General features: G+C 74.0%; 55 protein-coding genes, 3 tRNA genes and 1 pseudogene (2 of these 59 only partly in view). 22 read left to right on the plus strand and 37 right to left on the minus strand.

From position 1 onward, the window contains the following. Together smc and ACFYPD_RS15335 are read right to left on the minus strand one after the other, a co-directional pair. Positions 1-2041, minus strand: partial view of a chromosome segregation protein SMC gene (smc, locus tag ACFYPD_RS15330; RefSeq protein WP_387113209.1) — the 5' portion only. 1559 nt of this gene lie to the left of the window's left edge; 2041 of the gene's 3600 nt are visible here — the first part of the coding sequence; it begins with the start codon at positions 2039-2041; its stop codon lies off the left edge, out of view. Between the two features lie 302 nt (positions 2042-2343). Next, on the minus strand, positions 2344-2538 hold the full coding sequence (locus tag ACFYPD_RS15335; protein ID WP_007456482.1) for a hypothetical protein: 195 nt from the start codon (positions 2536-2538) through the stop codon (positions 2344-2346). A gap of 373 nt (positions 2539-2911) precedes the next feature. On the opposite strand from ACFYPD_RS15335, the gene ACFYPD_RS15340 reads away from it, so the two are divergent. Next, positions 2912-4210: a CAP domain-containing protein gene (locus ACFYPD_RS15340; RefSeq protein WP_387113211.1), complete on the plus strand. Its 1299-nt coding sequence runs from the start codon at positions 2912-2914 to the stop codon at positions 4208-4210. Between the two features lie 123 nt (positions 4211-4333). Next, complete coding sequence (locus ACFYPD_RS15345) at positions 4334-5230, plus strand: endo alpha-1,4 polygalactosaminidase (RefSeq protein ID WP_387113213.1); 897 nt, start codon at positions 4334-4336, stop codon at positions 5228-5230. A 13-nt stretch (positions 5231-5243) separates the two neighbouring features. Here ACFYPD_RS15345 and ACFYPD_RS15350 read toward each other — a convergent pair whose 3' ends face one another. After that, positions 5244-5417 carry a hypothetical protein gene (locus tag ACFYPD_RS15350; RefSeq protein ID WP_387113215.1) on the minus strand — a complete coding sequence of 58 codons (174 nt, stop codon included), beginning with the start codon at positions 5415-5417 and terminating at the stop codon, positions 5244-5246. After that, positions 5414-5632: a hypothetical protein gene (locus tag ACFYPD_RS15355; RefSeq protein WP_387113217.1), complete on the minus strand. Its 219-nt coding sequence runs from the start codon at positions 5630-5632 to the stop codon at positions 5414-5416. The genes ACFYPD_RS15350 and ACFYPD_RS15355 overlap by 4 nt, the downstream gene beginning before the upstream one ends. 107 nt (positions 5633-5739) lie before the next feature. On the opposite strand from ACFYPD_RS15355, the gene ACFYPD_RS15360 reads away from it, so the two are divergent. Together ACFYPD_RS15360 and ACFYPD_RS15365 are read left to right on the plus strand one after the other, a co-directional pair. Beyond that, complete coding sequence (locus ACFYPD_RS15360; protein ID WP_387113219.1) at positions 5740-5955, plus strand: helix-turn-helix transcriptional regulator; 216 nt, start codon at positions 5740-5742, stop codon at positions 5953-5955. A gap of 84 nt (positions 5956-6039) precedes the next feature. Beyond that, complete coding sequence (locus ACFYPD_RS15365; protein WP_387113221.1) at positions 6040-6618, plus strand: hypothetical protein; 579 nt, start codon at positions 6040-6042, stop codon at positions 6616-6618. Positions 6619-6722: 104 nt separating this feature from the next. Here ACFYPD_RS15365 and ACFYPD_RS15370 read toward each other — a convergent pair whose 3' ends face one another. From ACFYPD_RS15370 to rsmD, 11 genes are all read right to left on the minus strand, one after another. Further along, positions 6723-7007: a hypothetical protein gene (locus ACFYPD_RS15370; RefSeq protein WP_387113223.1), complete on the minus strand. Its 285-nt coding sequence runs from the start codon at positions 7005-7007 to the stop codon at positions 6723-6725. 395 nt (positions 7008-7402) lie between these two features. After that, entirely contained in the window at positions 7403-8908 is a 1506-nt protein-coding gene (locus ACFYPD_RS15375; protein WP_387113225.1) for an MFS transporter, read from the minus strand. Between the two features lie 173 nt (positions 8909-9081). Then, the gene (locus tag ACFYPD_RS15380; RefSeq protein WP_387113227.1) at positions 9082-11301 is read right to left on the minus strand and encodes an MMPL family transporter; all 2220 of its coding nucleotides are present in this window, start codon (positions 11299-11301) and stop codon (positions 9082-9084) included. A gap of 235 nt (positions 11302-11536) precedes the next feature. Further along, entirely contained in the window at positions 11537-12394 is an 858-nt protein-coding gene (gene mutM, locus ACFYPD_RS15385) for a bifunctional DNA-formamidopyrimidine glycosylase/DNA-(apurinic or apyrimidinic site) lyase (protein WP_387113229.1), read from the minus strand. Further along, positions 12387-13181 (minus strand): ribonuclease III, encoded by a 795-nt coding sequence (gene rnc / locus ACFYPD_RS15390; RefSeq protein WP_387113231.1) that lies wholly within the window; start codon positions 13179-13181, stop codon positions 12387-12389. Before rnc ends, mutM begins: the two co-directional genes overlap by 8 nt. Next, positions 13178-14137 (minus strand): phosphate acyltransferase PlsX, encoded by a 960-nt coding sequence (locus ACFYPD_RS15395; RefSeq protein ID WP_387113413.1) that lies wholly within the window; start codon positions 14135-14137, stop codon positions 13178-13180. The genes rnc and ACFYPD_RS15395 overlap by 4 nt, the downstream gene beginning before the upstream one ends. 127 nt (positions 14138-14264) lie before the next feature. Next, the gene (rpmF, locus tag ACFYPD_RS15400; RefSeq protein WP_387113233.1) at positions 14265-14438 is read right to left on the minus strand and encodes a 50S ribosomal protein L32; all 174 of its coding nucleotides are present in this window, start codon (positions 14436-14438) and stop codon (positions 14265-14267) included. Positions 14439-14443: 5 nt separating this feature from the next. After that, positions 14444-15007, minus strand: coding sequence for a YceD family protein (locus ACFYPD_RS15405; RefSeq protein WP_387113235.1), 564 nt, complete (start codon positions 15005-15007; stop codon positions 14444-14446). Positions 15008-15133: 126 nt separating this feature from the next. Continuing rightward, entirely contained in the window at positions 15134-15631 is a 498-nt protein-coding gene (locus ACFYPD_RS15410; RefSeq protein ID WP_387113237.1) for a hypothetical protein, read from the minus strand. Between the two features lie 147 nt (positions 15632-15778). After that, positions 15779-16255 (minus strand): pantetheine-phosphate adenylyltransferase, encoded by a 477-nt coding sequence (gene coaD / locus ACFYPD_RS15415; RefSeq protein ID WP_387113239.1) that lies wholly within the window; start codon positions 16253-16255, stop codon positions 15779-15781. Further along, positions 16252-16815, minus strand: coding sequence for a 16S rRNA (guanine(966)-N(2))-methyltransferase RsmD (rsmD, locus tag ACFYPD_RS15420; RefSeq protein ID WP_387113241.1), 564 nt, complete (start codon positions 16813-16815; stop codon positions 16252-16254). Before rsmD ends, coaD begins: the two co-directional genes overlap by 4 nt. Before the next feature lie 242 nt (positions 16816-17057). Between rsmD and ACFYPD_RS15425 the strand changes: the two genes are divergently transcribed. Continuing rightward, entirely contained in the window at positions 17058-18194 is a 1137-nt protein-coding gene (locus ACFYPD_RS15425) for an LPXTG cell wall anchor domain-containing protein (RefSeq protein WP_387113243.1), read from the plus strand. 53 nt (positions 18195-18247) lie between these two features. Here the strand turns inward: ACFYPD_RS15425 and ACFYPD_RS15430 are convergent, their stop codons facing one another. From ACFYPD_RS15430 to ACFYPD_RS15440, 3 genes are read right to left on the minus strand one after another with little or no spacing between them, the layout of a single operon-like run. Next, positions 18248-19174 carry a serine hydrolase domain-containing protein gene (locus tag ACFYPD_RS15430; RefSeq protein ID WP_387113245.1) on the minus strand — a complete coding sequence of 309 codons (927 nt, stop codon included), beginning with the start codon at positions 19172-19174 and terminating at the stop codon, positions 18248-18250. A 36-nt stretch (positions 19175-19210) separates the two neighbouring features. Beyond that, positions 19211-21412 (minus strand): ATP-dependent DNA helicase RecG, encoded by a 2202-nt coding sequence (recG, locus tag ACFYPD_RS15435; protein ID WP_387113247.1) that lies wholly within the window; start codon positions 21410-21412, stop codon positions 19211-19213. Continuing rightward, positions 21409-23019: a DAK2 domain-containing protein gene (locus ACFYPD_RS15440; protein WP_387113249.1), complete on the minus strand. Its 1611-nt coding sequence runs from the start codon at positions 23017-23019 to the stop codon at positions 21409-21411. The genes recG and ACFYPD_RS15440 overlap by 4 nt, the downstream gene beginning before the upstream one ends. A 235-nt stretch (positions 23020-23254) precedes the next feature. Here ACFYPD_RS15440 and rpmB point away from each other — a divergent pair, with 235 nt between their 5' ends. Both rpmB and ACFYPD_RS15450 read left to right on the plus strand, forming a co-directional pair. Beyond that, complete coding sequence (gene rpmB, locus ACFYPD_RS15445; RefSeq protein WP_109942784.1) at positions 23255-23446, plus strand: 50S ribosomal protein L28; 192 nt, start codon at positions 23255-23257, stop codon at positions 23444-23446. A gap of 186 nt (positions 23447-23632) precedes the next feature. After that, positions 23633-24889 carry an ATP-grasp domain-containing protein gene (locus ACFYPD_RS15450; RefSeq protein ID WP_387113251.1) on the plus strand — a complete coding sequence of 419 codons (1257 nt, stop codon included), beginning with the start codon at positions 23633-23635 and terminating at the stop codon, positions 24887-24889. Between the two features lie 10 nt (positions 24890-24899). Here ACFYPD_RS15450 and ACFYPD_RS15455 read toward each other — a convergent pair whose 3' ends face one another. Continuing rightward, on the minus strand, positions 24900-25367 hold the full coding sequence (locus tag ACFYPD_RS15455) for a GNAT family N-acetyltransferase (RefSeq protein ID WP_387113253.1): 468 nt from the start codon (positions 25365-25367) through the stop codon (positions 24900-24902). A 63-nt stretch (positions 25368-25430) separates the two neighbouring features. Continuing rightward, positions 25431-26378, minus strand: coding sequence for a thiamine-phosphate kinase (locus ACFYPD_RS15460; protein ID WP_387113255.1), 948 nt, complete (start codon positions 26376-26378; stop codon positions 25431-25433). Between the two features lie 164 nt (positions 26379-26542). On the opposite strand from ACFYPD_RS15460, the gene ACFYPD_RS15465 reads away from it, so the two are divergent. Beyond that, positions 26543-26776 carry an Lrp/AsnC ligand binding domain-containing protein gene (locus ACFYPD_RS15465; protein ID WP_013284547.1) on the plus strand — a complete coding sequence of 78 codons (234 nt, stop codon included), beginning with the start codon at positions 26543-26545 and terminating at the stop codon, positions 26774-26776. Continuing rightward, on the plus strand, positions 26777-27391 hold the full coding sequence (locus ACFYPD_RS15470) for a DUF3515 family protein (protein WP_387113257.1): 615 nt from the start codon (positions 26777-26779) through the stop codon (positions 27389-27391). Between the two features lie 30 nt (positions 27392-27421). On the opposite strand, the gene ACFYPD_RS15475 is transcribed toward ACFYPD_RS15470, so the two are convergent. Then, positions 27422-28516: a D-alanine--D-alanine ligase family protein gene (locus ACFYPD_RS15475; protein WP_387113259.1), complete on the minus strand. Its 1095-nt coding sequence runs from the start codon at positions 28514-28516 to the stop codon at positions 27422-27424. 289 nt (positions 28517-28805) lie between these two features. Further along, complete coding sequence (locus ACFYPD_RS15480) at positions 28806-29036, minus strand: hypothetical protein (protein WP_387113261.1); 231 nt, start codon at positions 29034-29036, stop codon at positions 28806-28808. A 274-nt stretch (positions 29037-29310) separates the two neighbouring features. Here ACFYPD_RS15480 and ACFYPD_RS15485 point away from each other — a divergent pair, with 274 nt between their 5' ends. Beyond that, complete coding sequence (locus ACFYPD_RS15485; protein ID WP_387113262.1) at positions 29311-30156, plus strand: helix-turn-helix domain-containing protein; 846 nt, start codon at positions 29311-29313, stop codon at positions 30154-30156. Positions 30157-30161: 5 nt separating this feature from the next. Beyond that, the gene (locus ACFYPD_RS15490) at positions 30162-30362 is read left to right on the plus strand and encodes a DUF397 domain-containing protein (protein ID WP_387113264.1); all 201 of its coding nucleotides are present in this window, start codon (positions 30162-30164) and stop codon (positions 30360-30362) included. 24 nt (positions 30363-30386) lie between these two features. Here the strand turns inward: ACFYPD_RS15490 and ACFYPD_RS15495 are convergent, their stop codons facing one another. After that, positions 30387-31439, minus strand: a complete 1053-nt coding sequence (locus tag ACFYPD_RS15495; RefSeq protein WP_387113266.1) for an ROK family protein — start codon at positions 31437-31439, stop codon at positions 30387-30389. Between the two features lie 173 nt (positions 31440-31612). Here ACFYPD_RS15495 and ACFYPD_RS15500 point away from each other — a divergent pair, with 173 nt between their 5' ends. Continuing rightward, a complete protein-coding gene (locus ACFYPD_RS15500) occupies positions 31613-32965 on the plus strand; it encodes an RNA-guided endonuclease InsQ/TnpB family protein (RefSeq protein WP_387113268.1) in 1353 nt (450 codons plus the stop codon). Positions 32966-33027: 62 nt separating this feature from the next. On the opposite strand, the gene ACFYPD_RS15505 is transcribed toward ACFYPD_RS15500, so the two are convergent. From ACFYPD_RS15505 to ACFYPD_RS15520, 4 genes are all read right to left on the minus strand, one after another. After that, a complete protein-coding gene (locus tag ACFYPD_RS15505) occupies positions 33028-33822 on the minus strand; it encodes a putative protein N(5)-glutamine methyltransferase (protein ID WP_387113270.1) in 795 nt (264 codons plus the stop codon). A 173-nt stretch (positions 33823-33995) separates the two neighbouring features. Further along, positions 33996-35105, minus strand: coding sequence for a cystathionine gamma-lyase (locus tag ACFYPD_RS15510; RefSeq protein WP_387113271.1), 1110 nt, complete (start codon positions 35103-35105; stop codon positions 33996-33998). Positions 35106-35112: 7 nt separating this feature from the next. Beyond that, positions 35113-36129, minus strand: a complete 1017-nt coding sequence (locus ACFYPD_RS15515) for an NAD(P)H-dependent glycerol-3-phosphate dehydrogenase (protein WP_387113273.1) — start codon at positions 36127-36129, stop codon at positions 35113-35115. Further along, complete coding sequence (locus ACFYPD_RS15520; RefSeq protein WP_387113275.1) at positions 36126-36851, minus strand: lysophospholipid acyltransferase family protein; 726 nt, start codon at positions 36849-36851, stop codon at positions 36126-36128. The genes ACFYPD_RS15515 and ACFYPD_RS15520 overlap by 4 nt, the downstream gene beginning before the upstream one ends. Before the next feature lie 109 nt (positions 36852-36960). On the opposite strand from ACFYPD_RS15520, the pseudogene cofC reads away from it, so the two are divergent. The 4 genes and pseudogenes from cofC to ACFYPD_RS15540 all read left to right on the plus strand — a co-directional run. Beyond that, positions 36961-37602 (plus strand): annotated as a pseudogene (gene cofC / locus ACFYPD_RS15525) (2-phospho-L-lactate guanylyltransferase); the annotation flags it as partial. Positions 37603-37605: 3 nt separating this feature from the next. Further along, on the plus strand, positions 37606-37803 hold the full coding sequence (locus tag ACFYPD_RS15530) for a cold-shock protein (RefSeq protein WP_387113415.1): 198 nt from the start codon (positions 37606-37608) through the stop codon (positions 37801-37803). A 54-nt stretch (positions 37804-37857) separates the two neighbouring features. Then, entirely contained in the window at positions 37858-40146 is a 2289-nt protein-coding gene (locus ACFYPD_RS15535) for an RNA degradosome polyphosphate kinase (protein WP_387113277.1), read from the plus strand. Between the two features lie 40 nt (positions 40147-40186). Then, positions 40187-41068: an NUDIX domain-containing protein gene (locus ACFYPD_RS15540; RefSeq protein ID WP_387113279.1), complete on the plus strand. Its 882-nt coding sequence runs from the start codon at positions 40187-40189 to the stop codon at positions 41066-41068. Positions 41069-41161: 93 nt separating this feature from the next. Here ACFYPD_RS15540 and ACFYPD_RS15545 read toward each other — a convergent pair whose 3' ends face one another. The 4 genes from ACFYPD_RS15545 to leuC form a co-directional block, all read right to left on the minus strand. Next, positions 41162-43267, minus strand: coding sequence for an endonuclease/exonuclease/phosphatase family protein (locus ACFYPD_RS15545; protein ID WP_387113281.1), 2106 nt, complete (start codon positions 43265-43267; stop codon positions 41162-41164). A gap of 134 nt (positions 43268-43401) precedes the next feature. Further along, positions 43402-44046, minus strand: a complete 645-nt coding sequence (locus ACFYPD_RS15550) for an HU family DNA-binding protein (RefSeq protein WP_387113417.1) — start codon at positions 44044-44046, stop codon at positions 43402-43404. Positions 44047-44206: 160 nt separating this feature from the next. Then, positions 44207-44794, minus strand: coding sequence for a 3-isopropylmalate dehydratase small subunit (leuD, locus tag ACFYPD_RS15555; RefSeq protein WP_387113283.1), 588 nt, complete (start codon positions 44792-44794; stop codon positions 44207-44209). 15 nt (positions 44795-44809) lie between these two features. Beyond that, a complete protein-coding gene (gene leuC, locus ACFYPD_RS15560; protein WP_387113285.1) occupies positions 44810-46252 on the minus strand; it encodes a 3-isopropylmalate dehydratase large subunit in 1443 nt (480 codons plus the stop codon). Between the two features lie 49 nt (positions 46253-46301). Here leuC and ACFYPD_RS15565 point away from each other — a divergent pair, with 49 nt between their 5' ends. Further along, the gene (locus ACFYPD_RS15565; protein ID WP_013284529.1) at positions 46302-46988 is read left to right on the plus strand and encodes an IclR family transcriptional regulator; all 687 of its coding nucleotides are present in this window, start codon (positions 46302-46304) and stop codon (positions 46986-46988) included. A 157-nt stretch (positions 46989-47145) separates the two neighbouring features. Here the strand turns inward: ACFYPD_RS15565 and ACFYPD_RS15570 are convergent. The 4 genes from ACFYPD_RS15570 to ACFYPD_RS15585 form a co-directional block, all read right to left on the minus strand. After that, positions 47146-47221 (minus strand) — tRNA-Glu (locus ACFYPD_RS15570). A 152-nt stretch (positions 47222-47373) separates the two neighbouring features. Then, positions 47374-47446, minus strand: a tRNA-Glu gene (locus ACFYPD_RS15575). A 136-nt stretch (positions 47447-47582) separates the two neighbouring features. Beyond that, positions 47583-47654 (minus strand) — tRNA-Gln (locus ACFYPD_RS15580). Between the two features lie 106 nt (positions 47655-47760). Then, positions 47761-48564 carry a fumarylacetoacetate hydrolase family protein gene (locus ACFYPD_RS15585; protein WP_091268833.1) on the minus strand — a complete coding sequence of 268 codons (804 nt, stop codon included), beginning with the start codon at positions 48562-48564 and terminating at the stop codon, positions 47761-47763. Between the two features lie 170 nt (positions 48565-48734). Here ACFYPD_RS15585 and ACFYPD_RS15590 point away from each other — a divergent pair, with 170 nt between their 5' ends. The 3 genes from ACFYPD_RS15590 (at position 48735) to ACFYPD_RS15600 (ending at position 52737) form a co-directional block, all read left to right on the plus strand. Continuing rightward, positions 48735-50099, plus strand: coding sequence for a hypothetical protein (locus ACFYPD_RS15590; protein ID WP_387113287.1), 1365 nt, complete (start codon positions 48735-48737; stop codon positions 50097-50099). A 146-nt stretch (positions 50100-50245) separates the two neighbouring features. Beyond that, on the plus strand, positions 50246-51163 hold the full coding sequence (locus ACFYPD_RS15595) for a 3-methyladenine DNA glycosylase (protein WP_387113289.1): 918 nt from the start codon (positions 50246-50248) through the stop codon (positions 51161-51163). A gap of 110 nt (positions 51164-51273) precedes the next feature. Continuing rightward, a complete protein-coding gene (locus ACFYPD_RS15600) occupies positions 51274-52737 on the plus strand; it encodes an RNA-guided endonuclease InsQ/TnpB family protein (RefSeq protein WP_387113291.1) in 1464 nt (487 codons plus the stop codon). Here the strand turns inward: ACFYPD_RS15600 and sigJ are convergent. Continuing rightward, positions 52716-53666, minus strand: a complete 951-nt coding sequence (gene sigJ, locus ACFYPD_RS15605; protein WP_387113293.1) for an RNA polymerase sigma factor SigJ — start codon at positions 53664-53666, stop codon at positions 52716-52718. The genes ACFYPD_RS15600 and sigJ overlap by 22 nt on opposite strands. Positions 53667-53765: 99 nt before the next feature. On the opposite strand from sigJ, the gene ACFYPD_RS15610 reads away from it, so the two are divergent. After that, positions 53766-54140 (plus strand): hypothetical protein, encoded by a 375-nt coding sequence (locus ACFYPD_RS15610; protein WP_387113295.1) that lies wholly within the window; start codon positions 53766-53768, stop codon positions 54138-54140. Positions 54141-54254: 114 nt separating this feature from the next. On the opposite strand, the gene ACFYPD_RS15615 is transcribed toward ACFYPD_RS15610, so the two are convergent. Continuing rightward, positions 54255-54830, minus strand: coding sequence for a GNAT family N-acetyltransferase (locus tag ACFYPD_RS15615; protein ID WP_387113297.1), 576 nt, complete (start codon positions 54828-54830; stop codon positions 54255-54257). Positions 54831-54946: 116 nt separating this feature from the next. Here ACFYPD_RS15615 and ACFYPD_RS15620 point away from each other — a divergent pair, with 116 nt between their 5' ends. Beyond that, on the plus strand, positions 54947-55464 hold the beginning of the coding sequence (locus ACFYPD_RS15620) for a low temperature requirement protein A (protein ID WP_387113299.1). It continues 1915 nt past the right edge of the window; the window shows 518 of its 2433 coding nt (coding positions 1-518); the start codon lies at positions 54947-54949; its stop codon lies beyond the right edge, outside the window.

Consider the following 55464-nt stretch of genomic DNA (forward strand, 5'->3'; position numbering starts at 1 on the left):
CCCGCTCGGCGGTGGCCCGGTTGGCGCGGGCCTCCTCGACGGCGGCCTGCACCTCGATGTAGCTGGGCGCCTTGGCCGACCCGCCGGCCGCTGCGTACGCCCCGACCACGTCACCGTCGGGGGTGACCGCGCGCAGCTCCGGGTTGCCGGCGACCAGCTCGGCCGCGGCGGCGAGGTCGTCGACCAGCACCACGTCGCGCAGCGCCCGGTGCACCGCCGGACGGATCTCGGCGGAGCACTCCACCAGGTCGGGGGCCCAGCGGGCGCCGTCGGGCAGCTTCGGGCGCAGCGCGTCGGCGGAGCCGGCCATGCCGGGGCCGGCGGGGCTGCCGACCAGCAGGCCGGCCCGGCCGGCGTCGGAGATCTTGAGCAGCCGCATCGCCTCGACGGCCTCGTCCACGCCGCTGACCGCGACCGCGTCGGCGAGCCCGCCGAGCGCGGCGGCGAGCGCCGCCTCATTGCCCGGGGCGACGGTGAGCAGCCCGGAGAGGCTGCCGAGCAGGCCGGGCACCTGATCGGCGCGGGCCAGCAGGGCGCCCGCGCCGTCCTTGCGGCGCAGGCCGAGGGCGAGCGCCTCCTCGCGGGCCTTCCAGGTCGCCGCGTCCTTCTCGGCGGCCCGCTCGGCGTCGGCGAGGCTGCGCACGGCGGCCTGGGCCTGCTCGTGCACGGCGACCGCCTCGGCGTGCCGGGCGTCCAGGTCGGCGTTGTCCCGGTCCGCCTCGGTGGACTGTTCGGCGACCGCGTCGAGCTCGCCCTGGGCCTTCTCGGCGCGGGTCAGGGCGTCGGTGTGCGCGGCGGCGAGCCGTTCGATCTCCTCGCCGGCGCTGGTGGTCCGGGCCCGGGCGGAGTTGACCTGGCCGGTCAGCCGGGCCAGCCCCTCGCGCCGGTCGGCGATGGCCTTGGCGGCGGCCACCAGTTCCCGCTCGGCGGCGGCGAGTTGCCGCTCCAGCTCCTGCCGGTGCTCGACCGCCTCGGCGAGCCGGATCTGGTCGTCGGTGAGCGCGGCCCGCAGTTCCTCCTCCTGCTCGCGGACCCGCCGGGACTCGGCCTCCAGCTGGTCCGGGTCGCGGCCGGGGCGCTCGTCGTCCCCGGTGGCGCTGAGGTGCCGCAGCCGTTCCCGGGCGAGCTGCTCGATCGAGCGGAACCGCTCCTGGAGCGCGGAGAGCTTGTACCAGGTGTCCTGGGCCGCGGCAAGCAGCGGGGCGTCCTCGGCCAGCGCCGCCTCCAGCTCGCCGAGGCGGCCCTGCACCTGACCGTGCTCGGCCTCGATCTGCTCGCGCCGCTCGCGCAGCGCGGTCTCGTCGGCGATCTCCCGGTCCAGTGTGGTGCGCAGGGTGTGCAGGTCGTCGGCGAGCAGCCGCAGCCGGGCGTCGCGCAGGTTGGCCTGGATGGCGGCGGCCCGGCGGGCCACCTCGGCCTGCCGGCCCAGCGGCTTGAGCTGGCGGCGCAGCTCGGCGGTGAGGTCGGTGAGCCGGTTGAGGTTGGTCTGCATCGCGTCGAGCTTCCGCAGCGCCTTCTCCTTGCGCTTGCGGTGCTTGAGGACGCCGGCCGCCTCCTCGATGAACGCCCGCCGGTCCTCCGGCTTGGCGTGCAGCATGCCGTCGAGCCGGCCCTGCCCGACGATGATGTGCATCTCCCGGCCGATGCCGGAGTCCGAGAGCAGCTCCTGGATGTCCAGCAGCCGGCAGGAGTCGCCGTTGATCTCGTATTCGCTCTCGCCTGAGCGGAACATCCGGCGGGTGATGGAGACCTCGGTGTACTCGATCGGCAGCGCGCCGTCGGTGTTGTCGATGGTGAGGGTGACCTCGGCCCGGCCCAGCGGCGCCCGCCCGGCGGTGCCGGCGAAGATGACGTCCTCCATCTTGCCGCCACGCAGCGCCTTGGCGCCCTGCTCGCCGAGGACCCAGGCGATGGCGTCGACGACGTTGGACTTGCCGGAGCCGTTCGGGCCGACCACGCAGGTGATCCCGGGCTCCAGCTTCAGCGTCGTCGCGGAGGCGAAGGACTTGAAGCCCTTCACCGTCAGGCTCTTGAGATGCACCTTCTCGATCCTCGTCCGGTGGCCGCCGTACCGTCGCCGGCTGCGCGGACCTGGCGAACCCGCAGACTAACCCGCGGGCGGGGAGAGCCTGGTACGCGACCCACCCGGGTGCCGGAGGTGTCCGGATTCCGGCGGTGTGGCGCACGCCACGGAAAAGTGCAAGATCAGAATTGTGGGACGCAATTCCGGGGACATCCCGCAAGATCGCGGAATGCGGTCCGAAAACAAAAAGCTGCGCGCCGGCACTAGGTGTCGGCGCGCGTTTTCTGTGTGGTGCGATTCAGTTTTCCGACGACCGGAGATCAGGTCAGCGCGGGCTCGGCCAGTCGGAGGAGGTCGTCTGCCTCCGCCGCAGCCGCCGCAAGCCGATCGTTGTCGGCGCGCAGACGCGTGATCTCGAACTCCAGTGCCTGAACCCTGGCACGCAGTCGGGTGACCTCGTCGAGCAGACGCCGGTCGGGCGCTGCACCTACGTGGCCGTAGAGGGCCTTCGCCATGCTGACTCCTTGATATGCGCTGCCGGAAAGGCCGGCCAACGCGCGCCCATGATGTTCGCGGCTGCCATCCCCGTGAAATCCGGGCATGGCTGGGCGCGACTGGCGACACCTATATATTGAGCCGAACCCCCCTCCTTCGTCAAGTTCCCGCAGGCCGTAGATCATCTCCACGTCCACCGGTCCACTTGTCGGGGGGTTGCCACAAGGCGCGGACACGCTCTGTCCGGACGCCTTTACTGTACGCCCGGGAATGTGTGAACGCCTCACCCTTGCTGTCGGGTTCCCCTTAACTCTTTCTTAGCCACGTTGCCGCAGCTCGCGCCGCGCCCGTAGCGTCACTGCGGCCCGCAACCGACCCGTGGAGGGGACAGGCGTGTACCGCTGGACCGACCCGATCGAACCGGATGGCGTCGCCCGACGCCCCGAGCCACCGACCGACGACGGGCCGGCCTGGCTCACCGACCGGCCCGAGCCGCGGTCGTCGTACCTCTTCGGGGACGAGCCGGGGCAGCCCGGCCCGGACCGGACCGAGGCTTCCACCGGCGCCTGGCGGGCCGACGCCCCGGCCATGCCGTGGCGGGACGACCCCACGCCCGAGCGCACCGGCCACCTCCCCGCGGCCGGCGCCGGGACGCACGGGTGGGCCGACGCCGGGCGGTACGCCGACGCCGACCGGACCGGGTACTCCCCGGCGGCCGAGCCACCGGCGTACGGCCCGGCGCCCCACCCGGGCGCACCGATGTCCCCCTACGAGCGGGCCGGCGGCTGGCACCCCGAGGAGCAGCCCGCCGCGGCGTGGCAGCCGGCCGGGTGGCAGCCGGCCGCCGACGAGCAGCCCACCGCCGCGTGGCAGCCCGCCGCCGACGAGCGGCCCACCGCCGCCTGGCAGCCGGTCACCGACACCGCCGACGAGGACACCGGGCGGCACCGGCAGCGACGCCGCCTGCCGCGTCCCCTCCTGATCGGTGGGGCCGCCGCCGCGGCGACCCTCGTGGTGAGCCTTGGCGTGGGCGCCCTGGTGCTGCCCGGTGATGACCAGCCGACCGAGCGGACCGCCGCCGACGCCCCGGTGGCCGCCGCCCCGCTCGCGTCCGACGGCACCGAGGCGGACCCGGGCGACGCGCTCGCGCCGGAGTCGACCAGCCCGAGCGCCGCGCCGACCAGCGCCCGGCCGACCCCGACGAAGAAGCCGACCCCGAAGCCGAGCCGGACCACCGCCGCGTCCCGGCAGCTACCGCGGAGCGCCGCGCCGAGCAGCACGGCCGCCACGACCGCCTCGGCCAAGGGGCTCACCGCCGAGCTGCGGGAGGTCGTCGACCTGGTCAACCAGGAGCGGGCGAAGGCCGGCTGCAAGGCGCTGACCGTCGACGACAAGCTGACGCTCGCCGCCCAGCGGCACAGCCAGGACCAGGCCGACCACAAGAACATGTCGCACGACGGCAGCGACGGCAGCGACGTGGGTGACCGGCTCGACCGGGTCGGCTACGCCTGGCGGTCGTACGGCGAGAACGTCGCCTGGAACCAGCAGAGCCCGGCCGCGGTGATGGACGCCTGGATGAACTCCCCGGGGCACCGGGCGAACATCCTGAACTGCTCGTTCACCGAGATCGGCGTGGGCGTGGCGCGGAGCAACGGGCCGTACTGGACGCAGGACTTCGGCACCCCGCGCTGACCGGCGCGTCGTGACCGGGCCCGCGCTCGTTGACCGGGTGAGGTACGCCGGGGTCCCCTGAGCCGTGCCGGCCCCGGTGGCCGGCGCACCGGGGCCGCCGGAGACGTACCGGCAGGGGGCGGGGTGCCCCCCGCGACCCGGGAGCTGTCGATGCGGATCCGCCCGGCGTGGGCCGCCGTGCCGCCCCGGCCGGTCCGCGTCCGCCGACGCGGGCCGCGCCGGGGCGTTGCGGTGGTGCTGACGGTGCTGCTGCTCGCCCCGGCGGCGGCCTGCCGGGAGCCGATCGTCCCGCCCGGTGCGCCTACCCCGTGGCCGGCCACGCAGGCCCGGCAGTGGCAGTGGCAGTGGCAGCTCACCGGCCCGGTGGACGTCACCGTCGAGGCCGACGTCTTCCTGCTCGACCCGGTGCGGACCACCTCCGCCGACACCGGCGCGCTGCGCGCCCGCCACCGCCGCCTGGTGTGCCAGGTCCGGGTCGGTACGTACGCGACGGGCGACCCGGACACCAGCCGCTTCCCGGCAGCGGTACGCGGTGCCGCGGTGCCCGGCCGGCCGGGCAGCCGGTGGCTGGACGTCCGCCGGTGGGACTCGCTGGAGCCGGTGCTGGCCGACCGGTTCCGGCTCTGCCGGGGCAAGGGCTTCGGCGCCGTCGCGCTCGACGACGCGGACGGCTACCTGCACCGCTCCGGTTTCCCGCTCACCTTCGACGACCAGTTGCTGTTCAACCGCCAGCTGGCCGCACTGGCCCGGCGGCTGGACCTCTCCCCCGGGCTGGTCGACGACCTGCCGCAGGTGGCGGCGCTCGCCCCCGACTTCGACTTCGCAGTCAACCAGGAGTGCGTCCGCCGCGGCGGGTGCGACAAGCTGCTCCCGTTCGTCGACGCGGACAAGCCGGTCTTCCACGTGGAATACACCGGCGACCCGGCGCAATTCTGCGTCACCACGGTCGGCTACGGCTTCGCCTCGATCCTCAAGGACCGCACCCTCGACGCGTGGCGCGCACCCTGCGCGCTGCCCTGAGGTGGCATCCCGGTCAGATCGAACGGCGTGCGAGGCGTGGCCGCCGCAGTGGTCGTAGGTGCCTCTCCTTGTGCTGCCGGACCATCTCGTCCCACACCTCCTGGGGGAAGTCGGGGTCCGGTGGTATCCACCTGTGCGAGTTGTCGGAGTAGTGGAACTTCTCGTCACCCGGCTTGAGCACGCTCACGGCAACCAGCCGAGGAAGCGACGATGGAGCGGGCCGGCCGGAGCCCAGCCCATGTCCTGAGTGGCGGACACCAGGTGCGAGGCCATGTAGAGGGAGAGGGACACCGGGGCGCCGTCGTACTCGGCGAGCAGTTGCCGGCGGCGCGTGGGACAGGGCCAGGGCAGGCTGCACCCCGCGCAGGTCCAGATCGGCTGAACGGGCCCGTGATCAGTCATGGACGATGCAGGTCTTTCGCGGCATACGACCACGATGCCGGTCAGCCGACCGGTTAGTCAACTGGCAATTCCCAATAGACTAGCAATCTCCTGCCTACGTTCAGGCCATGGACCGAGGGCCGGGGCAGCTCATGGGGCCCTACGAGATTGCCCACCGCCTAGGCGTGTCGCGGCAGCGGTTCCAGCAGCTCGCCAGGTATCCCACCTTCCCGAAGCCGTACCAGGAACTGCGCGGTATGAAGGTGTGGCTGGCCGACGACATCGAGCGCTGGATCAAGGAGTACCGCCAGCCCCGCCCCACCGAGGACGACACACCGGCCTGAAAAGCGCCGTCAGCCGTTTGGCGTGCTGCTCCCGCGCCGCCGTCAACCGCACTTGTCCGAGGGCCGAGTCGCTACGCTTCGCCGGTGACGAATGATCCCGGTGTCGCGATGGGTATCGAGGCCGCTCGCCAGTTAGCCCGCCTGGGCCTGGTGGACATTCAACCGGGGCTTACCGACGCCGAGTTCGGCGGCATCGAACGACGGTTCGGCTTCGAGTTCGCCGACGACCACCGCGCCTTCCTCGCGGCCGGGCTGCCAGTCTGGACACCTGGCCACGACGACCACCCTGACAAGGCAAGCTGGGGCTGGCCGAACTGGCGCCAGCTCGACCGCCCCAACATGCACGAGCAGGTCGACTGGCCGCTCGCCGCCGCCTTGGACGGCATCCAGCACGGCGAGTGGCCACCCGGGTGGAGCCGTCGCCCTCAGGACCTCGCACGACGCATGGCCAAGGCGAAGCGACTTCTCGCCGACGTTCCCCGGATGGTTCCCGTGTACGCCCACCGCTACCTGCCGGCCGGCCGCGGCTCTTTCGGGCATCCCGTGCTCTCCATCCACCGGCTGACCGACACCATCGTGTACGGCAAGGACCTCGCCCACTACATCGATCAGGAGTTTCGAGAGGCGAGGGTGACGGTGCCCTTTTGCCGTGACTACGTGTGAGGGTTGAGGTCGCGCCGCCACTCACCCTCACACCGGTGGAGGACCGCGGCCCTCACGGTCCCTTGCTTGCAGGTTCTCCGCGCAGCGTCCGGCGAGCCTCCGCCTCAGTAAGTGGTGTCGAATCCCGCCTGCTCGGTGTGGAGGATGGCTGCCCACCGGTCGGAAGTGAGCCTGTGAATGGTTCGGACGATCGCCCAGTCGACCAGGTAGCCAGACGTCGTGAGCTCCGCGAGCGCGTCACAGAGGGTCAAATCAACGGGGCCACCCTGGACAAGCCCGGTGTTGACGGCGCTCTTGACGATGTCGGACCGGGTTACCACGCGCAGGGCTATCGGAGTCATGTGCTCGCCGGTTGCCACGGCCGCCGGGTATTGAACGCGCGCTTCCACGGCAACATCCCGGTCGCTGGACAACTCGCACGATGCCCAACCGACGCCATCCCCGCGGGTTTGGCGACCAGCACCTGGTACCGCTCTCGGAGCTCCGCGATCATCTCATGAAGGAGGCGCTGGGCCACCGGCTCGCCCGACCGCATGAACAAGGTCATTACTTCCGCCACGCCGACATCCTTGCTCAGCCTGCACACCCTCGGCACCAGCCGGGCGTCCTCAGGTCCGGGGGGCCGAAGCGCGAACCTGGACGCACCCGCCGACCTGCTACGGCTTGTCGGCAGGACACCGGGAGCCGGCGGCAGCCGGTGTACCGCGCGGCGTGCGTACCCCTGGGAAGCGGCACCGCCCCCGGCCCGGACGGGCGGGGGCGGTGCCGGGGGGAGCGAAGGCGGTCAGCCGGGGGCGCCACCGGTGACGGGGGCGGGGGTGCCGGCGCCGCGCTGCGCCGGGACGCCGGCGTGCTCGGCGCTGAGCGGGGTGGCCAGTTCCTCCAGGGACTTCCCCTCGGCCTTCACGCCGAGGGTGAGCTCCACGAGGCCGCCGACGATCATCACGGCGGCGCCGACGACGAAGGCGACCACGGTGTCGCCGACCTTGCCAGTGCCGACCAGCTTGGCGAAGAGCAGCGGGCCGGTGATGCCGCCGGCGGCGGTGCCGAGCGCGTAGAAGAACGCGATGGCCATGGCCCGGGTCTCCATCGGGAAGATCTCGCTGACCGTCAGGTACGCGGCGCTGGCGCCGGCCGAGGCGAAGAAGAGCACCACGCACCAGCAGGCGGTCATGGTGATCGCGTTCAGCACGCCCGAGTGGAACAGCCAGGCGGTGCCGAGCAGCAGCACGCCGGAGCCGATGTACGAGCCGGCGATCATCGGCACCCGGCCGACGGTGTCGAAGAGCCGGCCCAGCAGCAGCGGGCCGAGCAGGTTGCCGACCGCGATCACGGCGAAGTAGTAGCCGCTGTTGCCCGGCGGGACGTCGAAGAACGTCTGCAGGATCTGGGCGAAGCCGAAGGTGATCGCGTTGTAGAGGAACGCCTGCCCGATGAAGAGCGAGAAGCCGAGGGTGGCGCGCTTCGGGTAGCGGGCGAACAGCGTCCTGGCGATCTCCAGGAAGTTGGTGCTCTTCCGCTGCTTGACCTCGATGTAGTTGTCCGCCTCGGTGAGCTCCTTGCCGGTCTCCCGCTTCACCTCGGCCTCGACCGAGTCGACGAGATGGTTCGCCTCGTCGGCCCGGCCGTGGATGAACAACCACCGCGGGCTCTCCGGGACGTGCCGGCGGACCAGCAGGATCACCACGCCGAGCACCGCGCCCAGGCCGAACGCCACCCGCCAGCCGAGGTTGGTCGGCAGGCCGTTGAGCAGCGGCACGGTCAGCAGCGCGCCGAGCGCCGCGCCGAGCCAGAAGGTGCCGTTGATGATGATGTCGATCCGGCCGCGGTGCCGCGCCGGGATCAGCTCGTCGATCGCCGAGTTGATGGCCGCGTACTCGCCGCCGATGCCCATGCCGGTGAGGAACCGGAACAGGAAGAACCACCAGGTGTCGAAGGAGAGCGCGGTCAGCGCGGTGGCGACCAGGTAGAGCCCGAGGGTCAGCAGGAACAGCTTCTTGCGCCCGAACCGGTCGGTGAGCCAGCCGAAGAAGAGCGCGCCGGTGCAGGCGCCGGCCACGTAGAGCGCGGCGGCCAGGCCGGTGACCTGGCTCTGGGTGATGCTCAGGCCGCTGCCCGGCTCGGCCAGCTTGCCGGACAGATTGCCGACGATGGTCACCTCGAGGCCGTCGAGGATCCACACCGTGCCGAGGCCGATCACGATCATCCAGTGCCAGCGGGACCACGGCAGCCGGTCCAGGCGGGCCGGGACGTTGGTCCGTACGGTGCCGGTCCGCACGTCGGTGCTCATGACGCGCTCCCGGGGGCTGCGGTGGCCGGGGCGCGACGACGGGCCACCGGCGTGAGCTGTTCGTCCATGGCCGCCCAGATGCCCCGCCGCCGCGGCCGTTAATCCTGCCGTGACACCTCGGTCACAGGGGCGAAGGGCGGACCGGACCGGCCCGCCCTCCCCCGTCCCCCGACTCAGCGCACGCCGACCAGCTCCGGGGCCGGCGCGGGCGGCTCGGCCGGCGGGGTCGCCGCCCGGCCGCGCAGGAACCGCGGCGCCCACCAGTTCGCGTCGCCCAGCAGGGTCATCAGCGCGGGCAGCACCACCGCCCGGATGATCGTGGCGTCCAGCAGGATCGCCGCGGCCAGCCCGATGCCGAGCTGCTTGAAGTCGATGGTGCTCAGCGTCGCGAAGATCGAGAAGACCCCGACCATGACGATCGCCGCGCTGGTCACCACCCCCGCCGAGGAGGTGATCCCGTACGCCACCGCGTCCTTGTTCGACATCCCCTGGCGGATGCCCTCGCGGATCCGGCTGACCACGAAGACGTGGTAGTCCATGGAGAGCCCGAACAGCACCACGAACAGGAACATCGGCAGCCAGGTCACGATCGCGTCCATCGAGGTGAAGCCGAGCAGCCCCTCCGCCCAGTCGCCCTGGAAGACCAGCACCAGCAGGCCGTACGCGGCCCCGGCGGAGAGCAGGTTCAGCAGGATCGAGGTGAGCGCCACCACCACCGACCGGAAGGTCCAGGCCATCACCAGGAAGGTCAGCGCCAGCACGAAGGCCGCCACCAGGGGCAGCTTCGCCCAGATGTGGTCCGCGTAGTCCTCGCTGGCCGCCACGCCGCCGCCGACCGCGTACTCGACGCCGGGGATGCCGCCCAGCGCGGCCGGGACGAGGTCCTGGCGCAGCTCGTGCAGGGACCGGGACGCCTCGTCGGTGCGGCTGGCGTACGGCGTGGCCACCTCCAGGACCGACACCCGCCGGTCGGCCGATACCTGGATCTTCGGGCCGTCCCCCTCGGCCGGCGCGAAGAGCGGGTCGGTGGCGGCCCGGTCGGCCAGCCCGGTGAGCGCAGCCTTCACCCGGTCGGCCTGCTCGGCCGGCGCCCGCACGGCCACGGTGTGGCTGGTGCCGTTGCTCGGGAAGGCCGCGGTGAGCCGGTCGTACGCCTGCATGGCCGCGGTGTTGCGGGGCACGTCCTCCATGCCGGGGAACTTCAGCTTCATGCCCAGCGCCGGGGCGGCCAGGGCGAGCAGCAGCCCGACCGAGACCACCAGGGTGGCCAGCGGCGCGCGCAGGGCGGGCTTCAGCACGGCCGGCCAGAACCGGGGCCGGGCCGGCTGGCCGTGCCGCCCGACGCGCGGGGCGGTGAGCCGCCACAGCAGCGGCACCCGGGGCCGGTCGACCCAGCGGCCCAGCCTGGCCAGGAGCGCCGGCAGCACGGTCAGCGAGCCGATCACCGCGACCGCGACCACCAGGATCGAGCCGACGGCGAGCGACGAGAAGATGGCGTCCTGGGCGAGCAGCAGCCCGGCCATCGAGATGATCACAGCGGTGCCGGAGACCACCACGGCGTGCCCGGAGGTCTCGGCCGCGATCTCCACGGCGTCGAGCCCGGAGCGGCCCCTGGCCCGTTCCTCGCGTTCCCGCCGGACGTAGAAGAGCGAGTAGTCCACGCCGACCGCCATGCCGATCAGCAGGATGACGCTGGCCGTGGTGTCGGTGGCCGGCACCAGGTGCGAGGCGAGGGTGGAGAGCCCCATGGCCGCGGCCACCGAGGAGAGGGCGAGCAGCACCGGCACGCCGGCCGCGATTAGCGCGCCGAACGCGATGATCAGGATGGCCAGGGTGACCGGCAGGCTGAGCAGCTCGGCCCGCTTGAAGTCCTTGCCGAGGGTGTCGTCGAGCGCCTTGCCGATCGACGGGCCGCCGACCTGCTCGACCCGCAGCGCCGGGTGGGACTCCTGAACCTTCGCGGTGGTGTCGCGCAGCGGCTGCACCCGGTCGGAGGCGGTCTCCGGGTCGCCCGACATGGTGATCGGCACCAGCACCGCGTTGCCGTCGCGGGACGGCATCGGCGCGCCCACCGAGGTCACGCCGTCGACCTGCCGCAGCCGGGCGGTCGCGTCGTCGGCGGCGGCCTTCGCGGCGGCCTGGTCGAGCGTGCCCGCGCGGGGCGTGATCAGCACGTTCTCGGTGGCCGGCTCGTGGAAGCCGCCACTGTCGACGATCAGCTGGGCCCGCCCGAACTCGCCGATCGCCTGGTCGTCGTCGGTCGCCTCGTTCAAGCCGGCGGCGTTGCCGCCGACGAAGCACACCGCCACGAACACCACCCAGAGCGCGATGGCCCGCCACGGGTGCTCCGCACTCCACCGTGCCAGCCGCACAGTCACCGGTCGCCTGCCCATACCTGGGACCCCCTCCAGACGTCGGCCCCATGCCGACCTCTGCTGACGCTAGGGAGCGGGCCGGCCCCGGACATCCGGGAACGGCCCCCGCTCGTCCCCCATCCGGCAGGCTCCGGCCAGGCGACCGGAACCGGGTCGGCCAACCGGACAGAACGGGATTTTCAGGGTACGACCGGGGGACCCGCCGGGCAGCGGCCGGCGAGGCACACCGGCGCAACCCCGAGCCGGCTCGGGGTCATCCCCGGAGGGTGCCCCGGGGGCGGGGCTGGCAACGCGGGCAACTGTAGGACGACCGGTTCATGAACGCCTCGCGCCGGATCGGCGCCCCGCACCGCGGGCAGGGCTCCCCCTCCCGGCCGTACGCGTTCAGCGACCGGTCGAAGTAGCCGCTCTGGCCGTTGACGTCGACGTACAGCTCGTCGAAGCTGGTGCCGCCCTGCTGGATCGCCTCATCGAGCACGTCCCGGACGTGGCCGAGCAGCCGGATGGCCGCCGGGCCGGTCAGCGCGTCGGTCGGCCGGGCGCCGTGCAGCCCGGCCCGCCAGAGCGCCTCGTCGGCGTAGATGTTGCCGACGCCGGAGATCAGCGTCTGGTCGAGCAGCGCCCGCTTCACCTCGGTGCGCCGCTTCCGCAGCGCCGTGACGAAGCCGGCGTCGGAGAACTCCGGGTCCATGGGGTCCCGCGCGATGTGCGCGATCTCGGCCGGCAGCTCCGCCCCACCCTCCGAGACGGACAGCCCGCCGAACGTGCGCTGGTCGACGAAGCGCAGCTCCGGGCCGTCGTCGGCGAACCGGAACCGGACCCGCAGGTGCAGCTCGTCGGCCGCACCGACCGGCTGGAGCAGCAGCTGGCCGGACATGCCGAGGTGCCCGATGAGGGCGTCCCCGCTGTCCAGCGGCAGCCACAGGTACTTGCCCCGCCGCCGGACGTCGGTGATCGTCCGGCCGGTCAGCACGTCGGCGAAGTGCGCGCCGCCCGGCTCGTGCCGGCGGACCGCCCGGGGGTGGCGCACCTCGACGGCGCTGATCCGCCGGCCCACGACCCACTGGGCCAGCCCCTGCCGGACGGTCTCGACCTCGGGCAGCTCAGGCACGGCCCGCGCCCGACTCGGCGGGGTCGCCCGCCGCCTCGACCCCGTCGACGGCGGCCTTCGCGGCGGCCTCCGCCTCGGCCTGCTCGGTCAGCATCCGCCAGGCCGACTCGGCGGCCCGTTGCTCGGCCTCCTTCTTGCTGCGCCCATCCGCGCCGCCGTAGCGGTTGCCGGCCACCACCACCCAGGCCGTGAAGGTCTTGAGGTGGTCCGGGCCGGTGCCCTCGATCCGGTACTCGGGGACGCCCAGCCCCAGCGCGGCGGTCAGCTCCTGGAGGCTGGTCTTCCAGTCCAGCGCCGCGCCCCGGCCGGCCGACTCGGCCATCAGCGGGTCGAACAGGCGGTGGATCACGAGGGCCGCGGTGTCCAGGCCGTACTGGAGGTAGATCGCGCCGAGCAGCGCCTCCAGGGTGTCGGCCAGGATGCTGGCCTTGTCCCGGCCGCCGGTGGCCTCCTCGCCCTTGCCGAGCAGCAGGTACGCGCCCAGCCCGTCCGGGCCGAGGCCGCGCGCCACGTCGGCGAGGGCGCGCATGTTGACCACGCTGGCCCGCAGCTTGGCGAGCTGCCCCTCGGGCAGGTCCGGGTGGTTGTGGAAGAGCGCCGTGGTGATCACCACGCCGAGGACGGAGTCCCCGAGGAACTCCAGCCGCTCGTTGGTGGGCAGGCCACCGTTCTCGTACGCGTACGAGCGGTGGGTCAGCGCGCGCTCCAGCAGCTCCGGGTCGAGCGACACCCCGAAGGCCGCCTCCAGGTGGCCGACGGGAGCACGCCGCCGCTTGTCGTTGGTCATGGTGCTACCTCGGTGTCGTTGCGGTCAGGTGCGGGATCGTGCGGGACTGCGTCGAGCAGGGTCGAGACGGTGTCGGTGGCGCTCCGGCGCCAGAGGTGGGCGGCGAGGGCGATGCCGGAGGCGACGTCCTCGGGCCGGGCCGCGCCGTGGCAGACCACCACGGTGCCGGCCACCCCGAGCAGGGCCGCCGCGCGCGGCGCGCCGCCGCTCGCCGGGGGGCCGCCGGCCATCGCGTACGCGCCCTCGATGGCCTTGAGCAGCACGTTGCCGGTGAAGCCGTCGGTCACCACCACGTCGGCGCGGGTGCCCAGGGAGACGTCGTACCCCTCGACTAGGCCGACGTAGCGGGCGCCGCAGGGCAGCGGCACGGCGGCGAGGGCGGGGTCGGCGGAGCGGCGCAGCCGGTCGCCCTTGCCCGCCTCGGTGCCGATGGAGAGCAGCCCGACCCGGGGCGCGGCGACGGCGTGCGCCACGGCCGCATAGGCGGCGCCGAGCACGGCGTGCCGGGCCAGGGTGGCGGGTCCGGGTTCCAGGGTGCCGCCGACGTCCAGCAGGACCACCGGTCCCTCGACGGCGGGCAGGGTGGCGACCAGGGCGGGCCGGCGTACCCCGGTCCAGCGACCGAGGCCGAGCGCGGCGGCGGTGACGGTGGCGCCGGTCGAGCCGGCGGAGACGAGCGCGTCGGCGAACCCGTCGCGGACGGCGTGCACGGCCGCGCGGACGGTGCTCTCCCCGCGCGCGGCGGTGGGATGGTCGGCCATGCCGACGACGGTCCGCACCGGGCGGACGGTGACCCGGGAACGCTGCTCCGGGTCGAGCGCGCCGATCAGCCCGTCGGCGACCTCGGTCGGTCCGACGAGCAGCAGATGCAGGTCAGGGTCGGTACGCACCGCCCGCAGAGCGCCGTCAACCACGACGGCGGGAGCATCGTCCCCGCCGAGGAGGTCGACGGCGATCCGCGCGGTGCCCGGCTCCGTCGTCGCGCCGGCCGGGGAACGGCCGGCGGCGGAGGGAGCCGGGGCACCGGGCGAGAGCCTTGGTGCGTGCGCCACCCGACCGGTGGTCGGGGACGTCACTCGGCGGTCAGACCTCCAGGACCTGACGGCCGTTGTAGGTGCCGCAGACGGAGCAGGCGGCGTGCGGCAGCTTCGCCGACTTGCACTGCGGGCAGGCCACGGTCGCCACCGCCACGGCCTTCCAGTTCGCCCGGCGGGCGCGGGTGTTGCTGCGCGACATCTTGCGCTTGGGGACGGCCACGGTTCTTACTCCTCTTTACGGGTCAGTTGCGACAGGCCCGCCCAACGCGGGTCGATCTGCTGGTGACTGTGGTCGGCCGGCAGATCGTCCCAGTGCACCCCGCACTCGGGGCACAAGCCTGGGCAGTCCTCCCGGCAGAGCGGGTTGGTCGGCAGTGCGAGCACCACCGCATCCCGCAGCGCCGGCTCCAGGTCGATCAGATCGCCCTGCATCCGGCCCACCTCGTCCTCGTCGGTCGTGTCGTCCGTGGTGCTGTTCTCGTACGCGTACAGCTCCTGGATCGTCACGGCCACCGAGTCGTCGATCTCGCGCAGGCAGCGCCCGCACTCGCCCTTGACGGGACCGGTGACGGTCCCGGAGACGAGCACGCCCTCGGACACCGACTCCAACCTCAGATCGAGGTCGAGGTCCGCACCCTCCGGAACGGTGATCAACTCCACGCCGAGGTCCGCCGGTGCCGGCACGACCCGCCGATGCGTACGCAACGCGCCAGGCCGACGCGGCAGGTCCCTCGTGTCGAGGACCAGCGGCGACCTGGGGTCGAGTGGGTTCGGCGAGTGTTTGGGCATAGTTAGACTCCGGCCGGTGAGAGGCCGACAAAAAAGGTTACCTGGGCGACCCGCGAACCGTCGAACCGGGGGCGTCGCCGCCCGGCCCGCCGGTTGCCGGCTGTCGGCCGCCGGCCCGCGTGCCGCTCAGAAGGGTAGCGGGCGATCCGCCTCGTCCCCAGCGAACGTGCCGATCTCCCGCAGCGCGTGCATCTTGTCCCGGCCGCGCTCTATCGAGGCGAGCGCGCGGGTCAGGAACTGCTCGAAGTTGGCCAGGGCGGTGTCGACGTAGTCGTCGACCTCGTCGCGCAGGCGCTGCGCCTCGGCCCGGGCCTCGGCGATGATCCGGGCGCCCTCGTGCTCGGCGGAGACGGTGATCTCGTTCACCGAGACCAGGCGGGCGTGTTCCGCCTCACCCTCGCTGATGATCCGGTCGGCCTCGCGCTTGCCGGCCTCCATGATCTTGTCCCGCTCCTCCAGCAGCGCGGCGGCCCGGCGCAGGTCGGCGGGAAGCTCCACGCGCAGCTCGTCCAGGGCGGCGATCATCTCACCCCGGTCGAGCATGCAGTTGTTGCGCGACATCGGCACGGAGCGCGCCTGCTCCACCATGGCGATCAGTTCGTCGATGCGATCGAGCGGGTCCACCGGTACCTCACTCCTGTCGTTCGTCGGCCGACCTTCATGATGCGGCCTGCGCCCGCGTTCGGCGCTGCACACATCATGTCGCGCGTCGGCCACCGCCGCGCCACCCGCCCCCGCCCGGCGCGTCGCCCGCCGGGCCCGCCGGACCGCTTATCGGCGCAGCCGGGCCACGAGCTCCTCGCGGACCACGTCCGGGACGTGCGCGGAGATGTCGCCGCCCCACTTGGCGACGTCCTTGACCAGGCTGGAGGAGAGGAACGAGTAGAGCGGGTTGGTCGGCATGAAGAGGGTCTCCACACCGGCCAGGCCGATGTTCATCTGGGCCATCTGGAGCTCGTAGTCGAAGTCGCTGACCGCGCGCAGGCCCTTGATCAGCACGCTCGCGTGCTGGGCGCGGCAGAAGTCGACCAGCAGGCCGCGGAACGACTCGACCCGCACGTTGTCGTACGAGGCGGTCACCTGGCGGAGCATGTCGATCCGCTCCTCGACCGTGAACAGCCCCTGCTTCGACTGGTTGACCAGCACTCCGACGATCACCTCGTCGAAGAGCCGGCTCGCCCGGCCGATGATGTCGAGGTGTCCGTTGGTGACCGGGTCGAACGAGCCGGGACAGACCGCACGTCTCATGATCGGCGACCGTACCAAAGGGTGGTCTCGCCGTAGCGGCGGCTGCGCTCGCCAGTGACGCCTTCCACCCACTCGACCGGGCCGGTGCGGCTGGACCGCTCGACGACCACCAGGGCGTCCGGGGCCAGCCAGCCGCCGCCGACCAGCGCGCCCAGCATCGCGGTGATCTCACTGTCGGGTACGGCGTAGGGCGGGTCGGCGAAGACCAGGTCGTACGGCCCGCCGTCCGGGCCGGCGGCGAGCACGGTCGCCACCTTGCCGGTGACCAGGCGGGCGGCCGGAGCGGCCCGGAGCGCGGCGACGTTCTCCCGGATCACCCGGGCGGCCCGGGCGTCGGACTCGACCAGCAGCACGTGCGCGGCGCCCCGGGACAGCGCCTCCAGCCCGATCGCGCCGGAACCGGCGTAGAGGTCGGCGACGCGGGCCCCGTCGAGATCGAGCTCGGCCTGCACCGCGCTGAACAGCGCCTCCCGGACCCGGTCCGAGGTGGGCCGGGTGCCGGCGCCGGGGGGCGCGGCGATCCGCCGGCCGCCGAGCGTCCCGCCCACGATCCGGGTCACCGTCTGCTCCCGCACATGCCCCTGACGCTACGCGACGGTCGGTTCGGACCGGGTGGACCACCCGGCGCGACGGACGGTCACCTGCCGTACATCAATGATCTCAAGTCTATAACAGTCCCTTTACGAGCCATCGGTAGCGGTAACGCCGGACGTGTCTTTTTCGCTAGCGTCTGCCCGGTTGTCGGGCCCGAGGCTCCGGTCCGCCCGGCACACCCCTCCGATTCCCCTCACCAGGAGTAGACGTGAACCGTCTGAACCTCCGGCGTGCCGTGGCGGTTGTCGCCGGCACGCTGCTCGGCCTCACCGGCGTCGCCACGCTGGCCGCCCCCGCCAGCGCCCACCACAGCGAGATCAAGGTCACCGCGGAGTGCGACACCGCCGCCGGCGAGTGGGTGACCACCTGGACCGTGCGCACCTACGCGCCGGAGGGAGTGGACACCTACCGGCTCACCAAGGTCGAGGGCAGCAGCCGGACCGCCACGGCCGCCGCCCCGTTCACCCTGGACGGCATCCGGGCCACGACCGACGACTCCTACCCGTACCAGGTCGCGCAACCCGTGGTGGGCACCGCCCGTCTCGGCGGCGACGTCGCCGAGGCGTCGCTGACCGTCCGGGCGCAGTGGGACAACGAGTACCAGGAGGACAGCGACAAGAGCGCGTCCATCAAGTTCAGTGAGAGCTGCGACAAGGTGGTCACCCCGCCGCCGGCCCGCCCGAACCCCAAGGCCACGGTGACCTCCGACTGCACCGGCGACGTCGCCGTGAAGCTGGCGAACGGAGCGGAGGCCACCAGAGACGCCGACTTCACCGTCACCGGCACGGACGGCTTCACGAAGGCCGCGACCGTCGGGCCGGGCAAGGACAAGACGATCACCGTGCCCGCCAAGAACGCCGGGAAGATCAAGGTGACCGAGGCGGGCCAGCAGAAGCCGCTCTTCGACGACGAGCCGGCCGCGGCCAAGGACTGCGTCAAGCCGGGCGAGCCGACCGGCAGCTACCGGTCGACCTGCGACGAACTGATCTTCCAGGTGGAGAACCCGAAGGACGGCGTGACCGTCAAGCTGACCCTCACCCCCGACAAGGGCGAGGCGCAGACCCTCGTCGTGAAGCCGGGCGACACCGGGACCGCGAAGTTCACGGCGCACGAGGGCCTGAAGGTCACCCCGAAGGCCGAGGGCCTGGACGACAGCTCGCCGATCGTCTGGAAGAAGCCGGCCGACTGCGCGCCCGGTGGCGGCGGCGGTGACCAGGACGGGCCGGCCCTGCCGGTGACCGGTGCGGCGGCCGGCGTCATGGCAGCCGTGGCGGGCGTCCTGCTGGCCGCGGGCGCGGCGCTCTTCGTGGTGACCCGCCGGCGGCGGATCCGCTTCACCGCCTGATCCGCCCGGATCGCCCGAGGGCGCGCCGACCACCCGGTCGGCGCGCCCTCGCCTCATTCCACCGCCGCCTGCAGCAGCGCGGGGTCGATCTCCGCCTGGTTGGTCAGCACCACCAGACGCCGGTCGGAGTCGGGGAACCAGGCCGCGAACGCCTTGTAGCCACCGTTGTCCCCGGAGTGGTGAATCGCCCGCTCCCCGGCCAGCGTGCCGACGAACCAGCCGTAGCCGTACGACTCGCCGGGGCGGCCGGTGGGCGCGTGCGGGGCGGTCATCGCGGCCACCGCGGCGGGCCCGAGCAGCCGGCCCCGGCGTGGCACGTCCAGCCAGGTGAGCAGGTCCGCTCCGGTGCACCAGACGTCCCCGGCGCCCATGCTCACCGTGTCCAGGTCCCAGGAGGGCACCGGCCGGCCGCCCTCGTGCCCCGTCGCCACGTCGTCCCGCCCGGCGGCGGCACCGGCGAAGCTGCCCGTCATGCCGAGCGGCGCGAAGACCTCGTCGGCGAGGAACGCGGCGTACGGCCGGTCGGCAGCGCGCTCGACGGCCCGGGCCAGCAGGACGTAGCCGGGGCTGCTGTAGTGCCAGGCTGCGCCCGGGGCGGACAGCGGCGGCAGGCCGGCGAAGACGCCCAGCAACTCGTCCGGCTCGGCGGGTGCGGCCAGGTCGATCATCGGGTAGTCCTCCCAGTGGCCCAGCCCGGAGGTGTGGGTGAGCAGGTGGTGCAGGGTGATCCCGGACCAGGCCGGCGGCGGGTGCGGCAGCCAGCGGTTGACCGGATCGGTCAGGCGAAGCGCGCCCCGCCCGGCGAGGAGCAGCACGGCGGCGGCCGCCATCTGCTTGCTGATGGACGCGATCTGGAAGCGGGTCGCGGACGTGCAGGGTGACGCGGTGGCCGCGTCGGCCGCGCCGGTGACCGAGGACATCAGGATGTCATCGCCCTGCGCCAGCAGGAGCACGCCACGGTCGAGTGAGGGTTTCGGCATCGGACGAGCCTAGGCCGGGAGGGCCGTCCGGTGGGGTCAGCCCTTTTCCAGGTATTCGGCGCGTTCCTCGTCGACCAGGGCGGCGACCGAGGCGGCCAGCGCCGGGTGCCGGGCCAGCTCCGGGTCCTCCTCGACCAGCGTGATCGCCTCGGCCCGGGCGTCCCGGATCAGGTCGGTGTCGCGCAGCAGCGACAGCAGCCGCAGGTGGGAGCGGCGGCCGGACTGGGTGGCGCCCAGCACGTCGCCCTCCCGGCGCTGCTCCAGGTCCAGCTCGGCGAGCTTGAACCCGTCGGTGGTGGAGGCCACCGCGTCGAGCCGTTCCCGGGCGGAGGAGCCCTCCATCGCCTCGGTGACCAGCAGGCAGAGGCCGGCGGCCGAGCCCCGGCCCACCCGGCCGCGCAGCTGGTGCAGCTGGGAGACGCCGAACCGGTCGGCGTCCAGCACGATCATCACGGTGGCGTTGGGCACGTTGACGCCCACCTCGACCACCGTGGTCGCCACCAGCACGTCCAGGTCGCCGTCGGCGAAGGAGCGCATCACCGAGTCCTTCTCGTCGGCCGGCAGCCGCCCGTGCAGCACCCCGATGCGCAGCCCGTGCAGCGGCCCCTCGGCGAGCAGCGGGGCCACCTCGGTCACCGCAACCGGGGGCCGGCGGCCGTTGTCGTCCTCGCGGGGCGCCTCCTCGTCCGAGGCGGGCCCCTCGCCGATCCGTGGGCAGACCACGTACGCCTGGTGTCCCTTGGCGACCTCCTCGCGCAACCGGCGCCAGGCCCGGTCGAGGAAGGCGGGCTTCTCGGCGGCCGGCACCACGTGCGAGGCGATCGGTGAGCGGCCCTGCGGCAGCTGGGACAGGGTGGAGGTCTCCAGGTCGCCGTAGACGGTCATGGCGACCGTGCGCGGGATCGGGGTGGCGGTCATGACGAGCACGTGCGGCGGCTGGTCGGCCTTGGCCCGCAGGGCGTCCCGCTGCTCCACACCGAACCGGTGCTGCTCGTCGACCACCACCAGCCCCAGATCCTGGAAGTCGACCCCCTCGTAGAGCAGGGCGTGGGTGCCGAGCACGATGCCGGCGCGCCCCTCGGCCACCTCGGTGAGCGCCCGCCGCCGGGCGGCCGCGCCCAGCGAGCCGGTGACCAGCTCCACCCTGGTGGCGTCGTCGGCGGCGCCCAGCTCGCCGGCCCGGGCGAGGGGGCCGAGCAGGTCGAGCATGCCCCGGTGGTGCTGGGCGGCGAGCACCTCGGTCGGGGCGAGCAGCGCGGCCTGCCCGCCGGCGTCGACCACCTGGAGCATGGCCCGCAGCGCCACCACGGTCTTGCCGCTGCCCACCTCGCCCTGGAGCAGCCGGTGCATCGGGTGCGCGGTGGCCAGGTCGGCGGCGATCTCCCGGCCGACGGCCTGCTGGCCGGAGGTCAGCTCGTACGGCAGCCGGGCGTCGAACGCGTCGAGCAGCCCGCCCGACTTCGCCGGCCGGGCCTTCGCGGGCCACGCCGCGGCCCGGTGCTTGCGCTGCACCAGGGTGAGCTGCACGGCGAACGCCTCGTCCCACTTGAGCCGGCGGCGTGCTTTGTACAGCTCCTCCTTGCTGGTGGGCCGGTGGATCTCGCGCAGGGCGGCGCCGATGCCGACCAGGTTGCGGCTGGCCCGCACGGTGGCCGGCAGCGGGTCGTCCGGCGGGGTGAAGGTGTCCAGCACCACCCGTACGCAGCGCGCGATCACCCAGGTCGGCACGGCCGCCGCGGCCGGGTAGACCGGGATGAGCGCCCCGGCGAACTCCTCGACCTCCTCGTTGGCCGCCGCTTCGCCGTCGCCGCCCTCGCCGAGCAGCACGTATTCGGGGCCGTTGAGCTGCCGCTTGCCCCGGAACTCGGTGACCTTGCCGGCGAACAGCCCCCAGCGGCCGGGGCGCAGCTCCCGCTCCCGCCATGCCTGGTTGCCGAAGAAGGTGAGGGTGAGCACCCCGCCGGAGCCGTCGCCGACGGTGACCTCCAGCAGGTTGCCCCGGCGCTGCCGCATCGGCCGGACCGCGGTGCGCTGCACCTGGGCGAGCACGGTGACCTGCTCCCCCACGTCCAGCGAGCGGATGTCGGTGTGCTCGCCGCGCTCGTCGTAGCGGCGGGGGAAGTGGTAGATCAGGTCGCCGGCGGTGTGCAGGTCGAGGTGGCTCGCCAGGGCCTTGGCGGTGCGCTCCCCGACCAGCTTCTTGAGCGGCGTGTCCACCGTGGCCGGTTCGCTCGTCATTCGACCCCCAGCAGGAGCGGATAGTGCGGCTGCCCGCCCTCGTACGCCTGCACCTCGACGAACGGCCAGGACCGCTCGACGTGCTCGCGTACGCGGTCGGCCAGCCCGGCCGGGGCGTCCGCCCCGCAGAGCAGTGTCACCAGCTCGCCGCCGCCGCCGAGCATCCGGTCGACGACGGCCGTGCAGGTGCCGAGGAGGTCGGTGCCGATGAGGTGCACCTCGCCCTCGACCAGCGCCAGCACGTCGCCCGGCCGGCACGGCCCGGCCACGGTGAGCGCCTCCCGGCTCGCGTGGCAGACCTCGGCGTAGCGGCAGGCGCCGGCGGCCTCGGCCATGGCGATGACGTCGTCCTCGAAGCGCCGCTTCGGGTCCCGCACGGCGAGGGCGGCGAGGGCCTGCACCGGGGACCGGGTGGGCACCACGCTCACCTTCACCCCGAGCCCGTGCGCCTCCCGCGCGGCGGCGCTCGCCACGGACTGGGTGTTGGGGTCGTTGGGCAGCACCACCACCCGGGCGGCGCGCGTGGCCCGGATCGCGTCGAGCAGCTCGCCGGTGGACGGGTTGGCCGGCACCACGGTGGCGCCCTCGGCGCCGAACAGCTCGGCGATGCCGGCGCCGGTGGCGACCACCACGGCGGCCCGGCCGTCGGGCAGCGCCGCCGGGGGCGACGGCGCCGGGGCCGCCTGGTCGGCGAACCGGGTCACCGTGATCCGGTGCGGCCGGCCGGCCACCACGCCGGCCTCGACGGCCGCCCCGACGTCGTTGACGTGCACGTGCACGTTCCAGGTGCCGCTGTCGCCGACGACGACCAGGGAGTCGCCGAGGGCGTCCAGCTCGCCGCGCAGCCGGGCCACCGCCTCGTCGGTGGCGTCGAGCAGGTACTGCACCTCGTAGGCGTACGCCGGGGAGCCGGTTTCCCGGACGGCGGTGGCGGGCGTGCGGGCCGCGGGCGGCGCGGGCGCCGGCTGCCGCGGGCTCTCCCCGGTGACCACCTCGACCAGCGCGTCGAGCAGCAGGCAGAGGCCGCGCCCGCCGGCGTCGACCACGCCGGCCCGGGCGAGCGCGGGCAACTGCTCGGGGGTACGCGCCAGCGCCCGGGTCGCCTCGCCGGCCGCCGCCCGGGCCACCGCGCGCAGGTCGTCGGTGTCCGCCCGCTCGGCCGCGCCGGCGGCGGCGGCGACCACGCTGAGCAGGGTGCCCTCGACGGGGTGGGCGACCGCGGCGTAGGCGGCGGTGGTGGCGTCGGCCAGCGCGGCGGCGAGCTGCCGGCCGCGGACCGCCGGTGCGGCGGCCAGCGCGTCGGCGAAGCCGCGCAGGATCTGCGAGAGGATCACCCCGGAGTTGCCCCGCGCCCCGAGCAGCGCGCCCCGGGCCATCAGCCGCAGCGCGTGACCGTGCGGGGTGTGCCCGTCGTCGGGGAGGGTCTCCAGGTCCATGGCGAGGGCCTGCTGGGCCGAGGTGAGGGTGAGCACCAGATTGGTGCCGGTGTCGCCGTCGGGGACCGGGTAGACGTTGAGCTCGTCGATCTCACCCTGGTGCCGCTGGAGGGCGGCCAGCCCGCTCGCGCACCAGCGGCGCACCGCGGCGGCGTCGAGGGTGTCCAGCACGTCGGGAAGCCTACTGGCGCTCACCGACACCCGCCGGGGCCGGCCGCTCCCCGGCCGGCGTGTCCTGGACGGCCCGGGGACCGGCCCGTCGCCCGCCGGCCGTCCCCGCAGGTACGCTGGGCCGGTCCCGACCGGGCCGGTTGGGCGTACCGGCCTGTCATCGGGTAACCTGGCCAGGTTGCCCGGGCAGCGCCTGGCGGCGACCTCATGAACGTTTCAATCCCAGGAGTATCCCGTGGCTAGCGTGTGCGACGTCTGTGGCAAGGGGCCGGGCTTCGGCCACAACGTGCCCTGGTCCAAGAAGAAGACCAACCGCCGCTGGAACCCGAACATCCAGTCGGTGCGTACCCCGGCCGGTGGCGGCAACACCAAGAAGCTGCAGGTCTGCACCTCGTGCATCAAGGCCGGCAAGGTCGCCCGCGCCTGACGCGGTAGCACCGCCTTCACAGATTCGTCGGATGCCGGCGGACCCATTGGGTCCGCCGGCTTCTGTCGTGTCCACACGCCTCCGCTGACGGGTCGCCGACCGTCCGGCGGCCGACCGCGCCGGCCCGGTTAGGGTGCTGCTGCGCCGGCCGTCCGTTCCGGCGCCAGGCGTGGGGAGGAACGACCGGTGGAGCTGGACCTGGGGCGGGAGCAGCTGGTGGTGATCGGCGGGTCGTTCGGCTCGCTGCGCTGGTTCGACCAGGAACTGCCGCCCGGCAGCGTGGTCCTGGTCGAGGAGCCGGATGTGATCCGCCGCCGCGGCCTGGACCGCTTCGTCGCCGGGTTGTCGATGGTCGCCCGGCTGGTGCCGGCCGAGTACCAGACCGGTTTCGACGCCGACGCCCTGCTCGCCCGGGAGCCCGCTCTCGCCGGCGCGCGGCTGGTCCTGCCCGGCCTGGAGTACGCCGTCGGCGCCGCCGCCCGGCTGGCCGACCGGCTCAACCTGCCCGGCGCCGGGGTGGCCGCCGCCGACGTCTTCTCCGACAAGCACCGGATGCGGCGGCTCGCCGACGCCAGCGGCCTGGCCAACCCGGCGTACGAGCTGGTCGACGACCCGGCGCGGGCGGCGGAGTTCGCCCGGGCGCACGGCGGCCGGTGCGTGCTCAAGCCCACCCGCCGCTCCGGCAGCCTGGGCGTGCAGCTGGTCACCGAGCCGGCGGAGATCGCCGGGCGCTGGGCGGCAAGCGCCGCCCCGCCGGAGCCGGCCGAGACCACCGAGCGCGGCGTGCCCACCGGGGTGCTGGTGGAGGAGCTGCTGGTCGGCTCGGAGCACAGCGTCGAGCTGCTGGTCGCCGAGGGCGAGACGATCTTCGCCAACGTCACGGACAAGCGGATCGCCGGCGGCCGGTACCCGGTGGAGACCGGGCACACCGTGCCGTCCGCCCTTGCGGGGGCGGAGCAGCGGGCGCTGCGGGACGCCGCGGTCCGGCTCGCCGAGGCGGCCGGCTTCCGCAGCGGCATGCTGCACAGCGAATGGATCATGGCCGACGGCGTGCCGACGCTGGTCGAGTGCGCCGCCCGGATGCCCGGCGACATGATCACCGCGCTGGTCTCGATCGCCTACGAGGCCGACTTCATCGAGGCGTACCTGCGGGTGCTGCGCGGGGAACGGCCGGCGCTGCGGTCCCGGCCGACCGGCGCGGCGGCCGTCGAGTTCCTGGTCGCCCCGCCCGGCCGGGTCACCGCGGTGGACGGCCGGCGGGCCGCCCTGCGGGTGCCGGGCGTGCTCGACGTGCAGCTCGAGGCGAAGGTCGGGGACCACGTGCCAGAGCTGCTCTCCTCGGCGCACCGCAGCGGGCACCTGCTGGCCTGGGGCGCCACCCCCGCCGAGGCGGAGGGCGCCGCGCGCAAGGCCGCCGGCGAGATCCGGATCACCGTCGGCTGACGGCCGGGAGTCAGAGGGTGCGGCCGTAGGAGAGGCAGCCCGGGGCGTCCTGGTAGAAGCCGAAGTTCGGGATCCGCTCGTAGCCGGCCGAGGTGTACATGGCCAGCGCCTCGGGCTGCTTGTCGCCGCACTCCAGGATGATCCGCTTGCGGCCCTGGTCGCGGGCGGACCGTTCGACCGCCGCGAGCACCGCGCGGGCCACGCCTCGGCCCCGGGCGGCCGGTGCCGTGTACATCCGCTTCAGCTCGGCCGTCTCGCCGTCGTCGCCGTGGCTGCGCCAGCCGCCGCAGCCCACCGGCTCCCCGTCGAGGTAGGCGACGAGAAAGGTGCCGGCCGGCGGCTCGAACTCGGCCGCGTCGACCGGCGTGTCGTCGCCGCTTCCGCCGTACCGCTGGCCGAGGTCGGCCAGGGCCGCCCGGATCAACGCCTGCGACTCGGGCGCGTCGAAGCGCCGCACCCGGATCTCGATGTCGCTCACGGAATGCAGGGTACGACCGGGATCGGGCCCGCCCGGAGCCCGACGGCCCGCATCGGACGCAGATCACTCCGTCCGGCGGAAGTGGTCCCAGCCGGCGGGGCCCGCGTAGGGAGCGCCGTCCACGGTCACCCCGGCACCCTCGGCCACCCGCCCGACCGGCCGCCAGCCCGCCGGCAGCGTCGCGGCCGCCGGGAAGGTCGCGGCCAGGGCGTGGTCGTCGCCCCCGCCGAGGATCCAGGAGTACGGGTCGACGCCGAGCGCCTGCGCCGCGTCGCGCATCTGCCGGGGCACCTCGAACGCCTCCCGGGTCAGGTCCACGGCCACCCCGCTGGCCTTCGCCACGTGCCCCAGGTCGGCCAGCAGCCCGTCCGACACGTCGATCATGGCGGTGGCGCCGTGCGCGGCGGCGTCCGGGCCGGCCGCGTACGGCACCTCGGGGCGGCGGAACGCCTCGACCAGCAGCCGGGGCGTGCGGAAGCCCCGGGACAGCACCGTGTAGCCGGCCGCGGCCCAGCCGGTGCGCCCCGCGAGGGCCACCACGTCGCCCGGGCGGGCACCGGAGCGGACCACCGGGGCCCGGCCGCCCAGGTCGCCGAGGGCGGTCACTGCGACGGTCAGCGTCGGGCTGGCGGACATGTCCCCGCCGACCACGCTCGCGCCCACCAGGGCCGCCTCGGCGCCCAGGCCGTCGGCCAGCTCCTCGGCCCAGGTCGGGTCGAGGTCGGCCGGCATGCAGAGGGCGACCAGCAGCGCGGTCGGGGTGGCCCCCATGGCCGCGATGTCGGCCAGGTTGGCCGCCGCCGCCCGGTGGCCCACGTCGCGGGCTCCCGACCAGTCCCGGCGGAAGTGCCGCCCCTCGACCAGCACGTCGGTGGAGGCGACCACCCGCCGGTCCGGCGCCGCCACCACCGCCGCGTCGTCGCCGGGGCCGAGCAGGCAGCTCTCCCCGTACGACAGCCGGGCGGTCACCCGGTCAATCAGCCCGAACTCCCCGACACCCGCGACCGTCATTCCGTCCCCTCGCCGCGCCTGCACGATTCCGCCCTCCCACCGCCGGTCACCCGGCGTGCGCTCGCTCACCGCGTCCAGCCGGCCACCGATAGGGATCAGGCCTGCTCCGTAAGGTAGTTTCACCCTTCGGGTCGCCCCACGCGGCGACGGACGGAGGTCGAGTCGTGGTACAGGCGTACATCCTCATCCAGACGGAGGTCGGTCGGGCGCGTGACGTGGCCGGTCTGATCGCGGACCTTGCCGGCGTGGTACGCGTCGACGCCGTCACCGGGCCCTACGACGTGGTCGTCCTCACCGAGGCGAATACCGTCGATGAGCTCGGCAAACTCATTGTCAGCAAGGTGCAGATGGTGCCTGGCATCACCCGCACCCTCACGTGCTCGGTGGTGCGGCTGTAAGTGGAAGAGATCACGTCCTCCCCCGCTACCGACGAGTCCCGCCCGGCGCGTCGCGACCGGTCGACCCGCAGTGCGGCGCTCTGGGCGACGCTCGTCGCGGTGCCGGTCACCCTGGCGGTGGCCGGGTTCACCTTCGCCAAGCTGGCCCCGGACTCCCCGGCCGCCGCGCCGAGCCCGTCGGCGACCGCCGCCCGGCCGCAGTCGACCACGCCGGTCGAGCTGCCCGCCCCGGCCCTGGCCGAGCGCCCGGCCACGGTGTGCCGCGCCCTGGTGTCGCAGCTCCCGGCGACCGTCCGCGACCTGGCGCAGCGACCGGTCACCGCCGGCGCCGAGCAGAACGCCGCGTACGGCGACCCGGCGCTCACCGTGGCCTGCGGCGGCACGCCGCCGCTGGTGCAGCCCACCGACGAGGTCTGGTCGGTGAACAAGGTCTGCTGGCACGCCGTGCAGGAGGCGGACGCCACCGTGCTGACCACCGTCGACCGGGAGACCCCGGTGCGGGTGCGGGTCCCGAAGCAGTACGAGCAGCCGCTCCAGTGGGTCACGCCGGTCTCCGACGCGGTGGTCGCCTCGGTGCCCGCCGCGAAGACGGCCCCGTCCGGCTGCTCCGCCTGACCGTCGCCGGCCGGTCCCGACGCCGGGGCGTCAGCGGCCGGCGCGGCGCAGGGCGGTGCGGATGAGCCGGTTGACCAGCTTCGGATACTCCAGCCCGCTGGCCGCCCACATCCGGGGGAACATCGAGGTCGGGGTGAAGCCCGGCATGGTGTTGATCTCGTTGAGGTAGACGTCCAGCTCCGGGGTGACGAAGAAGTCGGCCCGGGCCAGGCCGGAGCAGTCCAGCGCGGTGAACGCGCGGGTCGCGTACTCGCGCACCTGCCGGGTCACCGGCTCGGGCAGGTTCGCCGGGATGTCGTACTCGCAGGCGTCGTCGATGTACTTGGCCTCGAAGTCGTACCAGTCGTGGCCGGAGACCACCCGCACCTCGGCCAGCACCGACGCCTCCGGGGCCCCGCCGGCCTCGCCCTCCAGCACACCGCACTCGATCTCGCGACCCACGATCGCGCCCTCGACCAGCACCTTCGTGTCGATCTCCCGGGCGGTGGCGACCGCCGCGTCGAGCTGCGCCCAGTCGTCGACCTTCGTGATGCCGAACGAGGAACCGGCGCGGGACGGCTTCACGAAGACCGGCAGCCCGAGGCGCTCCTTGTCCTCCTCGGTCAGCGTCATCCCGGCGCGCAGCACCACGTACGGGCCGACCGGGATGCCCTCGGCGGCGCAGAGCTTCTTGGTGAACTCCTTGTCCATGGCGGCCGCGGAGGCGAACACGTTCGCCCCGACGTAGGGGATGTCGGCCATCTCCAGCATCCCCTGGATGGTGCCGTCCTCGCCGTAGGCGCCGTGCAGCACCGGGAAGACCACGTCCACGTCGGCGAGCGCCACGGGGCCCTGGGCCGGGTCGAGCACCATGAGGCCACCCACGGCCGGGTCGGCGCGCAGCACCAGCTCGGCGCCGGAGCCGGCGGTGATCTCGGGCAGCTTGCGGTCGGCGATGGCGAGCTGGCCGGGGTCGCCGCTGGCCAGCACCCACTGCCCCTGCCGGGTGATGCCGACCGGCACGACCTCGAACTCGTCCGGGTCGAGGGCGGCCAGCACGCTGCCGGCGCTCACGCAGGAGATGCCGTGCTCCGGGCTGCGACCGCCGAAGACGATCGCCACACGGATCTTGCCTGGGGTGGTCACTCCGGGTCACCTCTTCGTCCACGACTGCGGCTGCCGTGCTCGCCGGGGGCGCTCACCCGCTTGACCTTACTGTGCGTGGCGAGCGTCGGTGGTGGATACCCGGGGAGACGACGCAGCGGGCAACATCCGGTCAGCGAGTCATATACGAGGAGTAACCGGATGTGTGCGGAGGTCGAGGCGTACCGGAAGCGGCGCGACCGGGTGGTGAGCCCGGGCGGCCGGTGGCGGGACCTGCCACCGGCCGCCCGGCTCCCCGCCCCCGTCACCGCGTCCCGGGGGCGGGCCCGGTTCAGTTCAGATGCTCCGCGGCGCGCGGCCGGCGGCCGACCGCGATGACCTTGACCCGTTGCCGGCCGGCGCGGACCATGCCCAGCGCCATGAAGGCGCCGGCGATCCGGTCCGCCGCCTCGCGGCTGCTCGCGCCGACCACCTGCCGGCGCCGCTCGGGGCTGGTCCGCTCGTTGCGCCAGATCCCGTCGAGGGGGCGCACGTCGGTGAGAACCACGAGGAAGCGGGTCATCCCCGCCCGCCCTCGTCGGCGGGGTGGCAGGCCGTCACCGTCATCGCGATTCCTCCCCGTCTGGCGTGCCGGTACGGGCACGCGGCGATCGGGTCGTGGGGGAGTAAAACCCGATCGCCGCGCGCCCCATCCCCTCCGGTCACTCACCACCACCGTCGCCACGACAACCGGCGGTGAGGACGCCGTCACAGATTGACAGGTGGACACGCGTGAATGCAACTCTCATCGGATTTCTCTCATGCCCAAGCTCCCGTTGATGTGCGACCATCGATGCATGGCGCCGAAGACCGCCCGGGCCCGACGGCTCGGCATCGCCCTGCGGACCCACCGGGAGGCCGCCGGCCTCACCCTGGAGGCCGCGGCCGACGAGATCAACAGCACCCGCAGCACACTGTCCCGCTACGAGAACGCGCAGACGCTGGTCAACCCGGCCACCGTGCGGGCGCTGCTCACCCTCTACGGGGTGGGGCCCGACGAGATCGCCGGGGCAGTGCAGCTCGCCAAGGACGCCCGCAAGCCCGGCTGGTGGGTCTCCTACTCGTACCTGCTGGACCGGCGGACCATCGACTTCATCGCGCTGGAGGCCGAGGCCACCGGGATCGCCAACTTCGAGCCGTCGGTGGTGCCGGGCCTGCTCCAGACCGCCGACTACATCCGCGGGGTGATGCGCGGCGGCCCGCACACCCTCAGCGACGAGCAGGTGGAGCAGCGGGTCAAGCTGCGACTCGACCGCCAGCAACGGCTCACGAGTGACGATCCGCCGATCCTCGACGCCATCATCGACGAGGGCGCGCTGCTGCGGCCGGTCGGGGATCGCACGGTGATGGGGGGTCAGCTCCAGCACCTGCTGAAGATGGCCGAACTGCCCAACATCACCGTGCAGGTGATCCCCCTGGCCGCCGGATACCACCGGGGGACCCGGGGGTCGCTGCACATCCTGGAGTTCGCCGATCCGGAGGACCCGATCATCGCCTCGGTGGAGACGGTCGCCGGGCAGATGGTGCTGGACCGGCCGGGCGACCTGCGCACCTGCACCAAGATCATGGAGCACCTGCGGACCGTGGCGCTGAGCCCGGCGGCCAGCCGGGACGAGCTGCTCCGCCTGCTGAACGAGAGGTAGAACCCATGAACGGCACGAACAGCCCGCACCCGCCGGCGACCGGCTGGCGCAAGAGCAGCCACAGCGGCGACGAGGGCGCCTGCGTCGAGATGGCACCGCTGCCCGAGGCGGTCGCGGTCCGCGACTCCAAGGACCCGACCGGCCCGGTGCTGGTCTTCCCCCCGGCCGCGTGGGCCGCCTTCACCGACGCACCACCGCGCCCCTGATCCGCGGGCCGGCGACGGCGCGGCTCAGCCGGCCACCAGCGGACCGGCGGCGGCCCCGCCGCGGACCGCCTCCAGCGCCGCGATGGCCACCCCGCGCGCCCCGGCCATGTCCCGGTCGGGCACCAGCGCGAAGGTGGCCACCGCGCGCTGCTCGGCGCGGAGCACGGTGTGCTCCCGCACGGTCGCCAGGAACCAGTCGCGGAACTCCGGCGCCGCCTCCACGACCCCGCCGCCCAGGAAGTACGCGTGCGGGTCGGTGAAGTTGGCCGCGATGGTGAACAGCCGGCCCAGCGCCATGGCCTGCTGGGTGAAGACCTCGCGGGCCAGCGGGTCCCCCCGCTCGCCGTGGCCGCGGACCAGCTTCGCCGCTCCGCCCGGCTCCGCACCCGCCAGCGGGTGCCCCGGGAACCGGCCCAGCCAGTACGGCAGCAGGTTGTGCGCGATGGCGGTGAGCGAGGCGACGCTCTCCGCGTCCCCGACGAAACCGCAGGCGCAGACCGGCGCCGGCTGACCCGGCCCGAGCAGCCCGTCGAGCGGGATGTGCACGTGCCCGAACTCGCCGGCCATGCCGGCCGCCCCGCCGACCACCCGGCCGCTCTCCACCACGCCGCCACCGAGCCCGGTGCCGACGATCGCGGCGACCGAGGAACGGGCCATCGCGTCGGCGCCGAAGTGCACGTGGTGCGCGTAGAGGGCCGCCGCGTTGCCGTCGTTGGCGTAGACCACCGGCAGGCCGAGCCGGTGCTCCAGCGCGCCGCGCACGTCGTAGCCGCGCCACGCCGGCTGGGAGAAGTTGGTCGAGCCGCGCGAGGAGATCACCCCGGTGGCGCTCGCCGGGCCGGGGGTGTCCAACCCGACCGCGCGGACCAGGTCGCGGGGGACCCCGGTCAGGGCCAGCACGCCGTCGAGCGCCCGGGCCAGGGCCTCGATCGCCGCGTCCGGGCCGGCTTGGACCTCGCTCGGGATCTCCACCAGCCCGTCCACCAGGAACCGGCCGTCGACCGTCAGCACGGTGGCGTTGTTGCTCGTGCCGCCGTTGTCCAGACCCACCACCACCGGCACACCCGCGCTGCCCACCGCCACCGCCTCCCGCCGAGCCTGACCTGAGGCTAGTGCCGTGACCACAAACGTTCGCCGGGTCGGTTGCCGGGGAGTTTGTCGTACTGGTGGTGTTGGGTGGGGTTGTGCCTCGTCGTCGGGATCCTGCCGCGCCTCGGGTGGTGCATCGCACCGCGCGTGTGGCGTTGGGGGTGACGTCAGGGCAGCGGCGGCGGTGTTTCGGGTTGCTGCGTTCGGCCGGTGACGTGTGGGCGTGTGTGTTGGAGGTCAATGGGTGGCGACGTCGCCGCCGCGACGCGCCGCTGGTGGGCTATCAGGAGTTGTGTCGGGAGCTGTCCGTGTCGGGGCCGGGCACGTTCGGGGAGTTGGATTCGACGGGTGCCCGGTCGGTGTTGCGCCGGTTCTCCGACGCGTGGTTCGCGGCGACGAAACGCCGCAAGGACGGTGACGTGTCGGCGCGTTTCCCGCGCCGGCGGCGGGGGTTGATGCCGGTGCGCTGGTATCACAGCACGTTCACCCTCGACGGCGACCGGGTGCGGATCCCGACCGCGAGAGGCACCGCGCCGTTGTGGGTGCGGCTGGCGCGCACTCCTCCCTATCCGGTCGAGCAGGTCCGGTCGATCACGCTGTTGTGTGAGGGCGGCCGGCTGTTCCTGGACGTCACTGCTGAAGTGCCGGTGGCGACGTACCCGCCCGGTGAGGAACCGGACCCGGCAAGGGTGGCCGGGGTGGACCTGGGGATCATCCACCCGTACGCGGTGGCCGGCCCTGACGGTGCGGGGCTGTTGGTGTCGGGGCGGGCGATCCGCGCCGAGCACCGCATGCATCTGGCGGATACGAAGGCCCGCCGCCGTGCGGTCGCCCGGCGGGCCCCGAAGCCGGGGCAGAAGGGGTCACGGCGGTGGCGCCAGTACCGCCGTCGGGCGCGGCTGGTGGAGGGCCGGCACCGGCGTCGGGTGCGTCAGGCCCAACACGAGGCCGCCCGCCAGGTGGTGTCCTGGGCGGTACGCGAGCGGGTCGGTGTGCTGCACGTGGGTGACCCGCGTGGGGTGCTCGACCTACCGGCGGGGCGGCGGCACAACCTGCGGCTGCGGCAGTGGCAGATCGGCCGGCTCCTGCAGGTCCTCACCGACAAAGCTGTCCTGGCCGGCATCACCGTCCCCCTCGTCGACGAACGCGGCACCTCCTCGACCTGCCCGGCCTGCCGGCGGCGGGTGCCGAAACCCCGCGGCCGGACCCTGTCCTGCCCGCACTGCACATTTTCTGGGCACCGTGACCTGGTCGCGGCCGCCACCATCGCCACCCGCACCCCGGGCGGCGGAACCACCACCCCCACACCCGCTCGGGTGCCCGGGGTGGTCACGCACCGTCGAGCCGGACGACACCTCCCCGGTGCCGGCCAGTCCCGACGTGACCCCCGCCGCCCACACCAGGCGGCGCGAGGATCAGTTGGCCCGCGGAGGCCCGCCCCACCACCCGGTGGGGAGTCGCTCGCCCAAAAGGCGAGGATCCACAACCCCCACCGGACACCCGGTGAACGTTAGTGGACACCGCACTAGTTCGAGCCGCAGCGCCCGCGCGGTCTCCGCGGGAGGGGCTGCGCGTCTCACCCGGGCAGGCGGGCGGTGACGGCGGTGGCCTCCAGGTCGTCGTCGTGCACCACGAACGGGTCCAGGCCGGCGTCGGCCATGATCCCGCAGAGCGCCCCGGCCTGGCCGGCGCTCACCTCCACCGCCAGGTGCCCGCCCGGGGCCAGCCACTGGGCCGCGCCCGCGGCCACCCGGCGCAGCACGGCCAGCCCGTCCGCGCCGCCGTCCAGCGCCACCGGGGCCTCGTGCAGCCGCGCCTCGGCCGGCAACATCGCCACGGCGCCGCTCGGCACGTACGGGGCATTCGCCACCACCAGGTCCAGCCGCCCCCGCCACCGCACCGGCAGCGGCGCGAACAGGTCACCCTGGTAGACCGGCACGCCCAGCGGGGCCAGGTTGCGCCGGGCGCAGGCCACCGCGGCCGGGTCGACGTCGGCGGCGGCCAGCCAGCGAGGCGCCAGCCGGCCGTGCAGCACCAGCGCGGCGGCGCCCGAGCCGCAGCAGAGGTCGAGCACGGCGGGCGCCGGACCGGCCACCGCCGCGGCGGCGGCGACCAGCAGGGCGGTCCGCCCGCGGGGCACGAACACCCCGGGATCGACGGCGACCCGCAGGCCGCAGAACTCGGCCCAGCCGAGCAGGTGCTCCAGCGGCAGGCCGGCGACCCGGCGGTCGACCAGGTCGGTCAGCGCCTCGGTCGAGTCGGTGGCGGCGGCGATCAGCAGGTCCGCCTCGTCCTCGGCGAAGACGCAGCCGGCGGCGCGCAGCCGCCGGACGAGGGCGGGACGGTCGGGGGAGAACACGGTGGGTGGCATGGCAGGCCTTTCGGGAACGCTCGTCGGCGCTCCCGGCGTCGCCTAACCCTGGGGCGACGCGGACTCGGAGGGAGCGCCGGTCCTCTGCTGGTGGATCGGTCTCACCTCCTCCGGTCGAGGCCCGTGCGGGCCGTGGCTGCCGCCGTCACCTTAGCGGAGCGGGCCAGCCCCCGTCAGGCCGCGTCCAGCGCGGCGGTCACGTCGGCGACCAGGTCGGCGCCGTCCTCGATGCCGCAGGAGAGCCGGACGAAGCCGGGCGGGGTGTCGTCCCCCCACTGGGCCCGCCGGTCGGCGGTGGTGTGCAGCCCGCCGAACGAGGTGGCGGCGGACACCAGGCGGGCCGCGTCGAGGAAGCGGGCCACCCGGTCGGCGTCACCCAGGTCGAAGGAGAGCACGCCGGGCATCCGTCGCATCTGGACCGAGGCCACCGGATACGCCGGGTCGGTCGGCAGCCCCGGCCACCGCAGGCCGGTGACGTCGCCACGGCCCGCGAGCAGCCCGGCCAGCGCCTCGGCGTTGGCGCTCTGCCGGGCCAGGCGCAGGTCCACGGTCGCCAGCGAGCGGTGGGCCAGCCAGCAGTCGAACGCCCCGGGCACCCCGCCGGTGGTGGTCCGCCAGGCGGTCACCGCGTCGAGCAGCTCGGCGGAGCGGGTCGCCACGTAGCCGAGCAGCAGGTCGGAGTGGCCGGTGAGGGCCTTGGTGCCGGAGGCGACCACCACGTCGGCGCCGAGCTCCAGCGGGCGCTGCCCGAGCGGGGTGGCGGTGGTGTTGTCGACCGCGACCAGGGCCCCGGCGGCGTGCGCCGCGGCGGCCAGCGCCGGCACGTCGGCCACGTCGAGGCCGGGGTTCGCCGGGGTCTCCAGCAGCACCAGCCGGACACCCTCGAACGACGGGTACGGCCCGGCGGTCGGCACGAAGACGACGCGTACCCCGATGCCCTCCAGGGTGGCGGTGGCAAAGGCGCGCACCGGGAAGTAGCCGTCGGCGGGGAGCAGCACGGTGTCCCCGGGGCGCAGCAGGGCCAGCAGCAGCCCGGTGATGGCCGCCTGGCCGCTGGCGAAGACCCGGCAGTCGCCGCCCTCCAGCTCGCCGACGGCCGCCTCCAGCAGCCGCCGGGTGGGGTTGTCCGGCCGCCCGTACCCGTTGGGGGTCGCCTCCGGCCCCCGCCACGGGTCCAGGTGGTACGGCGCGGCGAACACCGGCCCCGGCAGGAACGGCCGGCCCGGTTCCGGCGCGGGCAGGCCCGCGTGCACGCTGCGCGTGCCGTCACCCCACTCGGTCATCGCCGCCTCACTCGTACGACTCGGGCTTCGCGGTCCGGCTCATGAGGGCGTCCACGGCGAGCCGCGGGTCCATCCCCTCGTGGCAGATCCGCTCGATCTGCTCGGTGATCGGCATCTCCACCCCGTGCGCCCGGGCCAGGTCCCGGATGGCCAGGCAGCTCTTCACGCCCTCGGCGGTCTGCCGGGTGGCCGCCTGGGCCTGCTCCAGGGTCTCCCCCCGGCCCAGGTGCTCGCCGAAGGTGCGGTTGCGGGCCAGTGGTGACGAGCAGGAGGCGACCAGGTCGCCCATGCCGGCCAGCCCGGCGAACGTGATCGGGTCGGCGCCCAGCGCCACGCCCAGCCGGGCGGTCTCGGCCAGGCCGCGGGTCATCAGCATGGCCCGGGTGTTGTCGCCGAAGCCCATCGCGGTGGCGATGCCGTACGACAGGGCGATCACGTTCTTGACGGCCCCGCCCAGCTCGCAGCCGATCACGTCGTCGTTGGTGTACGGGCGGAAGTACGGCGTGCGGATCGACGACTGCACCAGGGCGGTCCGGCGGCTGTCGGTGCCGGCGACCACGGTCGCGGCCGGCTGCTCGGCGGCGATCTCCGGGGCCAGGTTCGGCCCGGAGACGACCACCACCCGGTCGGCCGGCACCCCGGCGGTCTCCATGATCACCTGGCTCATCCGCTTGGTGGTGCCCAGCTCGATGCCCTTCATGAGGGAGACCAGCGTGGCGTCCGCGTCCAGGTACGGGGTCCAGTCGGCGAGGTTGCCGCGCAGCGTCTGCGACGGCACGGAGAGCACCACCACCTCGGCGCCGGCGATCGCCTCCTCGGCGTCCCCGGTCGCGGTGACCCGGTCGGGCAGCCGCACGTCCGGGAGGTACTCCGGGTTGTGGCGCCCGGTCCGGATCGCCTCGGCCACCGAGGCCCGCCGGGCCAGGATGGTCACGTCCCGGCCGGCGTCGGCGAGGATCTTGGCGAAGGCGGTGCCCCACGAGCCCGCCCCCAGCACCGCGACGTGCCCGCTCCGCCCGCTCATTCGGTCACCTCGGGGGTGCGCGTCCGGGCCGGCCGCTCCCACAGCGGTGGTGGTGTGCCGCCACGGATCTCGGCGACCAGGTCCCGGATCCGCAGCATGATCGTGTCCGTCATCTCCTCCAGGATCGCCCGGGTCGGCGTGGCGCCCGCCCACCGGCTCAGGTCGATCGGCGGCCCGGCGACCACCGTCACCGGGGTACGCGGGCGCAGCCCGACGCGGGCGGTCCGCGGGTCGAACATCTTCTCCGGGCCGACCATGGCGAGCGGGATCACCGGGGCTCCGGTGGCCAGCGCCAGCCGGGCCGCGCCGGTCTTGCCCTTCATCGGCCACAGGTCGGGCTCGCGGGTGGTGGTCCCCTCCGGGTAGATCACCACGGCGCCGCCCGCGCTCACCGCGGCGACCAGCTTGTCCAGCGACCGGGCCGCCTCGATGCTGCCGCGCTCGACCGGGATCTGCCGGCACCGGTGCAGGATCCAGCCGATCACCGGCACCCGGAACACGCTCGCCTTGCCGAGGAACTGCGGCCAACGCCCGGCGTCGTGGATGAAGTGCGCGCACACCAGCGGGTCCGCGTGCGAGATGTGGTTGGGCACGATGATGATGCCGCCGTCCCCGCCCAGGTGCTCCATGCCCCGCCAGGTGCGGCGCGTCCACACGGTCAACACCGGCTTCACCAGCACCACGGCGAACCGTGGCCAGAATCCCAGCCTCCGCCGTGCCACCCTGCCTCCTCGTTCCGCCCCACGCGCGCACGCCCCGGGACGAAATCATGCCTGCTCGCTCCGGGTCCGGCCAGTGAGGGTACCGCCGCCCGGCTGGCAGGATTGTCACGTGCCTGAGCCGACCTGGACCGTGGTGGTGCCGGTGAAGCGCCTCGGAGTGGCGAAGAGCCGCCTGCGGGGCGCGCTGCCCGGCGTACCCCACGAGGAGCTGGCGCTGGCCCTGGCGGCCGACACGGTCCGCGCGGTGGTGGCCTGTCCGGCGGTCGCCGGGGTGCTGGTGGTGACCGACGACCCACAGGTGGCGGCGGAGGCGACCGCGGCCGGCGCGGCGGTCGTGCCGGACCCGGCGGCCGGGCTGAACGCGGCCTTCCGGCACGGGGCGGCGGTGGCCGGTCCGCGCGCCGCGGTGGCCGGTCTCACCGCCGACCTGCCGGCGCTGCGCCCGGCCGACCTGGCCGGGGCGCTGCGGGCCGCCCCCACCGACGGGGTACGCGGGTTCGTGGCCGACGCCCCGGGCAGCGGCACCGTGCTGCTCGCCGCGCCGCCCGGGGTGCCCCTGGCGCCCCACTTCGGGCCCGGCTCGGCGGCGGCGCACGCGGCGAGCGGGGCGCTGCCGCTGCCCGGCGGCTGGCCCACCCTCCGCCGGGACGTGGACACCCCGGCCGACCTGGCCGCCGCCGCCCGGCTCGGCGCCGGCCCGCGCACCGCCGCGCTGCTGGCCCGGGCCGGCACGGACGTCGGGTACGGTGCTGGCATGCAGGGCACGGTGGCCACCTACGACGCGTCGACCCGCAGCGGCGTGCTGCTCCTCGACGACGGCACCGAGCTGGCCTTCCCGGCGCGCGCGTTCGACGCCTCCGGGCTGCGGCTGCTCCGGCTCGGGCAGCGCGTCCGCATCGAGCGGGACGGCTCCGGCGAGGTCGTCCGGGTGACGTTGCCGACGATGGCGTGACCAACCTGCCCCGAGTTCATTTTCCGTTCACCCTTGTCGGGGAATCATGAGGTGGTGAGCACCCCTCGCGAGCACCCCGACGGTCCCCGTAACCTCGTCGATCCCGACACGCCCCGCAACGGCGCGTCGACCCGCGGCGCCGACGGCCGGTTCCGCCGCGTCCGCCCGCCGGAGGAGAGCGTCAGCCCCGAGCCCGCGGCGGCGGCCTCCGCCGGTCTGGAGGAGTCCCTCGACCCGGTCGAGGGGCCGGGCCCGCAGGAGGAGCGGCCGGCGGCCCGGCCGCTGCCGGAGGACCGGTTCTTCAACCGGGAGCTCTCCTGGCTCGACTTCAACGCCCGGGTGCTGGCGCTCGCCGAGGACCCCCGCACGCCGCTGCTGGAGCGGGCCAAGTTCCTGGCCATCTTCGGCAGCAACCTGGACGAGTTCTACATGGTGCGGGTGGCCGGGCTGAAGCGGCGGCTCTCCGCCGGCCTGCCGGTGCGCGGCGGCGACCGGCTGCCGCTGCGGACCCAGCTGGAGCTGATCGCCGAGAAGGCCGCCGACCTGGTCTCCCGGCACGCCGCCTGCTTCGTCGACGACGTGCTGCCGAAGCTGGCCGCCGAGGACATCCGGATCCTGCGCTGGAGCGACCTCGACGACGCCGAGCGGGAGCGGCTGCGCACCTGGTTCCGGGAGCACATCTTCCCGGTGCTCACCCCGCTCGCGGTGGACCCGGCGCACCCGTTCCCCTACATCTCCGGCCGGTCCCTGAACCTGGCCGTCTCGGTCCGCGACCCGGACGGCGGCTCCGAGCTGTTCGCCCGGGTGAAGGTGCCCAACAACGTGCCCCGGTTCGTCCGGGTAAGGCGCGACGAGCCGGGAGTGCGTTTCCTGCCGGTCGAGGACCTCATCTCGGTGCACCTCGGGCAGCTCTTCTCCGGCATGCAGGTGGTCGAGTGCCACCTGTTCCGGGTGACCCGCAACGCCGAGGTGGAGGTGGACGAGGACCGCGACGAGGACCTGCTCCAGGCCCTGGAACGGGAGCTGGCGCGGCGCCGGTTCGGCCCGCCGGTGCGGCTGGAGGTGGCCGCCTCCATCTCGGACCACATGCTGGAGCTGCTCGTCCGCGAGCTGGACATGGACGGCCAGGACGTGCTCCGGGTCCGCGGCCTGCTCGACCTCTCCGCGCTCTGGCAGGTCTACGGCGAGGCCGACCGCCCGGACCTCAAGGACCCGCCGTTCGTGCCGGCCACCCACCCCCGGCTCGCCGAGGGCGAGGTGCCGCGCAGCGTCTTCGCCACCCTGCGCGACGGGGACGTGCTGGTGCACCACCCGTACCACTCGTTCGCGACCAGCGTGCAGCGCTTCGTCGAGCAGGCCGCCGCCGACCCGAACGTGCTGGCCATCAAGCAGACCCTGTACCGCACCAGCGGCGACTCCCCCATCGTCGACGCGCTGGTCGACGCGGCCGCCGCCGGCAAGCAGGTGGTCGTGCTCGTCGAGCTGAAGGCGCGCTTCGACGAGGTGGCCAACATCGGCTGGGCGCGTACCCTGGAGCGGGCCGGCTGCCACGTGGTCTACGGGCTGGTCGGCCTGAAGACGCACTGCAAGACCGCGCTGGTCGTCCGCCAGGAGGGCAACCAGATCCGCCGCTACTGCCACATCGGCACCGGCAACTACCACCCGAAGACCGCCCGGCTGTACGAGGACTTCGGCATGCTCACCGCCGACCCGGAGATCGGTGCCGACCTCACCGACCTGTTCAACGTGCTCACCGGCTACAGCCGGCAGACCGCGTACCGGCGGCTGCTGGTGGCCCCGCAGGGCATCCGCAGCGGCCTCGTCGAGCGGATCGAGCGGGAGATCGAGCACGTGCGGCTGGGCATGCCGGGGCTCGTGCAGTTCAAGGTGAACGCGCTGGTCGACGAGGAGATCACCGACGCGCTCTACCGGGCGTCCCGGGCCGGGGTGCACGTGGACCTGCTGATCCGGGGCATGTGCACGCTGCGGCCGGGCGTGCCCGGGCTGTCGGAGAACATCCGGGTCCGCTCGATCCTCGGCCGGTTCCTGGAGCACTCGCGCATCTTCCGGTTCGGCAACAACGGCGACGCGGAGTTCTGGATGGGCTCGGCCGACCTCATGCACCGCAACCTGGACCGCCGGGTCGAGGCGCTGGTGCAGGTGAGCGACCCGGTGGCCCGGGCCGAGCTGGACCACGTGCTGACCGCCGCGTTCAGCCCGGAGGTGGACGCCTTCGAGCTGGCCCCGGACGGCGCCTGGCAGCGGCGTACCGGCACCGGCGACACGCCGCTGACCCACCTGCAGGACCTGCTCCTGCACCGGGTCGGCGGGAGGGCGGGCTGACCGGACCACGACCCGCTCGGAGCGGGCATACGGTGAGCGGATGACGGACGACGAGCCGGTGCGGATCCGGGCGGCGGGCGGGGTCGTCTGGCGCCCGTCCACCGGCGGCGTCGAGATCTGCCTGGTGCACCGCCCCCGGTACGGCGACTGGTCGCTGCCCAAGGGCAAGCTGGACGCCGGCGAGCATCCGCTGCGGGCCGCCGTCCGCGAGGTCGCCGAGGAGACCGACGTCCGGGCCGTGCCGCAGGTACGCCTGCCGACCGTCCGCTACCGCAGCGAGGGCCGGCCGAAGGCCGTCGACTACTGGTCGATGCGGGCCGCCGCGCAGGGCGGTTTCCAGCCGGACACCGAGGTGGACGAGGTGGCCTGGTTCGCCACCGACGAGGCGGCACGCCGGGTCAGCTACCCGCACGACGCCGAGGTGATCGCCGCGTTCGCGGCGCTGCCGCCGGTCACCGCCACCGTGCTGCTGGTCCGGCACGCGCACGCCGGTAAGCGGGGCACCTGGACCGGCCCGGACACCGGCCGGCCGCTGGACGCCGAGGGCTGGGCCCAGGCCCGGGCGCTCGCGCCCCTGGTGGCCCTCATCCGCCCGGCCCGCCTGGTCTCCGCCTCGGCCCGGCGCTGCGTGCAGACCCTCGACCCGGCGGCCGCCCTGCTGGACCTGCCCGTCGAGGTGGTCGGCGACCTGGACGAGCCGCGCCCCGGCCAGCAGCCGGACGAATGCGCCCTGGCCGCCGCCGCCCGGCTCACCGCTCTGGCTCAGGACGCGGAACCGGTCGCGGTGTGCAGCCAGGGCAAGGTGATCCCGGGCGCGCTGGAACGGCTGACCGGCCGCTCCGCCGACTACACCACCCCGAAGGGCGGCGGCTGGCTGCTCGCCTTCGCCGGCGACCGCCTGGTCGCCGCCGACCGCCTGTAAGGAAGGGCCCCCTGTTAACGCCTCCGGTAGAGCAGGGGCCCCCTCCTAACACCACGGGCGCGGGCGGGGCGAGCGCAACCGGCAACGGGGTGCTCAGGGCAGGGCGATCGTCACGGCGACCGGGAGGTGGTCGCTGGCGGTGCTGCGCGGCGCCGTCGCACCCGACGCAGTGAGACCGGGTGAGACGAAGACGTGGTCGATCTGGGTGCGCGGGTCGTCGGCCGGGCTGGTCCGCAGCGGGCGGGCCGCGCCCAGCGCGTCGACCAGCCCGGCGCGGGTGAACTCGGCGAACGCGGCATCGCCGGGCTCGGTGTTCAGGTCGCCGCCGAGCACCAGCGGCCGGCCGGCCGCGTACCGGGTGGCGAAGGCGGCCACCTCGCCGGCCTGGGCCACCGGACCCTCCCCCGGCGGCGGTTGCAGGTGCGTGGCGACCACGGCGAGTTCCCGGCCGCCGAGGTCGAGCGTGACGCCGAGCGCCTGCGCCCCGGTCGGTGCCCCGTGCGCCGCGAGCGGCCGGGTCCGGCCGGACCGCACCGGGAAGCGGCTCAGCACCGCGTCACCCCACACGGGGTCGGCGGCGGGCGCGAAGACGTACGGCATCCGCAGCCGCCCGGCCAGCAGGGCGAGGGTGTCGTGGCCGCCGTTGAGCAGCCAACCCCGGTCCACCTCGCTGAGCAGCACCACGTCCGGCCGGCCGCCCTCCACCGCCCGGGTCAGCGCGTCCAGGTCGAGCCGCCCGTCCAGCCCGAACCCCATCCGGATGTTGTACGCCACCACCCGTAGCGCCGCCGGTGGCGTCGCGGGCGGGTTCGGCGCCGACGCCGGACGGTGGATCCCGCCGGCCACGGAGGTCAGCAGCATCGCCCCGAGGACCGTCCACACCGGCACGGGCGGGCGCAGCGGGGGCGCGGCGAACGGCGGGGCGACCACGGCCGCGGCGGCGACGCCCAGCGCCGCCAGCACCGGCACCCAGCCGTTCGGGTATCCGAGGTCGTAGGCGGCGTAGTAGGCCACGGCGCCGACCGCGAACCCCAGCATCCCGCCGACGACGGCGAAGTCCCGCCGGCCGCCGTCCGAGGCGCTCGGGTCCGGCGCGGCAGACGGACCGGCAGCGGAATCCTCGCCCGGCCTGGCTGGCGCGGCACCAGCCCCTGCACCTGCGCCGAGGCCACGGACCGCTACCGAACCGGTGCCCCCGCCCGGGCCTGTCGTGGCGGGAACGGGCTCAGCGGGCACCCGCTCAGCCGGCACGGTCGCGCGCTCGCCGACGGTGTCGACGAGGGCGAGGCAGCCACCGAGCCCGGCGGCGCTGAGCAGGACCGCCGCCGCCAGCCAGCCCGCCCGGTCGGTGGCGAACAGTCCGGCCCCGACGACCAGCGCGCCCGGCCAGAGCAGCCGCGCCACCGGCCGGGGCGGCCGGAGCAGCACCGCTGCCAGGAAAAGGGCGATCGCCACCTCGGGCACCGCCGCGAGGCGCGCCGGGGGAAGCGCCAGGCCCGGCAGGTACGCCGACCCGTGCCAGTACGACGCGGCCGCGTCCCACACCGCCGGCGTGAGCGCCAACTGGCCGGCCAGCAACAGCACCGGCCCCACCAGCAGCCAGGCGGCACGGCCGGCTCCCCCGCCCGGCCCCGGCACGGCATCACCGGACGAGGCGGCGGGACGGGCCGAGGGCCGGAGCCCGGCCGGCGACGACGTGGTCGCCTGCGCGGCGAGGAAGGCGCCGACCAGCAGGACGGACAGGACCCAGCCGAGCGGGCCGCCCCGCCAGACCAGGTCCTCGGTGCCGAGCAGGGCGTGCCCGACGGCGGCCCCGGCCAGGCCGAACGCCAGCCCCGGCACCGGCCGGGCGACCGTGGCGGCGGTCGCGGCGAGCCACACCAGGCCGGCGAGCAGGCCGGCGCAGGCCAGCCAGAGCTGGGCCCGGCCGCCGGGCGCGGCGGTCAGGGCGAACCGGGCGGCGGCCAGCACCCCCGCCGCGACCAGGCCCACCGGGCGTGGACCGGGCCGGCTGAGCAGGACGGGCGCGGCGAGGGCGAGCACGAACCAGCCGAGGGCGAAGGCGCCGAGGAGTTCGGCCGGCGTCTCGGCCGCCCGGCCGAAGATGGTGATGATCGACGGCAGCCACACCCGCAGCACGTCGAGCAGGACGACGACGCCGAGGGCGAGCGCGGCGGTGGGAAGGTGACGGTGGCGCACGGGCGCCCCTCTTCTCGTGACCGACGGGGGTTTTCGGCACGAGGATTCTCCGGGCTGGCGCGACGGCGGGTCAACGCGTACCCACGAGAAAGGGCGCCCACCACGAACGGTGGGCGCCCTTCCGGGTCGTGCGGTCAGCGCCGGCTGGCGGCCTTCTTGGCCGGAGCCTTCTTCGCCGGCGCCTTCTTGGCAGCGGTGCTCTTGGCGGCCGTCGTCTTCTTGGCGGCGGCGGTCTTCTTGGCGGCGGTCTTCTTGGCCGCGGTCGACTTCGCCGCGGTGGTCTTCTTCGCCGTGGTCGTCTTGGTCGCGGCCTTCTTCGCAGGTGCGGCCTTCTTGGTCGCGGCGGCGGTCTTGGTCGCCTTCGCCGCCGTGGTCTTCTTGGCGGCGGCGGCCGCCGTGGTCTTCTTCGCAGCGGTCGCCTTGGCCCCGGTCGCCTTCGCGCCGGTGGTCTTCGCGGCGGCGGCCGAGGTGGTCTTCTTGGCGGCGGCGGTGGACTTCGGCACCTTGCCGCTGGCCACCATCTCCTTGAAGCCCGCGCCCGCCCGGAAGGTCGGGACGGAGGTCTTCTTGACCTTCACCGCCTCGCCGGTCCGCGGGTTGCGCGCTGTTCGGGCTCCCCGGACACGCTTTTCGAACGCTCCGAAACCGGTGATCGCCACTTTCTCGCCCTTGGTGACCGCCGCCTGAACCTCAGTGAGGACCGCCTCGAGCGCGGCCGTCGCCGTCTTCCGGTCCCCCAGGCGAACGGCGAGCGCCTCGATGAGCTCGGCCTTGTTCACGACTTCCTCCCGATTGTGCAACTGACTCGTCGCGAGCCATTCTGCGCGCACGGTATGCCCTGTGCTGCCTGGACACAAACATTCGGTGGAAAAAAGCCCTTGTGTCGTAACGGATTCGCCCCCACCGGCCGGGCCGGTGGGGGCGAAAAGCTATCTGTGGTCAGGCGACCGAGGGCAGGAACGACGGCCGGGACGCCTCGTAGGCGCTGATCTCGGCCTCGTGCCGGAGGGTGAGTCCAATGTCGTCCAAGCCCTCCATGAGCCGCCAACGGCTGTGGTCGTCCAGCGGGAACGCCCAGGTGGCGTCGCCGGCGTGGACCTGGCGGGCGGCGAGGTCGACCGTGATCGGGGTGGTCGGCTCGGATTCCACGAGATCCCACAGTTCTTCCACGGCTTTCAATTCCAACTCGACCGGAAGGAGTCCTTCCTTGAGCGCGTTGCCGCGGAAGATGTCGCCGAAGCGAGGCGCGATCACGGCCCGGAAGCCCCAGTCCCGCAGCGCCCAGACGGCGTGCTCCCGGGAAGATCCGGTGCCGAACTCCGGGCCGGCGATCAGAATCGACGCACCCGAATGGACGGGATCGTTGAGGACGAATGACGGATCCTCCCGCCACGCGTTGAACAGACCGTCCGCGAATCCGGTCCGGGTCACCCGCTTGAGGTACACGGCGGGGATGATCTGATCTGTGTCCACGTTGGACCGCCGCAGCGGCACGGCCGTGCCGGTGTGGGTGGTGAACTTGTCCATCTCTCGGCTGCCCTTCTACAGGTCGGCGGGGGCGGCCAGCCGGCCGACCACGGCGGTGGCGGCGGCGACCGGCGGGGACACCAGGTGCGTACGCCCGCCCCGGCCCTGGCGGCCCTCGAAGTTGCGGTTGGAGGTCGAGGCGGAGCGCTCGCCCGGCTTGAGCGTGTCGGGGTTCATGCCCAGGCACATGGAGCAGCCGGCGAAGCGCCACTCGGCGCCGGCGTCGGCGAAGACCTTGTCCAGGCCCTCCGCCTCGGCCGCCTCGCGCACCGCGGCCGAACCGGGTACCACCAGCATGCGTACGCCGTCGGCGACCTTGTGCCCGCGCAGCACGTCGGCGGCGGCGCGCAGGTCCTCCAGCCGGCCGTTGGTGCAGGAGCCGACGAAGACCACGTCCACGGCCAGGTCACGCAGCGCGGTGCCGGGTGTGAGGTCCATGTACTCCAGGGCCCGGCGGGCCGCGACCCGCTCGGCCTCGGTGACGAAGTCCTCCGGGTCCGGCACGGCCGCGGCGAGCGGCAGGCCCTGGCCGGGGTTCGTCCCCCAGGTGACGAACGGCGTGATCCGGCCGGCGTCGAGGGTGACCTCGGTGTCGAAGGTCGCGCCCTCGTCGGTGGGCAGCGTCCGCCAGTGGGCGACCGCCGCGTCCCAGTCGGCCCCCTGCGGCGCGTGGGGCCGCCCCTTGAGGTACGCGAAGGTGGTCTCGTCCGGCGCGATCATGCCGGCCTTGGCGCCCCACTCGATGGACATGTTGGCGATGGTCATCCGGCCCTCCATCGAGAGGTTCCGGATGGCCTCGCCCCGGTACTCCACGATGTGCCCGCGCCCGCCGCCGGTGCCCACCTGGGCGATCAGTGCGAGCACCAGGTCCTTGGCGGTGACCCCCGGGGCGAGCTGGCCGGTGACGTTCACGGCCATGGTCTTCGGGCGGGCCTGCGGCAGCGTCTGGGTGGCCAGCACGTGCTCGACCTCACTGGTGCCGATGCCGAAGGCGAGCGCGCCGAACGCGCCGTGGGTGGCGGTGTGCGAGTCGCCGCAGACGATCGTCATGCCCGGCTGCGTGAGGCCGAGCTGGGGGCCGATGACGTGCACGATGCCCTGGTTCTCGTCGCCCAGCGGGTGCAGCCGCACGCCGAACTCGGCGCAGTTGCGGCGCAGCGTCTCGATCTGGGTGCGGGAGGTGGGGTCCGCGATCGTGAGCAGGTCGCCGCGCCGGGAGCGGAACGCCGGGTCGTCGTACCCGGTCGGGGTGTTGTGGTCCTCGGTCGCGATCGTCAGGTCCGTGCGGCGGACCGGGCGGCCGGCCAGGCGCAGCCCGTCGAACGCCTGCGGGCTGGTGACCTCGTGGAGCAGGTGCAGGTCGATGAAGAGCAGGTCCGGCTCGCCGGCGGCGGAGCGGACCACGTGCGCGTCCCAGACCTTCTCGGCCAGGGTCCTCGGTTGAGTGACTCCCACCATCTGGACATCCTAAATTTTGGGAGGTAAATTTCGGCTTGTGGGACACAGTATGAGCGGTGTCGGCGTTCTCGACAAGGCGGTGGTCATCCTGGCCGCCTGCGTCGACGGCGCCAGCCTGGCCGAACTCGTTGAACGCACCAAGCTGCCCCGGGCCACCGCGCACCGGCTGGCACAGGCGCTGGAGATCCACCGGATGCTGGTCCGGGACACCCAGGGCCGCTGGCGCCCCGGCCCCCGGCTCGGCGAGCTGGCCAACGCCGCGCCGGACGTGCTGCTGACCGCGGCCGAGCCGCTGCTCGCCGCGCTGCGCGACGCCACCGGGGAGAGCGCCCAGCTCTACCTGCGCCGCGCCGACGAGCGGATCTGCGTGGCCGCGGCCGAGCGGGCCAGCGGCCTGCGGGACACCGTGCCGGTCGGCTCGGTGCTGCCCATGACGGCCGGCTCGGCGGCGCAGATCCTGCTCGCCTGGGAGCCGCCCGAGGCGGTCATGCCGCTGCTGCCCCGGTCGAAGTTCACCGGCCGCACCCTCGCCGAGGTGCGCCGCCGCGGCTGGGCGCAGAGCGTCGCCGAGCGGGAGGCCGGCGTGGCGAGCGTCTCGGCCCCGATCCGCGACCGCACCGGCCGGGTCATCGCCGCGATCAGCATCTCCGGGCCCATCGAGCGCCTGGGCCGCCGCCCCGGCGAACGCCACGCCATGGCCGTGGTCCGCGCCGGCCAACGCCTCTCCGGCCTCTGAGGCCCCCACCCCCACCCCACTCGGTTGATCATGAGGTTGGCGGCAGTCACGGAGATCAAGAACGCCGCTAACTTCATGATCAGCGAGGTCAGGGTGGGGCCGCGGGCGGGACGGGCGAACGGCCCGTCTCGCGGGTGCGAGACGGGCCGTTCCTGTGTGGTAGCCCCGACCGGATTCGAACCGGCGCTACCGCCTTGAGAGGGCGGCGTCCTGGGCCGCTAGACGACGGGGCCAGGCACTTTTCCTGCTTCACCGCCCTGACGAGCGGTGCCGCAGTAGTCTAGCGGCACCACGTCCACCCCCGGCGAGGGGGTCTGTGGCCGGCCGTTGACCAGGAGACACGAAACAGCCCGCCCCACGAGGTGGGACGGGCTGTCGATGCTTGTAGCCCCGACCGGATTCGAACCGGCGCTACCGCCTTGAGAGGGCGGCGTCCTGGGCCACTAGACGACGGGGCCAGAACTTCATGCTTCCGCGCCCTCACGGGCGGGGAAGCTGACTCTATCAGAGATCATCTGCCGCCCCTCTCGCGAGGAGCGGAGCGGAACTCCGCCAGAATCCAGCGTCCGGGATTCTCGCGAATCCGCGGCTGCGCTGGGGTACCAGGACTCGAACCTAGACTAACTGAACCAGAATCAGTCGGGCTGCCAATTACCCCATACCCCATTGGCCCCTTGCGGCGCCAGGAACGAACTTTACCCTCCCGGTGCCGACAGGCCAAATCCAACCCCTCGAACCCGCCCTCAACTGCGGAAACGAGGCGTCGGACGCGTCAGGCCACCGGCACCACCGGGTTGGTGAGCTCGCCGATCCCCTCGATCCGCACGGTGACCGTATCCCCGTCGGTGAGCGGGCTAACCCCGGCCGGCGTGCCGGTCAGGACCACGTCACCGGGGAGCAACGTCATGACGTGGGAGATGTACGACACGAGAGCCGGGACGTCGAAGACCATGTCCTTCGTGCGGCCGAGCTGGCGTACCTCCATCTCCTCCGGGTTGCGGCCCACCTCGCAGCGGACCTCCAGGTCGGTGACGTCCAGCCCGGTGGTGATCCACGGCCCGATGGGGCAGAACGAGTCGAAGCCCTTGGCCCGGGTCCACTGCCCGTCGGAGCGCTGGAGGTCCCGCGCCGTGACGTCGTTGGCGCAGGTGTAGCCGAAGATGGCCCGCTCGGCGGCGGCCCGGTCGGCCCGGCGCGCGCCCGGGGCGCCGATCACGACGGCCAGTTCGGCCTCGTGCTCGACCTGCTTCGAGAAGATCGGCAGCCGGATGGCGTCCCGGGGGCCGATCACCGAGGTGGACGGCTTGAGGAACAGCAGCGGCTCCTTGGGCACCTCGCTGCCGTGCTCGGCGGCGTGTTCGGCGTAGTTGCGGCCGACGCAGACCACCTTGCTGGGCAGGATCGGTGAGAGCAGCCGGACGTCGGAGAGCGCCCAGCGGGCGCCGGAGAACTGGATCTGCCCGAACGGGTGGCCCTCGATCTCGGCGATGGTCAGGCCCTGCGGCCCGGCCTCCGACTCGCCCTCGACGACCCCGAACGACATTCCCTTGGCATGAGCGAAACGAGCGATACGCACCCGGCCAATCTATCCCCGCCGACCGGCCGGGCCACGCCGGACGCGGCCACGGGCTCCGTCGCGGGGGTGCGGAAGGGTACGCCGGCCCGCGCCGGTCGGGGCGGGATTGCGCACTTCGTACCCGCCCGGCGGGCCCGGGCCCATAGCTTCGGGGCCGGAGGTGCGTTCGTATGCCTGCATCGAGACGACACCACAGGACCCTGGCTGTGCTCGTGAACTGCCTCGGCGTCATCGCCGCCGTGCCGGCGCTGCCCGGGGCGGCGCCCCGGGCGGAGGCCGCGCCGCCGCAACCGGCGGCCCCGCCCGCCGCAGCGGCCCGGGCCACGCCCATCCCGACCGGGATGCCGGCGGCGCCACCGGCGATGCCGACCACCAAGCCGGCGCCGATCCAGCTGAGCAAGCCACCGGTCACCGTGGCGGTGGCGGCGGCCGGCACCCCGGCGCCGGGCTACCGGATCCAGGTCCGCAACGGCGGCCCCACGCCCGTCGAGACGACCGTCCGGCAGGAGCTGCCGACCGGCTCCCGGGCGACCGCGGTCACCGGCGGGGGCCGGGCCAACCGCCCGGTCGGGTCGGCCGCCGCCAACGAGGTCACCTGGCGGCTGCGGCTGCCGGCGCGGAGCACCACCACGCTGAACACCGCGCTGAGCATTGCCGGTCCGGGCCGGTCGGTCACCGCGCCGACCTGCGCCTACGGCACCGACGGCACCCGGCCGTACGACTGCGCCACGGCGACCTGGACGGGCGCCGCCACGGTTCCGGCGGCGCAGGTGACCGCGGCGCCGGCCTGGCGCCGCCCGCCGGTGCTGCTGGCCGCGCTGGCCGCCCTCCTCGTCCTGACCGGGGGTGTGCTGTGGTGGGCGTTGCGGCGGCGCGGGAGGCCCGGCCCCGCCTCGGCGGCCACCGGCGCCCCGCCGGTCGCCGGCGGCGTGGGCGGCCCGGCGGACCGGGGCACGGTCTACCCGCGCCCGGCCATGCCCGCGCCCGCGGGGCGGCGCCGCCGGCCGCCGATCTGGATGGTGGTCGGGGTCGCGGCCGCGGTGCTGGCCGGCGTGGTCGGCGCGGCCGCGTGGACGGCCACCCAGCGGGTCGCCGCCATGGACACCACCAAGCAGCCGACCAGCGGCGCGTGGGTGGGCACCAGCGCCACGGGGGTGCTCGGCGTCCCGCTGCGGGAGACCGCGTTCGAGTTCACCGTCTACCGGATGACGTGCGGCGCCGGGACGCTGCCGGCGGCGTCGGCGGGCGGCCAGCAGTGCCTGGCCACGGTCGGGGTGCGCAATCTCACGCCCGGCGAGCAGACCTGGCACGGGCAGTTGCAGCGGGCGTACCTGCCCGGAGGCAACTGGGTGGCCGCCGACGAGAACGCCACCCGGGTGGCGAACCTCGGCCGGGACGTCTTCGCCCAGCCGGTCGCGGCCGGCTCCCGGGTGCTGCTGCCGCTGGTGTTCACGGTGCACGGCGACGACCCGCCGAAGCAGTTGGAGCTGCGCAGCGGGGTGTTCTCCGCCGGGGTGCGGGTCGACGTGCGGTGACCGGGGGCGGGCGGCGGTCGTACCCTGGGGTCCGTGACCGCCGCCCTCGCCCCCGCCACCGCGCTCCCGGCGCAGCCGCGCCGCCGGCACCTTGCCACGCAGGGGACACGCGGGCGGCACGTTGTGGGCACCAGGGGCCGGAACCGGTGACCCGCCTGGCCGGACCGACGTGGCTCGCCCTCGCGCAGGCTCACGAGGAACGCGCCGACTCCCTCACCGCGGGCCACCGTGCCCGCAGGGCAGCGAGGGAACGTCACGCGATCGACGACTTCCTCTACGACTACTACGGCACCAGGCCGTCCGTGCTGCGACGGTGGCACCCCGGCGTCGGGATCACCCTGGAACCCGGTCCGGACGGGCCCGCCCCACACCGGACGTGGCGTTGGTACGCCACGGACGCGGACGGGGGCGTGAGCGTCGACATCGCGGCGTTCCTGGCCGACCGGGCGGAGTCGGTGCGCTTCATCCACCGGCTGTTGTCCTCGATCGCGTCGCGGCCGGCCTTCACCGGCTGCTTCGGCCTGCACGAGTGGGCGATGGTGTACCGCCAACGTGAGCATCGGCACCCGCTGCCCCTGCGACTCGGCCAGGCCGGCACCGACGCGGTGGTCGAGTCGCACCAGATCCGCTGCACCCACTTCGACGCGTTCCGGTTCTTCACCCCGGACGCGGTCGGCCTCAACCGGCTCCAACCCACGAGGGAGAGCCAGGTGGACCTGGACCAGCCGGGCTGCCTGCACGCCTCGATGGACTGCCACAAGTGGGCCACCAAGCTGGGCCCCGCCGTTCGGGGCGACCTGGCGCTCGACTGCTTCGAGCTGGCGCGGGACATCCGGCTGCTCGACATGCAGGCGTCCCCGTACGACTTCTCCTCGTACGGGGAGCCGCCCGTGGCCATCGAGACGCCGGAGGGCAAGGCGGAGTACGTCGCCCGTCAACGCGAGTTCGCCCAGCGTGCCGGCCACCTGCGGGCCCGCCTGATCGGTGTCTGCGAGACCCTGCTGGACCGGGCGGAGCCACCGGCACGGGTGGGGGCGGGAGCCTACGGCGTGTTTCATAAGTGAGCGGCTGGTGCTGGGCGTTGTGAGCCATTGTTGTCGGTCGGCCCGTGGGGTTTCTGGGTCTGTGCAAGTGGTGGGCTGTTTGTCGGTGGTGTGTGGCATGGTGTGCTGCCGTGGCCCGTTTCACCACGTTCCGGTTCTGTCTGAACCCGACCGCCGAGCAGGAGTTTGTGCTGCGTCGGCATGCGGGTGCGGCCCGGTTCGGCTACAACCAGTGCCTGCGGCTGGTCAAGGACGCTTTGGATGGCAAGCGCGGTGGGACGGTCGGCAAGGTGCCGTGGTCGGGCTTCGACCTGATCAACGCGTTCAACGGGTGGAAACGGTCGGGTGACGCGGGCCGGGTGATGGTCGCCGCCGGTGACGGGACCGTCACGGTGCAGGTAACCGGTCTGGCATGGCGGGGCGAGGTATGTCAGCAGGTCTTTGAAGAAGCCGCGGTCGATCTCGGCCGCGGCCTGTGCGCGTACACGGCATCGCGCACCGGCCACCGGCGGGGTCGACGGGTCGGTTTTCCGAGGTTCAAGTCCAAGAAACGCGCCCCGCTGTCGTTTCGCATCCGTAGCAGGACCTCTGCCGCAGGCCGGGCGGGTATCCGGGTCGGTGACCAAGCGCCGCGTACCGTGACCTTGCCCGGCATCGGCACCCTGGCGCTACGGCAGGACACCCGCCGGCTGCGGCGCATGCTGGCCAAGGGGCGGGCGAAGGTCGTGTCCGCGACGGTCAGCCACCGGGCCGGCCGGTGGGCGGTGTCACTGACCTGCGAAGCCGCCGACCTGCACGATGCCCGCCGCCACCAGCCGAACATCAGCGCCGCAGGGTGGGTGGGTGTCGACCGGGGCCTGTCGACGTTCGTCGCCGCAGCGCTCGCCGACGGCACGCAGGTCCTGCGGGTCGACGGCTGGCCACGGCCCGCCCGGGCCGCGGTGACGCGCCAGCGCCGCCTGTCGCGCGAGGTCACCCGCAAACAGCGCGGCTCCAACAACCGTGCCAAGGCTGCGGCCCGGCTGGGCCGCCACCACGCCCGGGTGGCCGCGATCCGGCGCCGTTTCCTGCACCAGGTCTCCAACCAGTTGGTCAATACCCACGACCGGCTCGCCATCGAGACCCTCGCCATCACCGGCATGCTCGGCAACCGGCGCCTGGCGTCGGCGGTCGCCGACGCGGCATGGGGCGAACTGGCCCGCCAACTGGCCTACAAGCAGCAGTGGCGCGGCGGCCAACTGGCCCTGGTCGACCGCTGGTACCCGTCGACCAAGACCTGTTCCGCATGCCGGACCGTGGCCCCCGCGATGCCTCTGCACCAGCGCACGTTCACCTGCCAGGTGTGCGGGTATCAGGCCGATCGGGACCACAATGCCGCCGTCAACCTCGCGGTCTGGGCCGAGCAGCACCACGCCCAGGTCCGGGACCTCCCCGCAGGGGGCCCGGTCACCAACGCCGGCCGAGGGGAAGGCTCTGGCCCGCGCACACGCGCGGGCGAAACCGGCCCCGATGACGCAGGAACCGTACCCACCCCACCCGGGGCGAGGCGCGGACGCCCGAGAAGGGCGCTGTCTCACAACTCCACCGAGTTATGAAACAGGCCGTAGTCCTCCCGCGCCCACGGCCGCAGCTTCTCCGGGTTGCGGACCACCCAGATCCGGGTGACGCGCCCGTCCTCGGAGACGTCGAACGAGGCCACGGTCACGACGACGCCGGCACGCCGGGCCACCAGGCCCGGCACACCGTTGACCGACCGCTCCAGGAGTTCGAGTCCCGGAGCCAGGTCGGCGATGGCGACCATGTACCGGGCGATGTGTGCGCCGCCCTCGACCGGGTGCAGGACGGTGCCGGCCATGCCGCCGCCGTCGGCGGTCATCACGGCGGCCGGGTTGAGCAGACCGACGAGGGCCGCGATGTCCTTGGCCTCCCACGCCTTCCGGACGTGCCGCACCACGTCGGCCTGGCCGCTCGCCGGCACCGGAGCGCGCGCCACGCTCACCCGCCGCCGGGCGGACGCCGCCAGCTGCTTGCAGGCCGCAGGGGTCCGGCCCAGCACGTCGGCGATCTCGGCGAACGGATACCGGAAGACCTCGTGCAGGACGAACGCCACCCGCTCGGCGGGCGTCGTCGACTCCAGGACGACGAGGAAGGCCATGGCCACCGACTCGTCCAGGACGATCTGGTCGGCGGGGTCGGCAGGGCGGGTGGAGTCCGCGCCGCCCGGGTGGTTCCACTCGGCGCGGTCGGGCAGCGGCTCGGGCAGCCACGCGCCGACATAGCGTTCACGGCGGGCCCGCGCCGAGCCGAGCAGGTCCAGGCAGATGCGGCTGGTCACCGTCATCAGCCAGGCGCCGGGCGACCGGATCTCCTCCTGCTGGCTCGCTGGCAGCCCGTACCAGCGCGTGTAGGCGTCCTGTACGGCGTCCTCGGCCTCGGTCACCGAGCCGAGCAACCGGTAGGCGACATTGATCAGTTGGCGTCGCTCGCCGGCTATCTCGTCGGTGCGGGTCCCCACACTTCCCATGCTTCCGGCCGCCCCCGCCTTACCTTTCGCCGGCCCGCGTCGTCGGGCTGGTGAGACCTTAACGATCTACTGCCCGAGGGCGGAAAAGGGGACCGTGACATGGCCACCCAGCTGACGGCGACGGCGAACGCACGGCGCAGCTCCTCGTTCCTGCAGACCGCGATCGCCCTGCAGACCCTGACCATCTTCCTCCAGGCGGTCTCCGCCGGGCTGCTGCTCACCTCGTCCTACGGAGAGACCCTGCACAGTGTCGGAGCCCGGGTGATGTACGGGGCGTCCATGCTGTACGTGCTCGCGGCGGTGCTGGCGTGGAAGCCGGGCGGCGGCTCGCCCCGGCCGGTCTGGCACGCGTCGGGATTCCTCGTCCTCGCCTCGGTGCAGGTCGTGCTCGGCATCGCCCACGTACCGTCGGTCCACCTCCCCCTGGGTGTCCTGATGTTCGGCCTGAGCGTGCTGGCGCTGGCCCGGCGCTGAGGTCCGACCCTGCCTGGCGCGGACGGCCGGCCCGAGCGGGGCCGGCCGGCACACGCCGACGGGCCCGCCCAGCGGTTCGACGCGCGCGGCTCAACCCGGTCCCGCGTGGCGGACTCAGCCAGCCGGGTGGCCCCGGTGCGCGGCCCACTCCGGGGCGAGGATCGACATCACCGTGGCGTCCACCCGGCCGTCGCCGTCGCGGAGGACCTGCCGCAGCGTGCCCTCGGTCACGAACCCGACCTTCTCGTAGACCCGGCGGGCGCGGGGGTTGAAGGCGAACACCTCCAGCCCGATCCGGTGCAGGCCGAGCTGCTGGAAGCCGTAGCCGACGATGAGCCGGACCGCCTCGGTGCCCAGCCCCCGGTCCCGCCCGGCGGGGCCGATCAGGGTGCGGAAGTTGCAGCTGCCGTTGTGCCGGTCCCACTCGTTCAGGACGACCTCGCCCACGCAGGCCCCGGTCGCCCGGTCCGCCACGGCCAGGTCGAGCCGGTCCGGCTGGCTGTTGCGGGTGCCGTACCAGGCCCGCAGCCGGGCCGGTTCGAACCCCTCGCCGGGCGGGCTGCCGGTGAGCCGGGCCACCTCGGGGTCGGCCAGGATCGCCTCGAAGGCCGCGAGGTCGTCGTCGACGAAGGGGCGCAGCAGGGCGCGGTCGCCGGTGAGGGTGGGCTTGACGGAGAAATCGGTCGGCACCCGGCGGATTCTGGGCGACGGCGCGGCCGGTCCTCAAACCGTTTTCCGGATCGCGGCCGGTGGGTCATTGGGACGGATCCCCCGTCCGGGCCCGGCCCGGTTGGCACAGTGAGGTGGTGGGCGGCGTCGGTCGGATCCAGCTGGCCGGCGACGCGGGCGGCGTCAGCCGGCTGGAGCTCTTCCTTGACCTGATCTTCGTCTTCGCGTTCCTCAACGTCACCGGGGTGACCGCCGAGCAGCTCAACCCGGCCGGGTTGCCGCGCGGCCTGCTGCTGCTCGTGCTGCTGTGGTGGTGCTGGGCGCCGTTCGCCTGGCTGGGCAGCACCGTCCGGCTGGACCGCGGGGTCATGCCGGTGCTGATGTTCGGGCTCAGCGCCACCCTGTTCGTGATGGGCCTGACGGTGCGGGAGGCGTTCCACGATCGGCCCGGCGGGCTCTCCGGTCCGGTGGTCTTCGCCCTCGGCTACCTGGTCGTGCGCGGCACCACGCTGGCCGCCGCCGCACTGGCCGCCGCCGCCGGGGAGGCGGCACCCCGCCGGCTGGCGCTGCGGGCGTGGCCGCCGCCGCTGGCCGGCGCGCTGTTCCTGCTGGCCGCCGCGCTGGTCCCGGGACACGTGCCGGGCGAGGTGGACCG

Source organism: Micromonospora sp. NPDC005299, assembly GCF_042872345.1.
GTDB lineage: Bacteria > Actinomycetota > Actinomycetes > Mycobacteriales > Micromonosporaceae > Micromonospora.

Coding starts and splice junctions, on each gene's coding strand:
- ACFYPD_RS15460 (WP_387113255.1), bottom strand. CDS start 26,378: ATGACGGTCGCGGGTGTCGGGGAGTTCGGGCTGATTGACCGGGTGACC.
- rnc (WP_387113231.1), bottom strand. CDS start 13,181: ATGACCAACGACAAGCGGCGGCGTGCTCCCGTCGGCCACCTGGAGGCG.
- ACFYPD_RS15405 (WP_387113235.1), bottom strand. CDS start 15,007: ATGCCCAAACACTCGCCGAACCCACTCGACCCCAGGTCGCCGCTGGTC.
- ACFYPD_RS15515 (WP_387113273.1), bottom strand. CDS start 36,129: ATGAGCGGGCGGAGCGGGCACGTCGCGGTGCTGGGGGCGGGCTCGTGG.
- ACFYPD_RS15510 (WP_387113271.1), bottom strand. CDS start 35,105: ATGACCGAGTGGGGTGACGGCACGCGCAGCGTGCACGCGGGCCTGCCC.
- ACFYPD_RS15490 (WP_387113264.1), top strand. CDS start 30,162: ATGAACGGCACGAACAGCCCGCACCCGCCGGCGACCGGCTGGCGCAAG.
- ACFYPD_RS15485 (WP_387113262.1), top strand. CDS start 29,311: ATGGCGCCGAAGACCGCCCGGGCCCGACGGCTCGGCATCGCCCTGCGG.
- ACFYPD_RS15610 (WP_387113295.1), top strand. CDS start 53,766: ATGGCCACCCAGCTGACGGCGACGGCGAACGCACGGCGCAGCTCCTCG.
- ACFYPD_RS15505 (WP_387113270.1), bottom strand. CDS start 33,822: ATGCCACCCACCGTGTTCTCCCCCGACCGTCCCGCCCTCGTCCGGCGG.
- ACFYPD_RS15355 (WP_387113217.1), bottom strand. CDS start 5,632: ATGACTGATCACGGGCCCGTTCAGCCGATCTGGACCTGCGCGGGGTGC.
- ACFYPD_RS15480 (WP_387113261.1), bottom strand. CDS start 29,036: ATGACCCGCTTCCTCGTGGTTCTCACCGACGTGCGCCCCCTCGACGGG.
- ACFYPD_RS15540 (WP_387113279.1), top strand. CDS start 40,187: ATGACGGACGACGAGCCGGTGCGGATCCGGGCGGCGGGCGGGGTCGTC.
- sigJ (WP_387113293.1), bottom strand. CDS start 53,666: ATGGGAAGTGTGGGGACCCGCACCGACGAGATAGCCGGCGAGCGACGC.
- ACFYPD_RS15375 (WP_387113225.1), bottom strand. CDS start 8,908: ATGAGCACCGACGTGCGGACCGGCACCGTACGGACCAACGTCCCGGCC.
- coaD (WP_387113239.1), bottom strand. CDS start 16,255: ATGAGACGTGCGGTCTGTCCCGGCTCGTTCGACCCGGTCACCAACGGA.
- ACFYPD_RS15430 (WP_387113245.1), bottom strand. CDS start 19,174: ATGCCGAAACCCTCACTCGACCGTGGCGTGCTCCTGCTGGCGCAGGGC.
- leuC (WP_387113285.1), bottom strand. CDS start 46,252: ATGGTGGGAGTCACTCAACCGAGGACCCTGGCCGAGAAGGTCTGGGAC.
- ACFYPD_RS15360 (WP_387113219.1), top strand. CDS start 5,740: ATGGACCGAGGGCCGGGGCAGCTCATGGGGCCCTACGAGATTGCCCAC.
- recG (WP_387113247.1), bottom strand. CDS start 21,412: ATGACGAGCGAACCGGCCACGGTGGACACGCCGCTCAAGAAGCTGGTC.
- ACFYPD_RS15530 (WP_387113415.1), top strand. CDS start 37,606: ATGCAGGGCACGGTGGCCACCTACGACGCGTCGACCCGCAGCGGCGTG.
- ACFYPD_RS15565 (WP_013284529.1), top strand. CDS start 46,302: ATGAGCGGTGTCGGCGTTCTCGACAAGGCGGTGGTCATCCTGGCCGCC.
- ACFYPD_RS15590 (WP_387113287.1), top strand. CDS start 48,735: ATGCCTGCATCGAGACGACACCACAGGACCCTGGCTGTGCTCGTGAAC.
- leuD (WP_387113283.1), bottom strand. CDS start 44,794: ATGGACAAGTTCACCACCCACACCGGCACGGCCGTGCCGCTGCGGCGG.
- ACFYPD_RS15380 (WP_387113227.1), bottom strand. CDS start 11,301: ATGGGCAGGCGACCGGTGACTGTGCGGCTGGCACGGTGGAGTGCGGAG.
- ACFYPD_RS15335 (WP_007456482.1), bottom strand. CDS start 2,538: ATGGCGAAGGCCCTCTACGGCCACGTAGGTGCAGCGCCCGACCGGCGT.